We start from the raw sequence: 44,565 nt of genomic DNA on the forward strand, positions 1-44,565 counted from the left end.
GATGTGACAAAACCTGAGTCCTTGGTCGTTAAAGTGTTTGTTCGCACTTATATTTTAACTATTCGGACTCAGGTTTTTTTATTTAAAGTAAACTATGGGACAGCAGTGACCAAGTGGGCTTTTTTTTTAATTTACTCAGTTTAACTGGCCATGGCATCGACGGAGAGTTCTTTGACTGTTGGCTTGGCTTTTTCTGCGATTAAACCTAACTTGCTAAATAACTGTCTGTCCTTGCCTTCACCGGCATTCGGGGTTGTCAAAAGTTTTTCACCAGAGAAAAGCGAGTTGGCACCCGCCATAAAAGCCAGTGCCTGATCAGAATCAGATAAGGATTCACGACCCGCAGACAGGCGGATATAGCTCTTCGGCATAATAATGCGGGCAACTGCAATGGTACGAATCCATTCAGTGACATCCAGTTTTTCCACATCAGCCAGTGGCGTACCTTCAATAGGCACCAACATATTGATGGGTACCGATTCAGGGTGAATCGCTAATGTGGCTAACTCATGTAACAAACCAATACGGTCCTGACTGCTTTCACCCAAGCCGACAATACCGCCACTACAGACTTTCATGCCGGCCTGACGGACAAAGTCCAGTGTATTTAAACGGTCATCAAAGGTACGGGTACTGATCACATTGGAATAATATTCGCGTGAGGTATCCAGATTGTGGTTGTAGTAATCGAGACCGGCATCTTTTAAACGTTCTGCTTGCGACTGATTAAGCATGCCTAAAGTCATGCAGGTTTCCAGACCTAGTGACTTGACTTCTCTTACCATTTCCAGCACATAGGGCATATCGCGTTCATGCGGATTGCGCCACGCGGCTCCCATGCAGAAACGTGATGAGCCAGAAGCAAGCGCTTCCTTGGCTTCCTGAATTACTTTGTCCACGGCAATACGTTTTTCGGCTTCCAGTTTTGAATCGTAATGTGCAGATTGTGAACAATACTTACAGTCTTCCGGACATTTACCTGTTTTGATTGAAAGCAGGGTGCTGACCTGAATGGTATTTGCAGCAAAATGTTCACGATGAATGCGCTGTGCTTCAAAAACCAGATCTAAAAAAGGCCGGTTATATAAATCCTGAATTTCTTCTCGTGTCCAGTCATTACGTACATTCATTAGTGAAATTCCATAATCATCTTCATTATTGCGTTTATCATACATAATTTATGGCAAATCCAAAGGCATAAACGACCAAAAATAAGAGTATCTCACACTGGGTTTTTAAAATTTATGCTTATTGTAAGATTTTATATTTAGTCGCAAACTGAACCAGTTTAATATAAATATCACTGCAAAGTTTTTTTATTATTTTTATAAGTTTGTCCTGATCTGGAGTTTATGTTTTTTATTAGGGCAAAACTTTGTCAGTATCTTGAAATTAAAAAACTGGAATGACAGCTGTTAATTCTGGTTCATTATTGAACTAGATTTGGCCCGCTGTTCTTGAATTGCCCAGTCAATATGGACTTGCACAATCTCATCATGCTGGTCGCGAGTTTGCTTTAAAGTTTTCATAATTTCACGGGAAAAAGGCGCATTACCCAAACCAATGGCAATATTACGCATAAAGCTTTGGTAACCGGTACGCCGTAGTGGACTACCTTCGGTATGGGCTAAAAAAGTCTGTTCATCCCAATGCCATAAGTCCAGTAAACTCACCTGATCCAGACCATGCCGCGGATTAAAATCTTCAATTGTGGCTTTCTTGGCAAAACTGTTCCAGGGACAAATCAGCTGGCAATCATCACAGCCGAATACACGGTTGCCAATCCCGCGGCGCAATTCTTCAGGAATGATGCCTTGATATTCAATGGTCAGATAGGCAATACATTTACGTGCATCCAGCATGTAGGGCTCAACAATCGCCTGGGTTGGACAAATATCAATACACGCTGTACACGAGCCGCAGTGCTTGCTGCTTGGACCATCAAAGGGCAAATCCAGCGAGGTAAATAGCTCGCCCAGAACAAAGAATGAACCTGATTTTTTATGAATGAGCAGGGTATGTTTTCCGGTCCAGCCCATGCCGGCATTTTCAGCCAAGGACTTTTCAAAGATTGGCGCAGAATCCGCAAAGGGACGGGATTCAAAATCTCCCACCTTTTCCCGGATTTTCGTGGCGAGAGTCTTTAAGCGACCGCGCATGGTTTTGTGGTAATCACGGCCACGGGCATAACGCGCAATGATGGCGGCATTCGGTTCATCCGGTACATAACGCGGTTTAGGTGTTTCGACCAGATAATTCATGCGTACACAGATGATGCTTTTGGTCCCCGGAACCAGCAAAGTCGGGTCGGCACGTTTTTCTAGATTTTCTTGCAGAAATTTCATGTCACCGTGGTAGCCACGTTTCAAATATTCCTGAAAACGTGGCAATTCTTCTTGAGCATCCGGTTTGGCAATGACACAATCACTAAAGCCTAATTGCAATGCCTGGGCTTTAATCCACGCCTTCAGCGCTTCAGGATCGGTTTGATCTAAAGGAATTTTTTGTGATGCTGTGGAAGAAGCCATAATGATATAAAAAAGGAAGAACAATGCCTCAGCAAGTTTACCATAGCCCTGTTTATCATAGCCAAAGTATTCAAGCCTGGGAGCAACGCTGGTTTGCCCGGCAAAACAGTTCTTATGGCCTCATGCAGCAAGTGGCCTGGAGCATTGCACGGCGCTTAGTTCCTGTTTTTCAGCAACAGAATATACAAAATATCGCAGTTTGCTGTGGGCAGGGCAATAATGCCGGAGATGGATATCTCACGGCTAAATATCTAAAACAATACGGTTTTGATGTCGAGATTTACGCAGCTGAATTGGGTGCATCCAAAGATTTGCACACTGCCTGTCAGGAGGCAGTAGATGCTGAAATCAACATCTATGCAGGGTTTGCATTTCAAAAAAAATATAATGCCTATATTGATGCGCTGTTTGGCATTGGTTTAAACCGTGAGCTGGGTGCAGACTGGCAGCAGATCATTCAAGGAATTAATGCTCAGACAGGCCTGAAAATCGCCATTGATATTCCAAGCGGCTTACATGCCAATAGCGGTCAGCCTTTACCTTGTGCTATTAAGGCAGATTATACCTATACCGCGCTAGGCTTAAAGGCAGGACTTTTTACCGGTCAAGGCAAAGAGTTTGCCGGACAGGTGGAGGTGATTTCCCTCATTCCTGCCGATGCTGAATTACAGCCGATTGCCCAGCTTTCGCCAAGGTCTATTTCTCTGCCACAGCGTGAGGCTTTTGGTCATAAAGGCAGTTATGGCCATGTGCTGGTGGTGGGTGGTCATGAAAATATGGGCGGCGCAGTGATGATGGCGGCAGAATCGGCCTTTAGTGCGGGTGCAGGCAAAGTCACCATTGTCTGCCATGAAAAACATCACACCGCGATTTTGGCCCGTGCACCGAATATCATGCTGCGTGATATCAATGCCTTGACTAAAGTCGAAATTCAGCAACTTTTAGATCATGTTGATGCGGTGAGTTTCGGGATGGGACTTGGCCGTGACAGCTGGTCGGAACAGCAATATTTTAAATGGTTCCCTAAAATCAATGCCGCCGATCATTTACAGGTCGTGCTGGATGCAGATGCACTGTGGTTTCTAGCCGAGCATCCAGAAGCATTAAAATCGGATACTTATGCCACACCACATCCGGGTGAAGCAGCAAAATTGTTAGCTTGCTCGGTCAAAGAAGTTGAAAGCGACCGGATAGCCGCCATTCATCAACTTCAGGAAAAATATGCCGGACAATGGGTACTGAAAGGTTCAGGCAGTCTGATTCTACAAGATCAGCTGTGGATTTGTACCGCCGGTAATGCGGGCATGGGAACTGGCGGTATGGGGGATGTCCTGGCCGGTATGACTGCAAGTTTAAAAGCCCAATTTGCCGGGAAAATTCATTTGCATGAAATCGTGACTTTGCATGCTTTGGCGGGAGACTTACTTGCCAAGCAGGGCATGCGGGGTTTGCAGGCACATCATATGCATGACGCGGTATATCATGTGGTCAATACAGGAAGCTGTGATGAATAAAGCGCTAAAATTGTTAATTCAGGGTAAGGTGCAGGGCGTGGGTTATCGTCGCTGGTTTGAACAGCAGGCTCTGGAATTAGAACTGAAAGGTTATGTGAAAAATTTGCCCACGGGTGAAGTGGAGGCCATGCTTGTCGGTGATGAACTGACTATTCAGGAACTTGTGCAGCGAAGTTGGGCAGGGCCTTATCGGGCAGAAGTTTCCCATATTATTCAAACACCCGTTCAGCCAGATTCGAACCTGAAAGATTTTAAAATATTGTACTCAATGAAAACGCAATCAGAATAATGAGTTAAGAGGGAAAGATGGATAAATATCTGGTGGTGGATATCATAAATCCATAAATCATTTTAAAAACTATAAATTGTTCGTAAAGTTGAAATTGAAAATAGATTTTAGTCGATATTAGATTGATGAGTGTGGCATGGATGCCACACGTTTCCCATCACGACAAGGACGTCGTGTATGGGAAACAAAAGGTTTTTGTCTACTTTTGACCTTTCAAAAGTAGAGAGATTGCCTACGAGAAAGTAAAAAAAATTAACTCAATCAAATGAGGCCGTGCTGATTAAAATATCTAATATTGAACATTTTTTGATTTATGGAAGAGATCTATTCATAATTATTTATACGCAGCGCGCTGATACAGATTCAGCGAGCAGGTCATTTAAAGACATTGTGCAAAAAGAATTCAATAAATATAAGATCATTGAAAAGAATCAGACCATTATGATTTGTGAAATTAACCATCGTAACGAACTGGATGAGCTGGTATTTATCCGAATTGATCCGAGCCAGAAAAAGAACGTCAGGAACTTTGGACGGAGAATCACTTTTACTTATAGCAAGCAACCCTCAGTCCGGGAAATGCGTCAGGATTTTGCGCCATATCTTTCATGAATGAACTTAGCGTCTGCGAACACTATATCGGCTACGACCACGGGCCATGCCCCCTAAGGCATTCAGTACCGCCATTTTACTCATGCTGCCTGACGCATGTGCATGGCAAATGGCTGCGGCCAGTGCATCGGCAGCATCCTGCTGTGGTTTAATGCTTAAATTTAAAATCCGCATCACCATCATCTGTACCTGTTCTTTATCCGCTGCCCCATAACCCACGACCGATTGCTTGATTTGGCGGGCCGTATATTCAGCAACCTGCAAATCCAGATTGACCAAAGCCGCAATGGCTGCACCACGGGCCTGACCGAGTTTTAAAGCAGAGTCCGGGTTTTGTGCCATAAACACCTGTTCGACTGCGGCTTCAGTAGGGCCATGAAATTTAACAATCCGTTCCACACCTGCAAAAATCCGTTTTAAACGCTCAGGCATTTCCGGAGTTTCGGTACGAATGGTTCCTGCATCTACAAAAGTCAGTTTCTGCCCATCTTTTTCGATGATGCCATAACCTGTTAAACGTGAACCGGGGTCAATACCGATAATTAATGACATGCAAAGCCTTTAAAAATAAAATAATGCCCATATTGTTACATAAGCGTAGCAAAAAAGCTTGATGGTGATTAAGCCGTAAATGACTACACCTTATTCATTTTGTTGAGATTAGATTAATTTTCATGAAATTATTTCTTATTGTACTGGTTGGCTTAATCCTGGAAGTCTTTGTCTGGATTGGCGTGGGCGACCTCGTCGGCAGCATGTGGTACGTGTTTTTCTGGTTTGTTGCAGCCTTTTTTATCGGTATGAACCTGATTCGTAAATATTCAGCGGGTTTAATGCCGCAAATGCAGCAGATGCAAATGGGGCAAATGAGTGGCGACCCTGCATTGACCAATAATCTGCCTAAAATTCTGGCCGGTTTTTTCCTACTGATTCCAGGTTTAATAACCGATGTTTTGGCATTACTGATTTTGATTCCGGGCGTTCAGAATGCATTTAAAAATGTCATGATGAAAACCATGGCCAAACGTCAGCAAGCCATGATGGATAAAATGATGGGTGGCATGATGGGCAATATGAATGGCATGGGTGGTGATGCTCAGGGTCAGAATCCATTTGCCGATTTAATGCGTCAAATGCAAGACATGCAACAGGGCGGTTCACAGCGTCGCGATTCCAGCATTATTGATGGTGAAGCGCGTGAAGTGACACCCGAAGCGAAAAAAATTGAAATGAAAGATGTGAAAAAATAATTTTTTAAATGATATTTTTAAGCCGAATCATGAGGATTCGGCTTTTTTATGTTCTGGATTTTTATCTAAATTATTTAAAGCTACAATCATGCAAAAAATTGAACAAGCGATATAATACGTTTTTTAAAAAATCTCCTCTATTTCTATGTCACTGCTTTTGACCATTTGTGCACTGCATTTTGTTGCACAGCTTAGCCCAGGACCGGATGTTCTATTGATTGCCAGAAGTTCGGCATCGACCTCCAGAGCGAATACATTAAAGATTATTCTGGGTATTTCAGTTGGCATTCTAGTTTGGGTGGTGCTGACCTTGCTGGGTTTCACTGTACTGGTTGAACAGTTTCCATGGATACAACAGATTTTGATGCTGGTTGGTGGGCTGTTTTTGGCGCGGATGGGTTGGGCCATGCTGAAAGGAGGCTTAAAAACCTTGAAACAGCAAACCGGTATAGAGGCGGATGGTCAACAGGTTGCGACAGCAGATACGCAAAATTATTTTTTATCGGGATTATTGACCAATCTCTCCAATCCCAAAACGCTGATTTATTTTAGTAGTGTCTTTTCTCTGGCCTTAAGTTCTTCCGCTTCAAACCATTTAAAAACACAGCTTGCCATTATTATTCCCCTACAAACCTTTTTGGTCTTTGCTCTGCTCATGCTGATTTTATCCATGCCAAAAATTAAAATGGCCTATCAGCGTTCGGGCAGTTATATTGATGTGATCTCGGGCGGATTATTCCTGATTTTTGCCATCTGGTTATGGTATGACGCATTGACCATGCTTTAATGCTCTGTACTGATATCTTCAGTCGCAGGAATAGATGAGGGATCAGGGGATATGACTTGCTCATTTTTTTGTGGCTGTACATAACGGTTAGGTTTTAAGGTTGTTTCTGTATTTTCTGAACCTTTATAACTACGACTACGGTTGGCACGTTCGCGTAAGCCGCCTTTTTTAATCAGTTGAACCATACTATCCTCCTAGTCATTTACTGCTATTTTACTAAAAATATGAGCCAGCAGGTGGAGATAAAAATATCAAGATTAAAAGGTGATGTATGCGTATGATAAATCATCATTCTTTATTTTGAGGTTTTAAATTTTATATAAAAATTAATAATTTATTTTGATTTTGATGATGTTTTTGCTTAGGGAACTTTACATGTGACTCAATAGGCTTGTATTACCCAAAAGACTGGCTTAATATTTTATTGAGACTCCAGTCCCTCAGTGCCAAGAGTGGAAAAATAAAAACAAAAACAGTAGAAAGTGATAGGAGCATACCTATGTTATATCAATATCATTGTGCCTGTTGTAACAAGGTTGTGGAATCAACCGAAAAAGAATGCACAAATTGCGGTTCACACAATATTAAAAGTCCTTACGGTTTCTGGATTTTTTGTATTTTAACCTGCCTGGCAGCCGTAATTCTTTTTAAGATTGTCCATGTTTATTTACAGGATCATCAAGACGTTCCGGTGCAACCCTCGGTACTCGAAGTGATTAGTGCCAGACAATAATAGACTTCGGTTTGAAGGATTGAAAAAATCCTGATTGTTGATGATCAGGATTTTGTGGGGATCAGTTTTTAGATATTTAAAAAGTCTGCCTGATTGATGGCAGATAGAGCCTGGTTCACTTCAAAAATTTTTCCACGTATATGATCGATGCCAAAACTTTGCAAACGTGCAGTGTGCATGTGTAAGTATTTTTCTGCATTGGCTTGGCTGTCAAATAAATAGATGCCGCCTGCTTCCTGATTGGCACTATTTTCTGTCCATATTTTCCATAGCAGGCCATCTTCCTGATTAATGCTTTCGGCAAGTTGCTGATAGGCTTGACTCATTTCTGCCCCAAATGGACCTTGAGAAGGGAAGTCAACTTGAAGAATAACGGCCATGTTTTTATCCTATGCCATAAAAAGATGATTGATCATAACATTTTAAGCTTTTGTATATTATTTTAAAGCAGAAATAAAAAAGCCCACAAAAATGTGGGCTTTTTGATGCAAAAATTACAGTCCGGCAGAGGCTTTAAGCGCTTCCACTTTATCAGTTTTTTCCCAGGTAAATGCAGTGTCTGAACCTTGACGGCCAAAGTGACCATAAGCAGCAGTTTGCTTGTACATCGGTTGAATCAGGTTCAACATGCGGGTAATGCCATATGGGCGCAAGTCAAAGTGTTCACGCACCAATTGAATAATGAATTCTTCAGGCACTTTGGCTGTATTAAATGTATTGATTGAAATAGAAGTTGGCTCAGCAACACCAATTGCATAAGACACCTGAATTTCACATTTATCTGCCAGACCCGCTGCCACAATATTTTTCGCTACATAACGGCCGGCATAAGCTGCTGAACGGTCAACTTTTGATGGATCTTTACCAGAGAACGCACCGCCGCCGTGACGAGCCATACCGCCGTAAGTATCGACAATGATTTTACGGCCAGTTAAACCACAGTCACCCACAGGACCGCCAATCACAAACATCCCGGTCGGGTTGATATGGAATTTGGTGTCTGCATGGAACATTTCTGCAGGAATGATTTTTTTCACGATTTCTTCAATCACAGCTTCTTTAAGATTGGCTTGTGAAATTTCAGGATCATGTTGGGTAGAAAGTACCACGGCATCCAGACGAACCGGCAGGCCATTTTCATAGGCAAAAGTCACCTGACTTTTCGCATCCGGACGTAACCATGGTAGAGAACCATTGCGACGTAACTCAGCCTGTTTTTCCATCAAGCGGTGTGCATATGAAATTGGAGCTGGCATTAAAACGTCAGTTTCACGGCTGGCATAACCGAACATCAAGCCCTGGTCGCCGGCACCCTGATCTTCAGGTTTTTGACGGTCTACACCCTGAGCAATTTCAGGAGACTGCTTACCAATCATGTTGATTACCGCACAGGTTGAACCATCAAAACCAAGGTCAGAATGGTGGTAACCAATGCCATTTACGGTTTGACGTACAATCGCTTCGAAGTCAACATTCGCTGTTGTTGTGATTTCACCGGCAAGTACTACCGCACCCGTTTTTACAAGCGTTTCACAAGCAACCCGTGCATATGGGTCTTCTTTTAAGATTGCATCCAAAATAGCGTCACTGATTTGGTCAGCCATTTTATCCGGATGGCCTTCGCTTACAGATTCCGAGGTAAATACAGCGTACTCGCGCATAAGTCCTATCACAGTTAATAATTCAAAAGACGCAATATGTTACATCGAGTTGGACTTTTGGACCAGTTCTAGACGATAAAAATGGATGAATTTATTTCAATTCAATGACTTTTTAATTGATATGGGCATCTAAAAAACTGATAAGCCAGTGAAATTGAGTTTGAAAATTGGCATTTACCCTTCATGAATTTTGTTGAGCAAATATTTACTCAGGAATTCAAAAGTGAGACTGTTTTGAATTGAAAAACTTTCATGGAGAATAATAAAAGAGCTTTATGATTTAAAAAGATGATAAATATTAGCTGCTTATATTTATTTTCTTGGCGGGGATTTAGACTTGATCCAGCTTGCTGGGAAGGGTTTGAATAAAAGTCATCCAGTAAAAAGTAACCATGAACAGGGGGTAAATTTTTCAGTTAGTTTTATTTGAGCTGAATTTAATTCAGTTTTTTGGGTTTTTTGCACATTTATTCATCATTCTCGCGAAACTAAAATTGAGCTGTTTTCATTCTGTATTGGAAATTTATCAAATCGTCAGCAAATGAAAATGATTTTATGAATGATAGAGGTGTTGAATGATATATCCACTCGCTAAAAGGCAGCGGACTGTTCGTTCAAATGTCATATATAAGTTTTAAACTCAATAGGTCAAGGCATTTACGTGTGTGCCAAGTCTCTGCAAATGATGTGAAATTGAGCTTTGCCTGCATTAAAATATGCCCCGAGGTGAATAAATGCCGAAATGTTGGCTATTAGGCTTTACCCCTTGCTGTTTTTTTAAGACAATATAGCCAGCTTTGAATTTTCCTATTCATCATCTTCTTTAAACGATTTAGTTGGACTCTGACCTATGACAACCCCGCTTAACGAACGTCGTATTGCAAACGCAATTCGTGTATTGGCAATGGATGCTGTGCAAAAAGCAAATTCAGGACATCCAGGTGCTCCGATGGGGATGGCAGACATCGCTGATGTCGTTTGGCGCGAATTTTTAAATCACAACCCGCAAAACCCGCAATGGGCAAACCGTGACCGTTTTGTATTGTCTAATGGCCATGGTTCTATGTTGCAATATGCGCTATTGCATTTGACCGGTTATGATCTTTCTATCGAAGATTTAAAATCTTTCCGCCAGTTACATTCTAAAACTCCGGGTCACCCAGAATTAGGCTATGCACCAGGGATTGAAACTACGACTGGTCCATTGGGTCAGGGTATTGCCAATGCGGTTGGTTTTGCTTTAGCTGAAAAAACCTTGGCTGCTCAATTCAACAAAGACGACATCCAGGTTGTAGACCATTTCACTTACTGTTTCCTGGGTGATGGCTGCTTGATGGAAGGTGTTTCACATGAAGCATGTTCACTGGCGGGTACTTTGGGTCTAGGTAAATTAATTGCTTACTATGACGACAACGGCATTTCTATTGACGGTGAAGTTGAAGGCTGGTTCTCTGACGATACAGAACAACGTTTCTTATCTTATGGCTGGCAAGTGATTAAAGTGAATGGTCACGATAGCGATGCGATCCGTCAGGCAACTGTAGAAGCAAAAGCGGAAACGGCTAAGCCAACCATCATTATCTGTAAAACAATTATTGGCCTGGGTTCACCAAACAAACAAGGTAAAGAAGATTGCCACGGTGCGCCACTGGGTAACGACGAAATCGCATTGACTCGCGAAGCTTTGGGCTGGAAAGAAGAAGCATTTGTGATTCCTGCTGACGTTTATGCAGCTTGGGATGCCAAAGACAAAGGCGCTCAATCTGAATCTGCATGGAACGAAACTTTTGCAGCATATGCCGCAAAATACCCAACTGAAGCAGCTGAACTTAAACGCCGTTTAAGCGGTGAATTACCGGCTGACTTCGTTGCTAAAGCAGATGCTTATATTGCTGAAGTGAATGCAAAAGCAGAAACCATTGCAACCCGTAAAGCCAGCCAGAATGCACTTCAGGCACTTGTACCATTATTGCCAGAGGTTCTGGGCGGTTCTGCTGACCTGGCAGGTTCTAACCTGACGCTTTGGAAAGGTGCGCAAGGCGTACAAGACAATCCGGCGGGTAACTATGTTCACTACGGCGTACGTGAATTTGGTATGACTGCAATTGCCAACGGTGTAGCACTGCATGGCGGTTTCATCCCTTACGTTGCAACATTCCTGATGTTCATGGAATATGCGCGTAATGCAGTACGTATGTCTGCATTAATGAAACAGCGTGTCATCCACGTTTATACCCATGACTCAATCGGTCTGGGTGAAGATGGTCCTACGCATCAACCGGTAGAACAGATCGCCTCTTTACGTGGCACGCCAAACTTAAATACCTGGCGTCCATGTGACACTGTAGAAGCTTCTATTTCATGGAAATCTGCATTGTTACGTAGTGAAGGTCCTACCGCGTTAATTTTCTCTCGTCAAAACTTGCCATTCCAGACCCGTACTCAAGCGCAAATTGAGAACGTTGCTAAAGGTGGTTATGTTCTGGCTGAAGAAAAAGGTGAATTAAAAGCCATCATTATTGCCACAGGTTCTGAAGTTTCATTGGCAATGGAAGCTTATGCGCAGCTTGAAGGTGTGCGTGTAGTGTCTATGCCGTGTGCAGAAGAGTTTGTGAAACAGGATGCAGCTTACCGTGAAGCGGTTCTTCCATCTCATATTCGTGCGCGTGTAGCCGTTGAAGCTGCGCATGTGGATTACTGGTGGAAATTCGTGGGTCTGGATGGTCGCGTGATCGGGATGACCACTTACGGTGAATCTGCGCCTGCAAAAGATTTGTTCCAATACTTCGGTATTACCACTGAAGCAGTGGTTGCAGCAGTGAAAGAAATTACCGCTTAATCGATTCGATTAGCCGGTTAAAAGACGCCCCAGTAGAAGGGGCGTTTTTTATTGCAAAATAACGATTTGTAACGAATGATTTAAAGCTACAGGTTTAAAATTAATTCATTCATACAGTATTCAGCCCGGGGTGCATGATTGCCCCAAGTGAGGAAAATATGAGCCTTTATGATCAGATTAATGATGAAATTGTCCTGATGGATGCTGGTGAACAGAAATGGATTGGTGCAGACCTCGAACTTGATGCCATGGTTGCGGTTGAACTGATGCTGCAAGACTTGCAGGAAGACAAGGTGATTAAGATTCGCCGTAAGAATCATGAAAAGCATACCGGCTTGAAGCAAATCGACCGTATTCTGGTTGAAAAGTTATAAAGATGAAAAACCTTTAAAAAGCCCCAGTCGGGGCTTTGATTATTTTGGACATTTAAAAATCATCAGTTAGGCATAGCTCAATTTTGATGATTTGATCATGATTTTTATCAACTGTATATTTTTGTATGAAATTTTTAATAAAAACAGACAGAAGCGACAAAACCAATAAAGTTGCGGATCAGGGTTTAAAACAATTTATGATTGAGTATCAATATATTAAGATTAGGTGATTTCATCATTTCATTTATAGGGCTAGATAACCGTTAATTGTTCTATTCTTGCAACATATCGTTTTATGTATATCGGTGAATTAAGATAAGAAAGGTATAGACTAATAACCATTCCAAAGCGAGATAATGACACATGAATTTCAAAGCAATAACTTTAGGTTTGGCGGTAGCATCGGTAGCAACATTGTCTTTGGCAAAGCCTGTAGCTTACCAAATTGACCCAACCCATACAGCGACTGTATTTAGCTGGAACCATTTTGGTTTTTCTACCCCATCTGCAAACTTTAGCGACATTCAAGGTACCATTAACGTTGATAATGCAAAACCTGCAAATTCATCTGTGAATGTGACTATTCCTTTATCGAGTTTAAATACCAATGTCAAAGCATTGGATGAGCATTTAAAAACAGCAGATTTTTTTGATGCAGCCAAATATCCTAACATCACTTTTAAAAGTACCAAGGTTCAAGCTTTAGGTAAAAACAAATACAAAATCACGGGTAACCTGACCGTAAAAGATGTAACCAAACCGGTGGTTTTAGATGCAGTCTTAAACAAACAGGGCGTACACCCAATGACTAAAGCAGAGTCTATTGGTTTCAATGCAACGACTTCTTTTAACCGTTCAGCATTTGGCGTAGGCGCTTATGTTCCAAATGTGGGCGATAAAATCACGGTAAACATTACCACTGAAGCCTCTGTTCCTGCGAAAAAATAAGTTCGAAGTGGCTCATAAAAAAGCACCATTAAGATGGTGCTTTTTTTATTGAAATTTTTCTTTAAATTGCTGAAATCTGTTGGAGATATGCCTGCAATACAGAATGGGCCTGCATTTCTAAGGCATGCGTATAGCGTTGATTGTCTGCCCGCAAAGCAGGAATGGAGATATTGGCTTTGCGCAATTCGCAGGTATGGCCAATGAGCCATTTTTCCAGACTGTCTGCTGCAACTTCAATATGGAATTGCAAGGCCAGAATATTTTTACCTATCGCAAAGGCCTGATTGGGGTAAATTGCTGAACTGGCCAATAATTCAGCCTGTTCAGGTAAATCGAAAGTATCGCCATGCCAGTGTAATACCGGGGTATCCATTAAGGGTGTAAGCAGGTTATGTTCAGTATTGGACAGGCTTAAGTGACTCCAGCCAATTTCCTTTTGATGGCCTGCATAGACTTTGGCTCCCAAGGCATGCGCAATCAGTTGGGCACCCAGACAAATGCCTAAAGTTGGCAAATTTTCTTTTAAGCGAACTTTAAGTAAGTCTATTTCTTGTTGTAAGAATGGATAGTCCTCTGTTTCATAAACCCCAATCGGTCCACCTAAAATAATAGTTAAGCCTTTATGCTGAAATGCTTTACTTAAGTCATCTACGCCGGCTTCAAAATAACGTACCCGAAAGCCCAGTTGATAAAATATATCTTCCAATGCACCCAGATCTTCAAAAGCAAGATGCTGAATGGCATAAATGGTGTCGGGAAAGTCTGGAGATGCTGTAGTCATATACTATTTTTCTAAGAGGGCAGGAATAAGTGCAATTTAGCCTGAATAGCCAGAAAAATGAAGATTTCTCTTGGATTGTTTGCAATTTAAAGCAAAAAAAGCGAACCGAAGTTCGCTTTTGATATCCTTTATACAAGGTTATGTTAGAAGAAGCCCATTGGCTTGGTGGCATAGCTGACCAACAAGTTTTTGGTTTGCTGATAATGATCTAGCATCATCTTGTGGTTTTCACGTCCGATCCCTGATTTTTTATAACCACCGAAAGCGGCATGCGCAGGGTAGATGTGATAACAGTTGGTCCATACACGACCAGCTTCAATTGCACGGCCCGCACGGTAAGAGGTATGCGCAGAACGTGACCAGACACCCGCACCCAAACCATAAATGGTGTCATTGGCAATTCGGATGGCATCATCAAAATCTTTAAAGGTGGTCACTGCCAGTACCGGTCCAAAAATTTCTTCCTGGAATGTACGCATGTCATTGGTACCTTTGAAAATGGTCGGCTCAATGTAGAAGCCTTGGCCCACTTCACGGCGTTCACCGCCACCAGTCAGCAATTCAGCACCTTCTTCACGGCCTGTGGCAATACAGCCCAAGATTTTATCCTGCTGCTCTTGCGATGCCTGAGCACCAATCATGGTGTCGGTATCCAGCGGATGACCGGTTTTAATGCGTTTTACCCGCTCTACTGCCATCTCCAGGAACTGGTCAGCAATACTTTCCTGAATTAACGCACGTGATGGACAGGTACAGATTTCCCCCTGGTTCAGCGCAAACATGGTAAAGCCTTCCAGCGCTTTTTCCAGGTAGTCATCTTGCTGAGCCATGATATCTTCAAAGAAAATGTTTGGTGATTTACCGCCCAACTCTAGTGTGACTGGAATAATATTTTCGGTTGCATATTGCATGATCTGCTGACCCACAGCTGTTGAGCCGGTAAATGCAATTTTGGCAATACGCGGGTTGGTAGCCAGTGGGCGGCCCACTTCAATGCCATAACCGTTCACAACGTTTAGTACGCCTGCCGGTAGCAGGTCCTGAATCAGTTCAACCAGGACCAAAATACTTGCCGGAGTTTGCTCAGCAGGTTTTAAAACAATACAGTTACCCGCAGCCAGAGCCGGTGCCAGTTTCCAGGTCGCCATTAAAATCGGGAAGTTCCACGGAATGATCTGTCCGACCACACCTAAAGGCTCATGGAAATGGTAGGCAATGGTATCTTCGTCTATTTCTGAAATGCCGCCTTCCTGTGCACGGATACAGCCGGCAAAATAACGGAAATGGTCAATCGCCAAAGGAATGTCTGCCGCCAGGGTTTCACGAATCGGCTTACCATTATCCCAGGTTTCTGCAACCGCCAACAGTTCCAGATTGGCTTCTAAACGGTCGGCAATTTTTAACAGGATATTGGAACGGGTAGTCGGAGAGGACTTGTTCCATTGTGCTTTGGCTTTATGCGCTGCATCGAGTGCCAGTTCGATATCTTCAACGCTTGAGCGCGGAACTTTGGTGAAGGCTTTGCCATCTACAGGAGAAATATTGTCAAAGTATTCTCCTTTTACAGGAGCGACCCATTGTCCACCAATGAAGTTTTCATACTGGGCCTTAAACTGAACTTTTGAACCGGGTTGATTAGGATCGACGTAACGCATATGTATTTTCCTTTGCTTATTCTCGTGTGGAGAAGCTGTATCTACAGCTTTGGTATAAGGTACTTTTGTACATTATTTGATTAGCATACAGGGAATAAGGTTGGAGAAAGGTTGGAGACAAGAAGGTTTACAATCTTTCCAAACAGTCTTAAAAAATAAAGATTACAGTGGATGTAAGTCATGAATTGTTGTGAGAATAAGGAATGATGAATAAGCAAAGTTTGATGCAAAAAAGACAGAAAATTGAGCAATTTAGACAAAGTAGCAGTCTTTCTCCCTTGCACGCGGAACAATTGGGCCAAAGCATTGTCAGTTCCTGGCAACGCTCAACTTCTGCTGAAATCCCAAAAGATCGTGCAGCTGCGCCCTTGGTTCATTTACAAAAAGAAACCTATCCTTCGGGCCTGGCACAAGCCCTGCAACATTGTATGCAGGATTTAAAACATATTGCTGAACAATCTTCCATGGTGCTGGCGGTTGGAGATATCGGCAGTACCATCATCTGGACAGCGTCGAGCCCACAAATGCAGCGTGCAGCCGAAAGCGTGCATTTTATCGAAGGCGGGCAGTGGCGCGAGGAACTGGTCGGAACCAATGCCTTGGCTTTATCACTTAAAACCCAGCAGTCGAGCTGTGTGTTTTCCAATGAGCATTACATGTCTTCCATTCATGATTGGGTCTGTTATGCAGCACCGATTGTTGATCCCTATTCCAAACAGGTTTTAGGGGTGATTGACCTGTCGACCACCTGGCAAAAGCATAATAGTCTGGGCCTGCTTGCAGCTGAACGCTGTGCCTCGATTATTCAGTCGGCATTACTTGAATATCAAAAACAGCGCCTGTTTATCCGGGCTTTTTCCGTGCCGCAAGTGTTGTTTAATGGCAAGGTCCTGGTGCTCACGCCAAGACAAATCGAAATTTTGACCATTCTGGCTTTGTGTCCGCAAGGTTTAAGCCTGGACAGTTTACATCAGGCCTTATACGGTGAACGCAAAGTCAGCATCGGCACCTTAAAGGCAGAAATGTCACAGTTGCGCGATATTCTAGGCGGTATGCTGGGTTCCAGGCCTTATCGTTTATTGGCACATGTCGAAGCTGACTTTTTACTGACCGAACAGTCTCTTGATGCCGGATATATCGATTCTGCCTTAAAACTGTGTACCGGTGTTTTTCTGGCAAAAACGGAAAGCCCATTTTTATGTGCCTGGCGTGATTGTCTGGAATCGCGTTTAAGTCATGCCATTTTTAAAGCCAATGAAACCGATGTTTTGCTTAAACACGTGGCACATTTTCCAGAAGCGATTGATGCGGTGGAGCGCTTGATTGAACTGATGCCAAAAACTCACCCCGTGCATCAAACCTTGCTGAAATATAAAGACAATTAATGCTGATATCGGATAATTGTCTTTATAAGCCTTTCTGCTTTAACCATTCAAACAGTTGTTGATAGACAGTTTCGCGCACCGATTTTTCTGACAGTACCAAGTCATGTAAGCCATCTTTTATTTCGCTGATGGTGACATCTCCTTTTATTTTTTGGGCATATTTTTTTATGTGCTTGACATCTAGAATTACATCACTGGTTTGAGCATATTTATGCCATTTTTTCGGATTTTTGGTTTGATGGGAATGCATCACCAAAGTCGGGACATTTAAGCTCACGCCTTGATGAATTTCCTTTTGTGCTTCAAAAATGGCCCGGACAAAACTCAGGCGAACCATAGGATAAGTGACTTGTTTCCATTCCAGATTAAAGTCCCATTCTCCCTTCAAGCTGTGGTGCAGACTGGTCACATACCATTTATTCAGTTCGCTGGGGAACTTTAAATCCGGGCAGATTTTGCCGACGCGACTTAAATTAGGCAGCCCCAATTTTTTCTTGATCGGGTTCATATTAAAGTCGTAAAAGGGACTATTGACCCAAAGTGCTTTAATTAATGGATGATCGGGATGATGGGCGGCATAAAGTGTGGTGGTCAAGCCGCCAGTCGAATGTCCACAGAGCAGCACCGTATCATGTCCTTCTGCACCTATAATGTCTAAGGCTTGGCTAATCTCGGCATCATATTCCGACATTTCGCGGACGTTATAATATTTTTGATGGGGCAGATGTGAGCGGCCATATTTGCGTAAATCTAGCGCATAAAAGTCAAAACCATGCTGGTTAAACCGTTCTGCCATTTCGGTTTGAAAAAAATAATCAATAAAACCATGAATATATAAAACAGCTTTAGGGGTGGTTTGCGCTGCTTTTTTTCGAATTAAAGTTGCAGTGACTTGACCTTCATAATCATCGGGAAAGTCCAGCGTGGCCTGTTCATAGCCTGGACCTAATACATCCAGCTGGTAAAGCGGTTCAAGGGTGCCATTTGTGATTGTACCATTTGTCATTGTTATACTCATTTGGAAACATCGGTTTTTCTTATCCTTCATGATGGGCAGTAATTTGTCAAATTGAATTATTTTAATAAAAAAAAGCAACCCCATTCCTGACCCCGTGTTATACAGGGTCCAAGGGATCAGTTGAGGAAACAGCCGGTTCAAGACGATTTCCTCAGCCGCTCCAGACTGGAACGGGAATGTGGGTTGCCAAAAATGTAAGTCAAAAGATAGGAGAGAAGACTTACATGGAGGTCTATACGGCTGCTTTAAAATCGACTACCGATGCATTGGATTTCAAAGCTGCCTTAAAGATATCGACCACTTGTGCATGTGTGGCTTTACGCGGGTTAGTCAGCATGCAGGCATCTTTCTGTGCATTTTCAGACATGATGCCTAAATCAGCTTCTTTTACCCCCAGTTCGGCTAAACCTGATGGAATACCGATTGAGGCTGAAAGCTGGCGAATTGCCTGGATGGCTTCATATGCCGCTTCAGTTATGGTTAAGCCCTCTGTATTTACCCCCATGAGCTGGGCAATTTTGGCATAACGGTCAGGGCAGGCAATCAGGTTAAACTCGCAGACATGCGGCAGCAAAATGGCATTACATACACCGTGCGGCAAGTTATAGAAACCGCCGAGCTGATGCGCCATGGCATGCACATAACCGAGCGATGCATTGTTAAAAGCCATGCCTGCAAGATATTGTGCATAGCTCATGGCATCACGCGCTTCCAGGTTTTCACCATTGGCAACGGCAGGGCTGAGCCATTCGCTAATCATGCTAATCGCTTTTTCTGCGCAGGCATCGGTAATGGGAGTGGCAGCTGTAGAGACATAAGCTTCAACGGCATGCGTCAAGGCATCCATACCGGTTGCTGCAGTTAAGGCCGCAGGTTTTGCCACCATCAGTTTAGGATCATCAATCGCAATCAATGGGGTGCAGCGCCAGTCCACAATCGCCATTTTTACATGGGTTTCGGTATTGGTAATAATACAGAAACGCGTCATTTCAGATGCCGTACCGGCTGTAGTGTTAATCGCAATCAGCGGCGTCATTGGAACTGTACTTTTATCGATCCCTTCGTAGTCACGAATATGACCGCCACCCGCTGTCACCAGGCCAATGCCTTTGGCACAGTCATGCGATGAACCGCCACCCAAGGACACAATAAAATCACAGGCATGCTCGTTATAGGCCTGTACGCCGTTATGCACGTTGATATCGGTTGGGTTAGGCTCTGCGCCCGGGAAAATGTGACTGTCTACACCAGCATCTTTTAAGTAGGCGGCAATGGTATCTGCCACACCAAATTTGAACAGACCGGCATCAGTTACAATTAAGGCTTTTTTTGCGCCTAAACTTTGTGCCTTTGCGCCAATTTCTTTGGCACAGCCTGGACCGAAAAGTGAAACACAGGGAATATAAAAACCGTTGGTTTGATCTGCAATATTTTTAAAAGCCATGGTGCGATTCCTTCTACCATTCGTTGTATTATCGGTGACCCTCACCGTGATTTGAGTATTCAATGAAGCGTAAAAAAATCCCACCTACCAAAAACCTACCATTTAAATTTTAGATATTTTTGATGCAGGAATTGTAGAAAATTAAAATGTGGAAGGGGGTTGGAATTAGCTTGAATGAATGATAAAACTTTTAGAGTGAAAGATAATTTTAAAAATCATTTTTTAGGAACAAGAAAAAGTTAAGGACAAATCTGAAAGTGCGATACAGATATTTTTCTTTTATGAATAGATTATCTTTCATTGAAAAAAATATTTTATTTATATGAATATTATGATGAAGTGTAGGGGGATGTATGGAAGCCACACAAAATAAAGATGTCAAATTATTACATGCCATACATAAAATTTTACTGCAGGAATGGGATCCCTTGGGGATTTGCTGTAACCCTTCCATGCGGGATGAATATGAGGATTATTTACCCAAAATTTTTAATATGCTGAATGAAAATGCAAGCGAGTCTGAAATTTTTGACTATCTCTGGCGTATTGAACATAAGGTCATAGAGCAAAAAGGAAATAAGCAACATACTTTAAGAATAGCGAGTTTGCTTAAGGGACTGTCGGTTTAAAGCTCAAATGAATGAGACAATTGAGTAGCCCATAGCAAAAGGGCGATCAACTTCATCCACAACAGGCGTAAATACAACGAATAGCTTGTGATAAAAACCGGTGTCTGGAACTAATGCTGATCAGTTAAGGAGTTTAGAAATAAACTCTTTAATTTTTTAGTAAGTCATGGCGGAGTCTTACCATTTTCAATCAAACCCTTGCAGCTCATTTGTTACTTTGGTTTCGCCCAAAGTAACCAAAGGCATTTGTCCTCCGCAAAACTCGTCAACTACTATCAACTAGAAAATTTGTCGCAGAAACAATCATTTTTTATTATAGTCCGGCCTCAAACAGTTGCGGATGACTTTCCTACATATCAAATATAATCATGAATTTAAAAAAGAAAAATGCCAGTCAATTTCTTAACTGACTGGCATTAATGTCTGGCACCGGTTTTTATCTTTCAGTTTAGAATTTCTTTTCTACACTGAGTAGTACACTGGGAATGGCCTGATTCACCCGTGATTCATACAGGCTGCCATCAGATTGATTATTTAAACGCTCTTTATAATCTGTACTCAAGATATTGCGTGCACTCAGGGTCGTTGCCCAACCATCATCAAAGCGTTTTGTCACACTGATATCCATATTGACGCGCTCATTGCTGGTACGGTCATAGGGCTGGTTATCCAGGGCACGGGTAAATTCAGGAACATAGTTCAGATTGATACTGCTGGAAACACGCCAAGGCTGATAGTTATAAGACAAACCGGCACTTGCTGTATAAGGGGCCACATCACTGGCTAAACGTTCCTGATGATTGGCATCTTCAATTTTTGCGCGTACCGTCGACAGTTGACCATTCAACATCAATGAATGCCCATTTTCCGTTTGTTTCAATGCATAGCGAGCAGCAACTTCAACCCCGTAGGTGGTGGCATTGTCCTGGTTAATCGGTCTTTCAACAAAACGGCCGTTTTCCTGACGAATCACTTTCTCAATATAGTCGTCAATTTCACGTTGATAGGCTGTGATGTTGATACCGCCTGCCGGGGTGTTATAACCCAGGGTCGATTCAAAGGCAGTAATTTTTTCCGGACGTAAATTTGGATTGCCGCCCCGGTCCGGGTTATTCAGGCTGCCGGCATCGCTGTCGGTAGAAATTGAAACCGTAGGCAGCAGCTGGTCGGTTTTTGGACTGCGGAATGCCTGGCTGATATTGGTTTGCAGTGACCAGTGATCATCAAAATCGAAGCGATGAGCCAAAACAGGGCTGAAGTGCTGGTCACTATAATCCACCAGTCCGGAACGATTGATCCATTCCTGACGTGCCCCCAGGGTGAGGGTTTGCCGGTCGGTAAATTTCCAGCTGCCTTCGGTATAGAGTGCATAACGCTGTTCATCGAGTGTATCGGCAATATTGCTTTCAAGCTCACTGGAACGAAGATCCATACCAAACTTCAGTTGTCTGTTTTCATCAAACTTACGCACCCCATCATAAGCCGCCCCATATTCATTCACGGTTTCATCCGTATAGCTGCTGAATAGTGGCGATCGGGTCGATTCGGTTTCATTCTGCTGTTCTACAGAAAGACGAATCTTGTCCGAGTTGCCCTTGTCCTTGCGTTCATAACGGGTATTTAAACGGATGCTGTCATTCTTGTCGTTTTGCATCTGATCACCGCGGCTACCGTCACTTTCATTGTTGCGATAGAACAGTTCGGCAACCAGTTTTTGCTGGTCATCCAGTTCATATTCAACACGCGGTGTCAGCATTTGTGATTTGCGTTCAGTAACGCGTTTTTGTTCACGTGTTTCATTACTGGTTTGAGTCTGGGTGATCGAAGTGGTGTCATTCCACATCTGGTTGGCAGACATGCTGTATAGCCAGGCATTATCACGACCATCGGCCTGAACACTGATATTTTTACGTTGTTCTTCTTTTTGATCTGATTTCGCCAAACCATAGCCGGCACGGATCGTTCCGCTGATGCGGGCATCATCCAAGGGTTGTTTCAGAATAATATTGATGACGGCGGAAGATGCCACAGAGGCCTGAGCGACACTTGGCTGTTTAGTAATTTCAATCCGTTCAATCATGTCCGGGGTGATGCTGTCCACCACCGACATGCCTCCACGCGGGCCGCCTTGAACAGGTTCGCCGTTGATTAAAAATACCGGGGCACCGCCACCCCGAAAACGCATACCTGAAGCACCGCCACCTCCACGCGGACCTTGTCCTGGCACGGGCATCTGAAAACCGGCTGCACGACGTAGGGCATCATTTACCGACTGATCGCCAAATTGCAGCATTTCTTCCCGAGTGACAATGGTTTTCGCCACCGCACTGATATCCGGGTCTTTGGCCTGGGCGGGTGCAGCTTCAAATTTTAAAGTCGCCAGGGTTTGTACCGGAGCGGCCTGGGGGGCACTGCTGTCTGTTGTAGTTGTATCTGCGGTGCTATCGGCAGCCCAAGTGGGGGACATAAAAGCAAACAAGGCACAGCTTAATGCACTTAATTTCCAACGCGGCTGTATGCGTTTCATTATTCAATGTTCCAGATGTCGTTTGGCGCGTAAGATAACGTAAAAATGTGGAGAAAAATTGTGGAAAATCGCGCAAATAAAAATAAAAGATCAAACGTGGATTCAACTGAAATCTAACCAAAATGAATCATTTAGCCCCAGCTGCCTGTTCAGGTGAGTAAGCGGGGGCATTGGTCCAATAGAAATGGTTTTTTAAGGATCGAAAGATAAAATACAGTTCTGGCTGATCTGGTCAATACTCTGGTCACTCAGGCGAATCTGGTCCCATTTCAGCATTTGCTGAATCAGCCAGTGAAAATCTTCCAGTTTGGGTGCTGATGATTCATTCACAAAGTTACGGATAATTGTCTGAATGGAGTGGAATTTTTTTACATGGATGCTGTCAGAGCATTGAAATTGCACAATATTGAAATCCATCAGCATTTTCCAGACCTCGGTATAGTCGTCAAGCACCTGTAATTCCTGCTGTGCTTTTTCAATCGCCGCCACTAAAGCACGATGCGTATGCGGATGTTGTGCTGCCCAGTCGGCAGTGACTGCCAGCACCTTATCGGCCACCTTGGGAATAATCTCCTGACTGCTGGCCACAATCTGGCTGAGTCCCAACAGTTCTCCTTGTGTGTTCCACGGTTCTCCGACACAGAAACCGTCAATCACATGACTCCTCAAGGCTTCGACCATATAAGGAGGCGGAAGGGTCGTGAGCTTGATTTTTTCTGCAATTTCAAGATTGGCAAGGGCTAACCACTCTCTTAAGCAATAATGATGAATCGACTGCTTAAATACATGCGCCAGCTGAATCGGTTGCTGTGCTTGTATGGCTGAAACAACTTTCTCGGCCGATTGCCGGGCATGATCTTGTTCTGAAATCTGCAGATCAAAACACAATTTCTGACTCAGACTGATAAAGGCACGGTTATGGCTGAGGACCAATGCCGTTTGCAAGGGAATACCCAGCTGGTCTTCGCCTAGTGCTGCGGCAGGAAGCATGGCAGACAGGCAATGTGCAGCATCTAAAAAACCAAAGGCCAACCGGTCTCTTAAGCTGGCCCAAGACGCTTCCTTCACCAGCGTGACCTCTAAACCCGCTTCCTCAAAAAAACCACGCTGCTTGGCCCAAAGCACGGCGACACAGTCAAGCAAAGGAATGTAGCCAATCTGGATTTGGGTTTTTTCTAAATCTGTCATGGCTTATTCCTTGAATTGGTTTTGTAACAGTTGTTGGGCATCCAGTAAGCGCCGTGCCATTTCGCCAATGGTCATACGGTGGCTCATGGCATTTTTTCTGAGTAATTGAAATGCCTGTTCTTCCGTCAGGGAATGCAATTGCATCATCAGCACTTTGGCTTGATCGACCACTTTACGGTCGGCCAGTTTATTTTTGGTCTCTTCCAGATCATCCAGTAATTTTTTATGCTTTTTATACTGTGCAATCGAAATTTCCAGAATGTTTTGCAGTTTTGCCGGATCAATGCCATCCACGATATACGCCGTGACTCCGGCATCAATGGCGCTTTTAATGGTGTCTTTATGACTGTTTTTAGTAAACAGCACGGTGGGTAAATCGAACTGGCTGACACAACTTTCAATAATGTCACGATGGGGATGATCCATATCCAGCAAAATCACATCGGCATGTAACTGTTCTAAACGGAACAGGCTTAAATGGTCGATGGTCAGGCAAGCCACCACCTCGAAATGATGTTCGATCAGGGACGCTTTTATATAGTTGGCACGTTCTTGATCGTCATCAATCAGTGCAATTTTCAGTTTTGGCATATTGAGCTAAATACCATCAAGCAGAGCCAGAAAAATTTCTCCCTAAATGAAAGCAATTTAAATGCCAAAATTAATAAATTTCTTTTTTTATATAAAAATCAGACATAAAAGTTGAATGTTATCTGGTGCTGCCCCGTCTTGATGCAAAAATGCGCCATGAGGAAGCACAAGTGCAGTTGCTAAGACGAGCCAATTGGATATTCAAAAGGGAAGACGAAGAATTTCACCAGTTTGAATAATGATAAAAATTAAATAAAAAATGATTAAAAATAATAAGTTGGTCGTTTTATTTTATTGTTGGCACAGTCATTGCTTATTCTCTGGTGAGTCAAAGACGACTCTAAAAAAATTTGTAAGACGGCCAACGACGTCCGTTCTGATCGAATCTGTTATGCAGCTATCCGTATGGCAGATAACCCAATACGTTCAGTTCAGGAAGGAGAAGGCCATGTCTTCAAATTTATATGAAAAAAAAGCAACAAAAATAAGTCTTTTTAGTTTTAACAGCGCAGCAATGAGAGCCTTCCACATGAGTTGGCTCGCCTTTTTTGTCTGCTTCTTTGCCTGGTTTGCCTGTGCACCGCTCATGCCGGTAATTGCCGGTGAATTTCATCTCACCAAAGACCAGATTGCCAATATCAATATTGCTGCCGTTGCCATTACCATTTTAGTCCGGCTGATTGTGGGACCTTTGTGTGACAAGTATGGTCCACGCAAAACCTATACCGCATTGCTGGTCATTGGCAGTATACCGGTGTTTGGCGTGGCATCGGCCAACAGTTATGAATCATTCCTGTTTTTCCGCTTGCTGATTGGCGCGATTGGTGCCAGCTTCGTCATCACCCAATATCACACCAGTATTATGTTCGCACCGAATGTGGTGGGTACGGCCAATGCGGCATCAGCAGGTTGGGGGAATGCGGGTGGTGGTGCCACACAGGCGTTGATGCCATTAATGCTTGCTGCTTTGGTGATGTTCGGCGTTGAGCAAGCCATGGGCTGGAGAATTGCACTGATTGTTCCGGGCTTGATGATGGTGATTGTCGGCGCACTGTACTGGAAATTTACCCAAGACTGTCCGCAAGGTAACTTTAAGGAACTTCGTGCGCAAGGCATTCAAGTCGGAAGTGAGAAAAAAGGTGGCATGGCGATTCTGATGCACGCTGCACGTAACTACCGCGTCTGGATTCTGTTTGGAGCTTATGCGGCGTGCTTCGGTATTGAAATCTTCATTCATAACATTGTGGCGATGTACTACGTTGAACATTTCAGCTTTGGCTTAAAAGAAGCCGGCATGGCGGCGGGGATCTTTGGTTTACTGGCCCTGTTTGCCCGTGCTTTGGGTGGCATCGTTTCAGACAAGGTAGCCACCAAAAAAGGCCTGGATGGCCGTACCAAAGTGCTATTTGGCATGATCCTGATGGAAGGCCTGTTCCTGATCGTGTTCTCACAAATGAATACCGCAGTTCTTGCAATTCTTGTCATGACGGTATTTGCACTCTTCACTCATATGGCCTGTGGCGCCACCTATGCGCTGGTTCCTTTCATTGACCGTGATGCTCTAGGCGGTGTGGCCGGCATTATTGGTGCAGGCGGCAATGTTGGTGCCGTGGCAGCAGGTTTCTTGCTCAAAGGCATGCTGGATATTCAAACCACGTTAATGGTGCTGGGTGGCCTGGTTGTGATTGCAGCAAGTTTTGTTCTGATGATCCGTTTCTCGGTTGAACATAAAGAGAAGGAACAAAAATTGTTTGAACAGGCAGTACTTGAACGCAACAACATGGCTTAAATAGATTAAAAGAATAGGAGAAACAATATGAAACTGGTAATGATTGGCCATGGCATGGTTGGACACAAATTTATTGAATCCGTGCTTGAACATGCAGGGGATGAGGTTGAAATCACCATCTTGGCAGAAGAACCGCGTTTAGCCTATGACCGTGTACATTTAACCGAATATTTCACTGGTAAATCAGCCAAGGACTTAACGCTTTGCCGTGCAGATTTTGCTGATGCCTATGGAATAGATCTGCGCTTAAATACCAAGGCAACTGCCATTGATCGTTTAAATAAAACAGTCACGACCAGCCATGGTGATGTGATTACTTATGACAAATTGGTGCTTGCAACCGGTTCATATGCTTTTGTTCCTCCTATTCCAGGTAATGACCGCGAGAACTGTTTTGTTTACCGTACCATTGAAGACCTGGATGCGATTCGTGCCGCGAGTTTAAATGCCAGGACCGGTGTGGTGATCGGTGGGGGGTTGCTGGGTCTGGAAGCAGCCAAAGCCCTTCGTGACCTGGACCTGGAAACCCATGTGGTGGAATTTGCCCCACGCTTGATGGCGGTGCAAATTGATGACCTGGGCGGTAAGGTTTTACGTTCAAAAATCGAAAACCTGGGCGTGAAAGTTCATACCCAAAAAGCCACTTCTGCAATTGAAGACGGCGTGAATGCCAAGCATGTGATGAAGTTTGGTGACGGTTCAGAGCTGGAAACCGATATTATTCTGTTCTCTGCGGGTATTCGCCCGCGTGATGAGCTGGCGCGTCAAAGTGGCCTGGCAATTGGTGAGCGTGGCGGTATTGTGATTAATGATTACTGCCAGACTTCAGATGTGGACATTTACGCCATTGGTGAATGTGCCCTATGGCAAAACAAGATTTTTGGTCTGGTGGCACCGGGCTATGACATGGCGCGTATTGCAGCAAAACATGTCATGGATCAAGCCTGTAATTCATTTGCCGGTGCAGACATGAGCACCAAGCTGAAACTGATGGGTGTTGATGTAGCCTCTGTAGGCGATGCACATGCCATGACGCCAAATGCGCTCAGCTATTTCTATGCCGATGAAGATGCCATGATCTATAAAAAGATTGTGGTGAATGCGGAAAAAACCAAGCTGCTCGGAGCTGTGCTGGTGGGTTGTGCCAAGGAATATAACGACCTGCTGCAAATGATGCTGAATGGACTGGAAATTCCGGAAAATCCTGAAAGCCTGATCATGCCAGGCTATGCACAATCAAGCGCCAAAGCGGGTGGTAGCGGTGTGGATCTGCTTCCAGATAGCGCCACCATCTGTTCATGTAATAACGTCTCAAAAGCCGACATCTGTTCTGCAATTGCAGAAGGTTCAACTTCGCTGGGTGCCCTGAAAAAATGTACCAAAGCCGCAACGGCATGTGGTGGCTGCGCACCTTTAGTCACTCAAGTATTGAAGTCAGAGTTGCAACGCCAAGGCGTAACGGTGAATAACCATCTTTGTGAACACTTTGCCTATTCACGCCAGGAGCTGTATCACCTGGTGCGGGTCAATGAAATCAAGACTTTCGATGACCTGATTCAGCAACACGGTCATGGCCTTGGTTGTGATATCTGCAAGCCGACTGCGGCAAATATCCTGGCTTCCTGCTGGAATGACTTTGTATTGAAGCCAAGCCATGCAGGTTTGCAAGACAGTAATGACTACTATCTGGGCAATATTCAAAAGGACGGTTCTTATTCAGTCGTGCCACGTATGGCAGGCGGTGAGGTTACTCCAGAGGGCTTGATTGCGATCGGTCAGATTGCCAAAGAATATGGTTTGTATACCAAACTCACGGGTGGGCAGCGTGTCGACATGTTTGGTGCACAAGTGCATCAACTGCCTGAAATCTGGGAAAAACTGATCAATGCCGGATTCGAGTCCGGGCATGCTTATGGTAAATCCTTACGTACCGTGAAATCCTGTGTGGGGAGTACCTGGTGCCGTTACGGGGTGGATGATTCGGTCGGCTTGGCCATTTTTCTGGAAAACCGCTACAAAGGCCTGCGCTCTCCACACAAGCTGAAAATGGCAGTGTCTGGCTGTACCCGTGAATGTGCCGAAGCGCAAAGTAAAGATGTCGGGGTGATTGCCACTGAAAAAGGCTGGAACCTGTATGTGTGCGGTAATGGCGGCATGAAACCACGTCATGCAGAACTGCTGGCATCAGATCTGGATACCCAGACTTTAATCAAATATATCGACCGTTTCTTCATGTTCTATATCCAGACGGCAGACCGTTTGCAACGTACTTCGGTATGGCGTGACAACCTGGAAGGTGGCCTAGATTATTTAAAAGATGTGGTGGTGAATGACTCGCTGGGTCTGGCGGCAGAACTGGAGCGTCGTATGAACCATGTGGTGGGGACCTATCAGGATGAATGGCGTACCGCGGTGGAAGATCCTGAAGTCCGTAAACGCTTTAAAACCTTTATCAATGCAAAAGTTGAGCAGCAAAACGATCCGCACATTCAATTTGCAGAGGTTCGCGGGCAAATTCGTCCAAAAACTGAAGCTGAGCGTGATGTGACACGTATTCCTGTTGTTGAAGCTTAAAAGAATAAAGGAGAAAGAAGATGACAATATTTAAAGAGATGAATAAAACCCATGAGCTGGAATGGGTGGAAATCTGTGCATTGGATGACATTACCCCAAATACCGGTGTGGGTGCATTAATTGACAATCAGCAAATTGCCATTTTCCGTGTCGGCAATGAAAAACGGGTCTATGCCTTAAGTAATCAGGATCCGTTTAGTCAGGCTTTTGTGATGTCGCGCGGCATCATTGGCGATCTGCAAGGCGAGCGTGTCGTGGCTTCTCCAATCTATAAACAGCATTTCAGTCTGGCAACGGGCCGCTGTCTGGAAGATAAAGACCAGAAACTGTTGGTATTCCCAAGCAAGATTGAAAACGGCAAAGTCTGGATCAGTCCAACACCGCAAAAAACCTATATCACCAATAACGGCAGTTCTCAGGAAAAGATGAAACTGGTCTTGATTGGCAATGGATTGGCGGGGATGCGTTGCCTGGAAGATTTACTGGATATGGCACCGGATCGCTATGAAATTACCGTGATCGGTGAAGAGCCTTGGGGGAACTATAACCGCATCATGCTTTCACCTGTGTTGTCGGGTGATAAAACCATTGATGACATCATGCTGCATCCACATGCCTGGTATAGCGATAAAAACATTCGCTTTATTGCCGGCGATGCCGCGGTGAAAATCGACCGTCCACGCAAGCAAGTTTATACCGAAAAAGGCGAAATTGTAGATTATGACCGCCTGATTCTGGCGACCGGTTCCAAACCTTTCGTTCCACCGATTCCGGGAAGTGACTTAAAAGGTGTGCTCAGTTTCCGTGACATTTACGATGTCAATACCATGCTGGATTATTGCAAGTCTAAACAGAATGCCGTGGTGATTGGCGGCGGTCTGCTAGGTTTGGAGGCTGCATATGGCCTGAAACAACGTGGCATGAATGTAACGGTGTTGCATCTGATGGACCGGATTATGGAACGTCAATTGGACAGTCGTGCCAGCAGCTTGTTAAGGCAGAGTATTGAAGCAAAGGGTATCAATATCATGACTCAGGCCAATACCGAACAACTGATCGGCGAAGACGGTCATGTGAAGCAAATCCAGCTGAAAGATGGCACTGTTTTAGATGCTGACCTGGTGGTTTTTGCTGTGGGCATTCGTCCGAATATGGCACTGGCACAAAGTGCTGGCTTACGCTGTAACCGCGGCGTGCTGGTGAATGACACCATGCAGACCTTTGACCCGAGTATTTATGCGGTGGGTGAATGTATTGAACACCGTAGCCAAACCTTCGGTCTGGTTGAACCACTTTGGGGCCAGGCTTTCATTTGTGCCTCACATCTGGCAGAGCATGGTAGCCTGACCTTTAAAGCACCGACGGTTCCAACCCAGCTCAAGGTCAGTGGCTGTGATGTATTTTCAGCCGGCAACTTTGAACCGCAGGACGATTACGAAGACATTATTTTGAATGATGAAAAACGTCAGATCTATAAACGCATTATTATTCAAAAAGATAAAGTCATTGGTGCAGTGCTGTTTGGCGATACGGAAGATGGTGCGTGGTATGCAGAACTGATTTCAGACCAAACGCCAATCAGTAATATTCGTAATAAATTGCTGTTTGGTAAAGATTTTGCATTAAAGAAAGCAGGTTAATCACATAAGTGGTATTTGTTCAATTTTAAATATTTGCACAGCCACATTTTGTCTTAATGAGTAAAGAGTAATTGCGTAGGCATGATCTTACTTTTGAAAGATCAAAAGTAACAAAAATCTTTGTTTCCCATACATTACGTCCTGTAATGATGGGAAACGGTGGCATCCATGCCACCTCGACAGAATATATGCTTACGTGAACTCTAAAGATTTAGATAGCTTGGAAAATAGAAGAAATTATTCAAGTGAATTTATTCGATAGAAAGGAGCATCCATGAATAGTATCCCTGTGATGGAACTGCATAGCTCCACAGAAATAAATACGAAAATCACCAATACCACCTGTCCCTATTGTGGGGTGGGATGCGGTGTCACTGCGACTGTACAGGACACAGCTTTGGGTCGAAAAGTGTCGGTTGCAGGGGATGTTAACCATCCCTCCAACTACGGAAAACTCTGCATTAAAGGCAGCAATCTGGCCGATACCCTGGGACTTGAAACCCGTGTCCTTCATCCCATGCTGGGCCGTAAGCAACAGCGGGAAAAGACCGACTGGAATAGCGCGACTGATTTAATTGCCCATAAGTTTCAGCAATGTATTGACCAATACGGGCGTGACAGTATTGCCTTTTATGTGTCCGGGCAATTGCTGACGGAAGACTATTATGTGGTGAATAAATTCGTGAAGGGCTATTTGGGCACGGCCAATATTGATACCAATTCACGACTCTGTATGTCTTCAGCTGTAGCAGCCCATAAACGTGCTTTCGGTGAAGATATTGTTCCCGCGAGCTATGCAGATTTTGAACATAGCGACATGGTGGTCCTGGTCGGTTCCAATACGGCATGGTGTCATCCGGTTTTATATCAACGCATCATGAAAGCCAAAGCGCAGCGCGACCTGTTTGTGGTGGTGATTGACCCGCGTTTTACCAGTACCTGTGAAGCGGCAGACCTGCATTTGCCAATTTTACCGGGGCAAGATGTCGTATTATTCAATGGCCTTTTGCAATATCTGGCGCAAAATGGTCATGCAGATCAAGATTTTATTGCTGCATATACGCAAGGCCTGGAACAGGCTTTAACGCAAAGCAAAAGCGAGGCATCGATTGAAGATGTCGCAGTCCGTATCGGTATTTCACTGGAAAAACTGCAAACCTTTTATGAAAAATTTGCCCAAACCGAAAAAGTGATGACCCTGTTTTCCATGGGGGTAAATCAGTCTTCACAAGGGGTGAATAAAGCAAACAGCATAACCAACTGCCATTTATTCACTGGAAAAATTGGCAAACTGGGTGCTGCGCCATTTTCCATGACCGGTCAGCCGAATGCCATGGGCGGTCGTGAAGTCGGTGGATTGGCCAATATGCTGGCAGCCCATCTGGAACTGGAAAACGAAAGCCATCAGCAGCTGGTGCAAAACTTCTGGCAAAGTCCCTATATCGCCAAGCAGGCAGGTTTTAAGGCCGTCGATCTATTCCATGCAGTCGAAAGCGGCAAGATTAAAGCCATCTGGATTATGGCGACTAATCCTGTGGTGAGTTTGCCCGATGCCGATCAGGTCAAACGTGCCCTGGAAAAATGCGAGTTCGTGGTGGTGTCCGATATTTGTTTAGATACCGATACCACGCAATATGCCGATGTGCTGTTACCTGCACTGGGCTGGGGTGAAAAAGACGGCACCGTCACCAATTCTGAACGCCGTATTTCCAGACAGCGCGCTTTTCTGGATGAGCCAGAGCATGCCAAAGCCGATTGGTGGGCCATCAGCCAGGTCGCTAAAAAGTTAGGTTTTAGCGGTTTTGACTTTAACAGCAGTCATGACATTTTTGTGGAACATGCCCGGTTATCGGCTGAACAAAATTCAGATCTGGAGCATCGCGCTGAAACGCCTTATTTCCGCTATTTCAATCTAAAAGCATTGAGCGATTTAAATGCCACTGAATATGATCAACTAGAACCGCTACAGTGGCCGGTCTGGACTAAAGATCAGCAAGAAGGTGCTGTGGCACGAATCTATGCCCGAGGGCAGTTTAGCCATGAAGATCGCAAAGCTAAATTTATTGCCATCACGGCGGTGAATCCGGTCAATCAAATCTGTAGCGAATTTCCGTTGGTGCTGAATACCGGCCGGATTCGTGACCAGTGGCATACCATGACCCGTACCGGACTCTCTGCCAATTTAGGAAGCCACCGCGCAGAACCGTATTGTGAAATCCATCCGCATGATGCCCTGAAATACGGGATCAAAGATGGCGAGCTGGTAGAGGTCAAATCGCAATGGGGTAACTGCGTTTTACGTGCCACGGTCAGTGATGATATCCGTCGTGGGCAGGTTTTTGCACCGATTCACTGGAATGACCAGGTGGCATCGGATGCCCGTATTGGCAAAGTGGTCAATCCCGTGGTGGATGCCATTTCCGGTGAACCTGAGTTTAAACATACCCCAGTGATCATCCATCCATTTTATAGTCAGTGGCAGGGCGTGTTTTATGTGCGTCAGGGCTTTGAAAAGATCGCACAATCCTCCATTGAAAATACGGTGTGGTGGACGAAAATCACCACCGCCAAAGCGGTGCGCTATGAACTGGCCGACCGTAAAAAATTTACCCAGACCACTGAGCAGTTGAAAGAGCTGCTGCCGTTTCAGGATGAGAGTTTTGAATGGCTGAATCTTGAAGATCAGACTGCCCATATCAGTCACAGTGTGGTGCTGAAAGAGGGTCATTTAATTGCCAGTTTATATATTGCCCCCAAGGTCTTGCTGCCGGACCGCGACTGGGTCGCCAGCCTGTTTAAGCGTGAACGTCTGAGTGCCATGCACCGCAAGGCACTGCTTGCCGGACAACCGATGTCGATGGCCAATAATGAAGGTCCACTGGTGTGTAGCTGCTTTAAGGTGGGTAAAAACCGGATTATTGACACCATTAAAGAAAAAAATATCACCGATGAAAAACAGGTCACTGCATGCCTGAAAGCAGGAGGGAATTGCGGTTCATGTCTGCCTGAAATTCGTGGCCTGATCAAAACCTGTCAAATGGAGGCGGTGGAATGAGAAAGAAACTGGAACTTTCAGCTTATCCCGACACTGATCTAGTGATTCTGGCCGGTGGTCAGGCCAGACGCATGAATGGCATCAATAAACTGTTGCAGCAATTTGATGACCAGATTCAACTGATCAAAATACATCAGCAACTGAAATCCGATGTTGCACAGGTCTGGATCAACAGCCATCGTGATTATTCGATTTATCAGAAAATCATTCCCAGTATTCATTGCTATCAGGATGATGAAAACGGCTTTTTAGGTCCGCTGATGGGCATGAAAAGTGCCTGGTCACATGTAGAGGCAGACTATGTGCTGTTTGTTCCCTGTGATGTGACCTATATTCCTTCGAAAGTTCTACTCAAGTTGCATCAGGCTTTAGCCAAAAATAGTGTGTCAGAAGTCGCGTATGTGGAAATGAATGGGGTTGCCCTGTATCCATTCTGTCTGGTGAAACGGAGCAGTGTGCTGACCCTGACTGCCCAGCTTGAACAAAAACAGCGCAGTTTAAAGCACTGTTTTAGCCATTTGCACGCTCAAGTGGCGCGTTTTAAAAATCATGCCCTGTTTTTTCACAGTATTAACTCGCTCGATGAACTGCAACAGTATCAGCAACTCAAATTTCTGCACTAAACCTGAATATTTCGCCTTTGGCACAAAGTTGGAACACTTATTGCAAATCTAATTATCACAAGATTGGGCACCTTAAATCTTGCGCACAATAGGTGTGCAGTTACCACCAGATGTCTGAAGATGGATGTTCAACATGAATATGATGACAGAGCTTGAAACAGATGCGCGATTTGTCGATCAGTTTGGTCGCAGCAAGCGAAAATTGCGAATTTCAGTGACCGACCGCTGCAATTTCAAGTGTGTCTATTGCATGCCGGAACATCCTGAATGGATGAAAAAACATGATTTGCTGAGTTTTGAGCAGCTCTATCAATTTTGTGATTTTATGGTGCGTCGTGGCATTGAATCTATTCGCATTACCGGCGGCGAACCGTTAATGCGTCAAGGGGTGGTGCACTTTATCGCTCAACTGCAAAACTTAAAAAAGCTTGGGCTAAAACGCATTTCCATGACCAGCAATGGTCATTATCTCAAACAGTATGCAGCCGCGTTAAAACAGGCCGGACTGAATGATCTGAATATCAGTCTGGACAGTCTGGATGCACATCAATTTAAACAGCTGACACAAAAAGAGTTATCTCCCGTACTGGAAGGAATTCATGCAGCCCAAGCGGTAGGTCTGCCAATCAAGATCAATTGTGTATTGATGAACGGAATCAATGACAATCAAATTCTGCCTTTGGCACGCTGGTCGGTTCAGCAAAAAATTATGCTGCGTTTTATCGAATTTATGCCCCTGGATGGTGACCGTAAATGGTCATCAGAACATGTGGTCAGCGAACAGCAGATTTTAGATAGCCTGAGTACTGAATTTACTGTAATTCAACAGCCAGGTGACTCGGCACGCTCCAGTTCAGAGCCGGCACGACAGTATTTTATGGATGGCCATCCGCTTGGAATCATATCCACCATTACCAATTCATTTTGTGGAACTTGCGATCGCGTCCGCTTAACCGCACAAGGTGAGTTTTATAACTGCCTGTTTGCCCCTCAAGGCCTGAATCTAAAAACTGAAATTAAAGCCCTGAGTTGTTCTAAGCCTTTGAGTGAGCTGAGCTTGCATGCCGTGTTATCCAAATATATCTGGAACAAAGAATCAGGTTATCACACCATAGCACAACGTTTGGAAAATCAGCGCATGAATAAAAGCAGCCGGAAAATCAGCATGCACATGATAGGAGGTTAAGATGCCACAGATCAAAATTAAAATTGAGGCCTTTGGTGCGGTAGAACGCCAGTTACCGGAAAATCTGGAAATGATGTGCAGTCCATACAGCACGGTTGCTCAGGTATTGGCTCAAGTAGGGCAAGATTATCCGGCAGCGTTTGCCATGATTGAACGCTGTGCCTGTGCCATCGGTGAAGACATTATTTCACGCCAGACGCAATTAAGCATCGACAGCAGGCTAGTGCTGTTATCGCCAGTGGCAGGAGGCTGAAATGACATTATTGAAAACATTTTGCAGAATTCAGGATACTGCCTTAAGCTTGGACAGTTTTGACCCGATTGAACACTTTCCCGAGTGTGGGGGAATTGGCGTGTTCATCGGAACCGTGCGTAATCATCATGAAGGTAAAGCGGTTAAAGCGCTAAAATATACCTCCTATGCACCCGTGGCGGAAAAAATGATCCGTCAGATCGAACAGGAGATTCAGGCCAAATATGCGGTGTCCTATGTTCGGGTGATTCACCGGATTGGGGCTTTGGCTATTGGTGAAAAAGCCATTATTGCCATGGCCTATGCGGCACATCGCCGCGAAGCCTTTGCTGCTTGTGAAGAAGCGGTGGAACGGGTCAAACATGAAGTTCCGGTATGGAAAGAGGAATTTTATCAGGATGGCAGCAGTCAATATGTAGAAGGCTGCTGTATCCGTAAAGATACAGCGGATCAGGTGCATGTCCATCATCATGCAGATAAACAATATGCAGATAAACAACCTGCACACGGTGATCATGCCCATTGCCATCATTAAAAACAGTTTCATCTACTGAGTGAACCCAGGTAGATGTCAGTCAACAGCAATATTTAAAGTAAAAATGAATTCAGGAAATATGCAATGAAAAATGTCGGGATGAAAGCAGAAAGTTACCGGACTGCAGTAGCCACAGGGATTCTGTATGCGCCGCCACATTGCATTGAATTATTACGTCAAGGCAATACTGAAAAAGGCGATGCCTTGAAGACTGCACGGATAGCAGGCATTTTAGCTGCGAAACGCACCGATGAGCTGATTCCACTGTGTCATCCGCTGCCGATTTACCGTGCCGATGTGGAATATGAGCTGTTTAATGCTCATGTCGAGATTATTGCAACCGTAGAAACCATCGGTCCGACCGGGGTGGAAATGGAGGCCTTAACCGCAGTCAGTCTGGCCGGTTTAACCTTGTATGACATGTTGAAACCGCACTGTGAACCGGAAGATTTATGCCTGGATCAGGTCAAGTTACAAAAGAAAAAAGGCGGCAAATCCCATTTTACCCGTGTATTAAAAGAAGCACTGCCTGCGTCAATCATTGTGCTGTCCGATACCGTGGCTGCAGGAAAGAAACCGGATACGGCCGGACAGAATGTGCGGGAAATTTTGCAGGAAGCCAATTTTAGCGATATTGCTTACCATGTCATTCCTGACAGTCCTGAACAGTTACTGGCCTTGATTGAACAGCAAAAAAATGACTATCCGCTAATTTTAACCGTTGGGGGAACGGGTCTGGGACCAAAAGATTTAACCGTGGAAACCCTGCAGCCTTTATTAAAACGTGAAATTCCCGGACTGATGGAAGCCTCGCGCAGTTTTGGCCAAAAGCGTACGCCTTATGCGGCTTTAAGTCGCGGTGTAGCCGGTTATATTGATAACAGTCTGGTAATGACTTTGCCGGGTAGCCGTCAGGGGGCGAAAGAATCATTGATTGCAGTCTTGCCGGCATTGGTACATTTATTTGATGTGCAGAAAAATATTCCCCATCCAGGTGGTTACCAATGAATAGCATCATGTCTGGATGTGGAGCAGAGCATGGCCTGATTACGGTAGATCAGGCGCTGGATTTAATTTTGCAGCATACTCAGGGACTGGCCACGGAAAGTCTGGAGTTAAATGGGGCTTTAAACCGCTATTTGGCGCAAGAGGTTTATTCTGCCATTAATCTGCCCTTATTTTCGCAAAGCGCTGTAGATGGCTATGCAATTTGCGCCCAATCTGCCATTGAACCGCATAGCGAATTTAAACTGATCGGTGAAGTTCAAGCCGGACATTCGTCCGAATTACAACTTAAGGCAGGGCAAGCCGTACGGATTTTTACCGGAGCCAAGATTCCGTTTGGCACCACTACGGTAGCACGTCAGGAAATGGTCAAGGTCATTGATTCAACCCGAATTGCAATCACTGAACACTTACATGCCAATGCCGATATTCGCAATGTGGGTGAAGAAGTTTCGGTTGGACAATTATTGGCCCACAAAGGGCAGTTCCTTTCAGTAGGCGCAATTGCATCCTTAAGTATGGCAGGCATTCAAAAGGTTGAAGTTTTTTGCTATCCCCAAGTTGCAGTGGTCATTACGGGAGATGAAGTCGCGAGCAGCATCGAGGATTTTGCAGCAGGAAAAATTTTTGATGCCAATGCTCCCCTGATTCAGGCCTGGTTTCAGAATGCAGGACAGCAGGTTGAAGTGTTCCATGTGGCTGATACAGAAGATGCCGTGAAAGCCTTAATCCAGGAATTATCGGACAGCCATGATGTGATTTTAACCACCGGTGGCGTATCCGTTGGAGATTATGATTTTATTCGACCGGTAGCCCTCGATTTGGGGTTTGAACAGCTGTTCTGGAAAGTGAAACAAAAGCCGGGCAAGCCGATGTTCTTTGCGGAATTAACACGCCCTGATCGCACACGCTGTTATCTGCTTGGACTGCCGGGCAATCCGGCAGCAGTTTATGTAGGCATGCAAATTTATACTTCAACCCTGTTAAGGGCTTTGCAAGGACAGAAACAGCAACCGGACTGGTTTAGCGCCGTGTTGACTCATGAGCTAAAAATGGATAGCCGAGAACGTTTTTTAAGAATGTCGGCCAGTTTTGATCAGGGACTGCTAAAAGTCCGGAGCTTGTCCAAACAGCAGTCACATATGCTGAGCAATTTAATGCAGGCCAATTGTCTGGTCAGGATTCCTGCGGGAGCTGCTTTATCTAAAGGGCAAATCGTGCAAGGTCTGTTTATTCACTGAGAAGGAAAATGCCGATGAAAAAATCCCTGTTTTTAGCAGCGTGTTTGTCAGTTACATTTTCCTCTACCTATGCAGGCACGGTAAAAATCTACGCAGCAGCCAGTCTGAGTAATGCCCTTAATGACATTAAAAAAATGTATGCAAAGCAGCACCCAAAAACGGATATTGTAGCGGTATTTGGTGCATCCTCAGCGCTGGCCAAACAGATTGAAGCTGGTGCCAGCGGTGACCTCTTTTTCTCTGCAGATCTGGACTGGATGAATTATCTGATCAAAAAGCAATTCATTCATCACAACAGGGCCAAGCCCGTATTGTTCAATCAGCTGGTGGTCATTAGCCCGAAAAATTTAAATATTGCATTTAAGCCACAGGCCAATTTTAATTTTGCCCAAGCCTTTAAAGGGCATTTATGCACAGGACAAATGGAATCTGTACCTGCGGGTAAATATGCCAAACAGAGTTTGATCAAGCTGAATTGGCTGGCTCAGCTCAAAGGTCGCATTGTAGGAACGGATGATGTTCGTTCAGCCTTGGCTTTTGTAGAACGGGGTGAATGTGAGGTGGGTATTGTTTATAAAACGGATGCGTTTATTAGCCAGAAAGTGAAAATAATCGGAGCCTTCCCGGCAGATTCGCATCATCCCATTATTTATCCGATTGCCTTGACCAAACAGGGCGAGAAAAATGCAGAGGCAATCCAGTTCGAACAATTTGTGAAAAGCAGTCCACAGGCAAAAAGCATCTTTCAAAAATACGGATTTCGCATGAATTAATCCATAAATCAACCATAGGGAGATCGCCACGCAATGTTCAGTCCCGAAGAACTGAGTGCCTTATATCTTTCGGCAAAAGTCGCCTTATGGGCAACGGTCATTTGTTTACCGTTTGCAGTGGCTTTGGCCTGGACATTGGCACGCCATGAATTCAGGCTGAAATTTTTGCTTGAAGCATGTTTGCAATTACCGATGGTGCTGCCGCCTGTGGTTTTGGGCTATTTACTGTTGCTGCTGTTTGGCAATAAAGGCTGGATTGGACAATATCTGAATGCGCTCGGAATTGAACTGGCCTTTAACTGGAAAGGGGCGGTACTGGCCTCAATGATTGTGGCATTTCCCTTGATGGTGCAGCCGATTCGCCTGTCTTTTCAATTGATTAACCGGCAATTGGAACAGGTGGCCGGCTCGTTGGGGGCAAGCCCGTTCAGGGTGTTTTGCAGTATTAGCCTGCCTTTGGCACTGCCGGGCATGCTGATCGGGAGCATTCTGTGTTTTAGCCGAAGTCTGGGAGAGTTTGGTGCCACCATTACCTTTGTCGGCAATATTCCAGATGAGACCCGAACCATTCCAATCGCGATTTATTCCTTGCTGCAACAACCCAATGGCGAAGAATTTGCCATGCGGCTGGTGATCTTATCTTTATTTCTGGCATTTTCAGCCCTGATTGCGAACTATTTTATTTTGCAAAAATATCAACGGAAATTGGGAGCCTGAAATGTTGAAATGTGATTTTATCTATCAGCAGGATGATTTCAGCCTGAACGTTGAACTGGAGATGCAGCAGCAACTGTTAGGCATTGTCGGAACATCGGGGAGTGGCAAGAGTACCTTGCTAAAAAATATTGTGGGTTTGCTCAAGCCACAGCAAGGCTGTATCCAGTTGAATGAACAGCTGTTAATGGATACCCGGCAGAATATTCATATCCCGATGTATCAGCGCAAAATCGCTTTAATTTTCCAGCATGCCTTGCTGTTTCCACATATGAATGTGCAGCAGAATCTACGCTATGCAGAGAAATTAGTAGATAAGTCAGAACGAAAGTTCCAGTTTGATGACATTGTCGAATTGCTGGATTTGACCGCCTTGATACAACGTAAGGCCCATCAGCTTTCCGGTGGGGAAGCACAGCGGGTCTCGATTGGGCGGGCACTGTTATCTTCACCCCATTTATTGCTTCTGGATGAACCCTTAACCGGACTGGACCGGAGCTTAAAACAGCAAATTTTACCGTTTTTTAAACGGATAAAAGAGGAGCTGGATTTCCCAATGATTTATGTCACGCATCATCCCGAAGAACTGGAATACCTGGAAGCGGAAACTTTGCAGTTAAGTCAAGGCCAATTACAGCGCAATTCAATTGATTCTGGTTGAATCATAGCGTCAACAATAAAAAATAGCCTAAGCAATTTAAATGCTAAACTGCTTAAACCATTTCTATAAATATCAAAATAAATTATTCAGTTTTTTGATATTCATTGATGACTTCAAGTGCAGCACGAAAGGCTTCCTGGGTGGCAGGAGCGCCACAGTAGGGCAAACTGTGTAATAACACTTCCTGAATTTCTTCTACTGTTGCACCGTTATTGAGTGCACCACGAACATGTCCCTTAAGTTCGGTGGGGCTTTTTTGTGCGGTTAAAAAAGCAATGGTGATCAGTGAACGATATTTACGCGGAAGAACGCCTTCACGTTGCCAGGTTGAACCCCAGGCATGTTCATTAATCCAGTCCTGTAAAGGCTGGGTAAAGGGTACCGTATTGTCCTGCGCACGTTTTACGAAAGCTTCGCCCATGACTTCGGTGCGAACTTTTAATCCATTTTCAAAATCTTGTTGTGACATGCTTTGCTCTTTGAATGTCTATAAAAAATTGTGAACAAAGTTTATGTCTTAATTACGTTTATGCGTATAGGTTTATGGTCGTAGTTTGATGTTTTTTATAGAATCTGCGATATGATTTCTTGGCTCATGTCTATGTTTTTAAATGCTAATCTAAGTGTTTTAAAAAGAGTGCAACAATAAGGTCAGCTGGGCAGAACACAAATCCTTAAAAGACGGTTTTTAAGTCCAATTGCGTGAAAGCCATTAACTCAGAAGTTATAGGTTAATGGCATAAAAAAGCAGAGTAAAAGGGTTATTGGGTATGTTTAACCACAAGTACAGGAACATGACTGGCGGTCAGAATATCTTGGGCAATACTGCCAATGAAGGTTTTTTTCAAACCGGTTCGGCCATGCGATCCAACCACAATCAAATCGGCCTTTAGTTCATCGGCAAGTTCAGCAATGGCCTCACTAGGGGATTGTTTTGCCAAAAGCTTGGTTTCTGCTGGAATGCCTGCTTCGGAAAATCTGGCACCTAGCTCGGCCAATATATTTTTAGCATGAGCTTGAGCTTCCATAAAATAATCGGTGACGCCGGGAACATTTTTATAAAAACTGACACTGGTTAAAGGATCAATAATCACTACGCTCACAATGGTCACTTTACTGCCAAAAGCTTTGGCTAACACCATGGCCTGATCAGCTGCGGCTACGGCAATGGGCGAGTCATCGACAGAAACTAGAATGTGCTGGTAATACTCCATGATGCTGTCCTCTTGTTTCAATATTTATTATTTGTTCAAAGCTTAACATAGGCGGAATGTGGAAAGGAAAAAGGATAAAAATGTATCTTTTATGATTTATTATTGAGCCTGTAAATTATTTTAATTAATTTTCTAAACCATCTATGCGATGGCAAATGATCTTGTGTATTTTACTAAGAAGTTTAAGTGGAACTATCATTATGGGTTTGGCGTATATTCAGCTTAAAACTTAATGAGATTAATAAATAAAAAAGCCCAGATCAATTGATCTGGGCTTTTCATATTCTGGAGCGGGAAAGGAGACTCGAACTCCCGACCCCAACCTTGGCAAGGTTATGCTCTACCAACTGAGCTATTCCCGCAATATGGAAGTGAATTATAGAGAGTTTCTTTTAACTGTCAACTCTTTATGCTTCCAAATGATTAATTAATCAGCACGACGCCAAATAGTGCCTTGACGTGTATCTTCTAGAACCACACCTTGATCCAGTAAAGACTGGCGAATTTCATCAGCCTTGGCAAATTCTTTGGCCTTTTTCGCATCTTTACGCTGCTGAATCAAATCTTCAATCTGTTCTTCAGATAAACCTAATGCTTCCTGACCAATATCAGACTTCAAGAAGTCATCAACATTGTGCTGAACCAGACCCAGAATATTGGTAAGGTGACGTAAAGTTGAATAATAAACCGCTGCCTGCTCCTGGTTTTCGTCTTTCACTGCACGGTTGAGTTCTTTGTTGATTTCAAACAGTACAGCAATGGCTTCTGCTGTATTGAAGTCATCACGCATAGCAGTATTAAAACGTTCAACCAATGCTTCATCCAGAGTTTCTAAGGTTTTTTCACCGTAGACCTGCTGATAAGCCTTAAATGAATGGTAGAAACGAGAAAGGGCTGTTTTGGCTTCTTTTAATGCCACATCCGAGAAGTTCACCGGACTACGGTAATGTGAAGACACAATAAAGTAACGGATCACTTCAGGGTGGAATTTTTCCATCACATCACGGATGGTAAAGAAATTGCCTAAAGACTTCGACATTTTCTCGCCATCAACATTAATGAAACCGACATGCATCCAGTAATTTACATACTGTTCATCCGTAGATGCTTCAGACTGTGCAATTTCATTTTCATGGTGCGGGAACATCAGGTCTGAACCGCCACCGTGAATGTCAAAATGATTGCCTAGGCAGCAAGTTGACATTGCCGAACATTCGATATGCCAGCCTGGACGGCCATTGCCCCAAGGTGAAGCCCAAGACGGTTCATTTTCTTTGGCATGTTTCCACAGCACAAAGTCAAATGGATGTTTTTTCTCTACTTCAACATCAACGCGTTCAGAAGCACCGGCCTGCATATCTTCCAGTTTACGGCCTGAAAGACGGCCATATTTGGCAAATTTTTCAACTTCAAAATAGACATCGCCATTTGATGATGGATAAGCAGTACCTTTATTGACCAGGTTACCAATCATGCTTTGCATCTGGTCAATGTAATCTGTCGCACGTGGAGCTTCATCTGGATGTAGGCAACCCAAGTTTTCAGCATCTTCATTCATCGCTTGAATGAAACGATCCGTTAAAGCTGTAATGCTTTCCCCATTTTCATTGGCACGTTTAATAATTTTGTCGTCAATATCGGTAATGTTACGTACGTATTTTACATTCCAGCCCTGACTGCGCAGGAAACGGATAATGTAGTCAAATGCAACCATCACTCGAGCATGCCCAATATGACAGTAGTCATATACGGTCATACCGCAGACATACATGTCGATATGACCTTCTTTACGAGGTACGAATTCTACTTTTTTACGTTGCTCTGAGTTATATAGAACAAATGGCTGCATAGGTCTTCTAAGATGCTTTTACAAAAGATGGCTCATCTTAACCTAAGCATTTTTTTTCATAAAGTTAAAACGAAAAAATGCAGAAGTTTTTTAGGGAATATAAAACTCGATATGAAAATTTAATGTCATTACTTATGGCTTAAGAAAGCTCACTGCTCATGAGAATAATCAGCGACACCTGAAAATAACAATTGAGCAATCAAAACGGTTGTATAGCGGGAATGTGAGTTCATACGTACCGATCTGTCCCGTTTCTTAGAGCATTCAAGAGCAGAGCATTGAATAAACAGACAGATGTAACATCCAGATTTTATAGCTCAAGTGAGCCCTATATCTCATCAATATTTAACAGATCAAGAGAAGTCTGTATTCACCCGCTTCAGCAGGCGCTCTATGCACACAAGGCAAAACGGGCTGCGTTGGATGATCGACAGCCAAACGCCAAAGATGTCCCTGGCCTAAATTGATCGGTGTTGCATCCGCTTTGGGTGCATAATGCAAATCAAAGAAATATTCTTCCAGAAAATTTTCGAACTCGGCTTCTGGACCCTCATGTAAGTCTTTCAGCTTTGCTCTTATTTCGGGAATCAAAATCTGGTGGTGTTTCAAAAAGTATGCTGAAAAAAACAATATGGCTTTTGATAAAATAGAGGTATGAAAATAACGCTACAAATCAAATGTCCTACCTGTCTAAGTAACA

The 44,565-nt window shown here is 44.1% G+C and carries 39 protein-coding genes, 1 tRNA gene and 1 pseudogene; 23 read left to right on the forward strand and 18 right to left on the reverse strand.

All coding sequences use genetic code 11. From position 1 onward, the window contains the following. Positions 1 to 140: 140 nt before the first annotated feature. Both bioB and queG read right to left on the reverse strand, forming a co-directional pair. On the reverse strand, positions 141 to 1,130 hold the full coding sequence (bioB, locus tag ACPUEY_RS09680) for a biotin synthase BioB (protein WP_092819500.1): 990 nt from the start codon (positions 1,128 to 1,130) through the stop codon (positions 141 to 143). A 285-nt stretch (positions 1,131 to 1,415) separates the two neighbouring features. Continuing rightward, positions 1,416 to 2,528 (reverse strand): tRNA epoxyqueuosine(34) reductase QueG, encoded by a 1,113-nt coding sequence (gene queG, locus ACPUEY_RS09685; protein WP_180176761.1) that lies wholly within the window; start codon positions 2,526 to 2,528, stop codon positions 1,416 to 1,418. Positions 2,529 to 2,551: 23 nt separating this feature from the next. Here queG and ACPUEY_RS09690 point away from each other — a divergent pair, with 23 nt between their 5' ends. Continuing rightward, positions 2,552 to 4,042, forward strand: coding sequence for an NAD(P)H-hydrate dehydratase (locus ACPUEY_RS09690; RefSeq protein ID WP_425121934.1), 1,491 nt, complete (start codon positions 2,552 to 2,554; stop codon positions 4,040 to 4,042). Next, positions 4,035 to 4,331: an acylphosphatase gene (locus tag ACPUEY_RS09695; RefSeq protein ID WP_425121935.1), complete on the forward strand. Its 297-nt coding sequence runs from the start codon at positions 4,035 to 4,037 to the stop codon at positions 4,329 to 4,331. Before ACPUEY_RS09690 ends, ACPUEY_RS09695 begins: the two co-directional genes overlap by 8 nt. 618 nt (positions 4,332 to 4,949) lie before the next feature. Here the strand turns inward: ACPUEY_RS09695 and ruvC are convergent. Continuing rightward, entirely contained in the window at positions 4,950 to 5,495 is a 546-nt protein-coding gene (gene ruvC, locus ACPUEY_RS09700) for a crossover junction endodeoxyribonuclease RuvC (protein ID WP_092819320.1), read from the reverse strand. 122 nt (positions 5,496 to 5,617) lie between these two features. On the opposite strand from ruvC, the gene ACPUEY_RS09705 reads away from it, so the two are divergent. Continuing rightward, positions 5,618 to 6,193 carry an FxsA family protein gene (locus ACPUEY_RS09705; RefSeq protein WP_261180876.1) on the forward strand — a complete coding sequence of 192 codons (576 nt, stop codon included), beginning with the start codon at positions 5,618 to 5,620 and terminating at the stop codon, positions 6,191 to 6,193. A gap of 145 nt (positions 6,194 to 6,338) precedes the next feature. Next, on the forward strand, positions 6,339 to 6,980 hold the full coding sequence (locus ACPUEY_RS09710) for a LysE family transporter (RefSeq protein WP_425121936.1): 642 nt from the start codon (positions 6,339 to 6,341) through the stop codon (positions 6,978 to 6,980). Here ACPUEY_RS09710 and ACPUEY_RS09715 read toward each other — a convergent pair. Next, positions 6,977 to 7,165, reverse strand: coding sequence for a hypothetical protein (locus ACPUEY_RS09715; RefSeq protein WP_425121937.1), 189 nt, complete (start codon positions 7,163 to 7,165; stop codon positions 6,977 to 6,979). The genes ACPUEY_RS09710 and ACPUEY_RS09715 overlap by 4 nt on opposite strands. 314 nt (positions 7,166 to 7,479) lie before the next feature. Here ACPUEY_RS09715 and ACPUEY_RS09720 point away from each other — a divergent pair, with 314 nt between their 5' ends. Then, positions 7,480 to 7,713: a hypothetical protein gene (locus ACPUEY_RS09720; protein ID WP_092819324.1), complete on the forward strand. Its 234-nt coding sequence runs from the start codon at positions 7,480 to 7,482 to the stop codon at positions 7,711 to 7,713. 68 nt (positions 7,714 to 7,781) lie between these two features. Here the strand turns inward: ACPUEY_RS09720 and ACPUEY_RS09725 are convergent, their stop codons facing one another. Continuing rightward, positions 7,782 to 8,093 carry a monooxygenase gene (locus ACPUEY_RS09725; RefSeq protein WP_425121938.1) on the reverse strand — a complete coding sequence of 104 codons (312 nt, stop codon included), beginning with the start codon at positions 8,091 to 8,093 and terminating at the stop codon, positions 7,782 to 7,784. A 114-nt stretch (positions 8,094 to 8,207) separates the two neighbouring features. Then, positions 8,208 to 9,374, reverse strand: coding sequence for a methionine adenosyltransferase (gene metK / locus ACPUEY_RS09730; protein WP_092819326.1), 1,167 nt, complete (start codon positions 9,372 to 9,374; stop codon positions 8,208 to 8,210). Between the two features lie 850 nt (positions 9,375 to 10,224). Here metK and tkt point away from each other — a divergent pair. The 3 genes from tkt to ACPUEY_RS09745 all read left to right on the forward strand — a co-directional run bounded on the left by tkt (position 10,225) and on the right by ACPUEY_RS09745 (position 13,535). Continuing rightward, on the forward strand, positions 10,225 to 12,213 hold the full coding sequence (tkt, locus tag ACPUEY_RS09735; protein WP_425121939.1) for a transketolase: 1,989 nt from the start codon (positions 10,225 to 10,227) through the stop codon (positions 12,211 to 12,213). Positions 12,214 to 12,371: 158 nt separating this feature from the next. Continuing rightward, complete coding sequence (locus tag ACPUEY_RS09740; protein WP_086195075.1) at positions 12,372 to 12,587, forward strand: hypothetical protein; 216 nt, start codon at positions 12,372 to 12,374, stop codon at positions 12,585 to 12,587. 363 nt (positions 12,588 to 12,950) lie between these two features. Then, positions 12,951 to 13,535 (forward strand): YceI family protein, encoded by a 585-nt coding sequence (locus ACPUEY_RS09745; protein ID WP_086175873.1) that lies wholly within the window; start codon positions 12,951 to 12,953, stop codon positions 13,533 to 13,535. A 61-nt stretch (positions 13,536 to 13,596) separates the two neighbouring features. On the opposite strand, the gene ACPUEY_RS09750 is transcribed toward ACPUEY_RS09745, so the two are convergent. Together ACPUEY_RS09750 and exaC are read right to left on the reverse strand one after the other, a co-directional pair. Beyond that, positions 13,597 to 14,316 (reverse strand): glutamine amidotransferase, encoded by a 720-nt coding sequence (locus ACPUEY_RS09750; RefSeq protein ID WP_425121940.1) that lies wholly within the window; start codon positions 14,314 to 14,316, stop codon positions 13,597 to 13,599. A 143-nt stretch (positions 14,317 to 14,459) separates the two neighbouring features. Continuing rightward, positions 14,460 to 15,971 carry an acetaldehyde dehydrogenase ExaC gene (exaC, locus tag ACPUEY_RS09755; protein WP_261180886.1) on the reverse strand — a complete coding sequence of 504 codons (1,512 nt, stop codon included), beginning with the start codon at positions 15,969 to 15,971 and terminating at the stop codon, positions 14,460 to 14,462. Between the two features lie 203 nt (positions 15,972 to 16,174). On the opposite strand from exaC, the gene ACPUEY_RS09760 reads away from it, so the two are divergent. Next, positions 16,175 to 17,356 carry a helix-turn-helix domain-containing protein gene (locus tag ACPUEY_RS09760; protein WP_261180887.1) on the forward strand — a complete coding sequence of 394 codons (1,182 nt, stop codon included), beginning with the start codon at positions 16,175 to 16,177 and terminating at the stop codon, positions 17,354 to 17,356. Between the two features lie 22 nt (positions 17,357 to 17,378). Here ACPUEY_RS09760 and ACPUEY_RS09765 read toward each other — a convergent pair whose 3' ends face one another. Next, entirely contained in the window at positions 17,379 to 18,362 is a 984-nt protein-coding gene (locus tag ACPUEY_RS09765; protein ID WP_425121941.1) for an alpha/beta hydrolase, read from the reverse strand. Positions 18,363 to 18,606: 244 nt separating this feature from the next. Then, on the reverse strand, positions 18,607 to 19,818 hold the full coding sequence (gene mdh, locus ACPUEY_RS09770) for an iron-dependent methanol dehydrogenase (protein WP_261180890.1): 1,212 nt from the start codon (positions 19,816 to 19,818) through the stop codon (positions 18,607 to 18,609). 353 nt (positions 19,819 to 20,171) lie between these two features. Between mdh and ACPUEY_RS09775 the strand changes: the two genes are divergently transcribed. Continuing rightward, a complete protein-coding gene (locus ACPUEY_RS09775; RefSeq protein ID WP_092819334.1) occupies positions 20,172 to 20,447 on the forward strand; it encodes a hypothetical protein in 276 nt (91 codons plus the stop codon). Positions 20,448 to 20,895: 448 nt separating this feature from the next. Here ACPUEY_RS09775 and ACPUEY_RS09780 read toward each other — a convergent pair whose 3' ends face one another. The 3 genes from ACPUEY_RS09780 to ACPUEY_RS09790 all read right to left on the reverse strand — a co-directional run bounded on the left by ACPUEY_RS09780 (position 20,896) and on the right by ACPUEY_RS09790 (position 24,753). Beyond that, positions 20,896 to 22,974, reverse strand: coding sequence for a TonB-dependent receptor plug domain-containing protein (locus tag ACPUEY_RS09780; protein ID WP_261180891.1), 2,079 nt, complete (start codon positions 22,972 to 22,974; stop codon positions 20,896 to 20,898). Positions 22,975 to 23,166: 192 nt separating this feature from the next. Further along, positions 23,167 to 24,162, reverse strand: coding sequence for an ABC transporter substrate-binding protein (locus tag ACPUEY_RS09785; RefSeq protein WP_425121942.1), 996 nt, complete (start codon positions 24,160 to 24,162; stop codon positions 23,167 to 23,169). Positions 24,163 to 24,165: 3 nt separating this feature from the next. Further along, positions 24,166 to 24,753: an ANTAR domain-containing response regulator gene (locus ACPUEY_RS09790; RefSeq protein WP_092819337.1), complete on the reverse strand. Its 588-nt coding sequence runs from the start codon at positions 24,751 to 24,753 to the stop codon at positions 24,166 to 24,168. A gap of 448 nt (positions 24,754 to 25,201) precedes the next feature. Between ACPUEY_RS09790 and ACPUEY_RS09795 the strand changes: the two genes are divergently transcribed. The 13 genes from ACPUEY_RS09795 to ACPUEY_RS09855 all read left to right on the forward strand — a co-directional run bounded on the left by ACPUEY_RS09795 (position 25,202) and on the right by ACPUEY_RS09855 (position 40,802). Further along, a complete protein-coding gene (locus ACPUEY_RS09795) occupies positions 25,202 to 26,542 on the forward strand; it encodes an MFS transporter (protein WP_131274267.1) in 1,341 nt (446 codons plus the stop codon). Positions 26,543 to 26,569: 27 nt separating this feature from the next. Continuing rightward, complete coding sequence (gene nirB / locus ACPUEY_RS09800; protein ID WP_425121943.1) at positions 26,570 to 29,116, forward strand: nitrite reductase large subunit NirB; 2,547 nt, start codon at positions 26,570 to 26,572, stop codon at positions 29,114 to 29,116. A gap of 20 nt (positions 29,117 to 29,136) precedes the next feature. Further along, positions 29,137 to 30,756 (forward strand): nitrite reductase small subunit NirD, encoded by a 1,620-nt coding sequence (nirD, locus tag ACPUEY_RS09805; RefSeq protein ID WP_425121944.1) that lies wholly within the window; start codon positions 29,137 to 29,139, stop codon positions 30,754 to 30,756. A 274-nt stretch (positions 30,757 to 31,030) separates the two neighbouring features. Continuing rightward, a complete protein-coding gene (locus tag ACPUEY_RS09810; RefSeq protein ID WP_425121946.1) occupies positions 31,031 to 33,811 on the forward strand; it encodes a molybdopterin-dependent oxidoreductase in 2,781 nt (926 codons plus the stop codon). Continuing rightward, complete coding sequence (locus ACPUEY_RS09815) at positions 33,808 to 34,434, forward strand: NTP transferase domain-containing protein (RefSeq protein WP_425121947.1); 627 nt, start codon at positions 33,808 to 33,810, stop codon at positions 34,432 to 34,434. The genes ACPUEY_RS09810 and ACPUEY_RS09815 overlap by 4 nt, the downstream gene beginning before the upstream one ends. Positions 34,435 to 34,567: 133 nt before the next feature. Continuing rightward, positions 34,568 to 35,620 carry a GTP 3',8-cyclase MoaA gene (gene moaA, locus ACPUEY_RS09820; protein WP_425121948.1) on the forward strand — a complete coding sequence of 351 codons (1,053 nt, stop codon included), beginning with the start codon at positions 34,568 to 34,570 and terminating at the stop codon, positions 35,618 to 35,620. Between the two features lies 1 nt (position 35,621). Further along, positions 35,622 to 35,873 (forward strand): MoaD/ThiS family protein, encoded by a 252-nt coding sequence (locus ACPUEY_RS09825; protein ID WP_131274261.1) that lies wholly within the window; start codon positions 35,622 to 35,624, stop codon positions 35,871 to 35,873. Position 35,874: 1 nt separating this feature from the next. After that, positions 35,875 to 36,408 carry a molybdenum cofactor biosynthesis protein MoaE gene (locus ACPUEY_RS09830; RefSeq protein ID WP_425121949.1) on the forward strand — a complete coding sequence of 178 codons (534 nt, stop codon included), beginning with the start codon at positions 35,875 to 35,877 and terminating at the stop codon, positions 36,406 to 36,408. Positions 36,409 to 36,492: 84 nt separating this feature from the next. After that, entirely contained in the window at positions 36,493 to 37,416 is a 924-nt protein-coding gene (moaCB, locus tag ACPUEY_RS09835) for a bifunctional molybdenum cofactor biosynthesis protein MoaC/MoaB (protein WP_261180899.1), read from the forward strand. Between the two features lie 8 nt (positions 37,417 to 37,424). Then, on the forward strand, positions 37,425 to 38,654 hold the full coding sequence (locus ACPUEY_RS09840) for a molybdopterin molybdotransferase MoeA (protein ID WP_425121954.1): 1,230 nt from the start codon (positions 37,425 to 37,427) through the stop codon (positions 38,652 to 38,654). 14 nt (positions 38,655 to 38,668) lie between these two features. Then, on the forward strand, positions 38,669 to 39,427 hold the full coding sequence (modA, locus tag ACPUEY_RS09845; RefSeq protein WP_425121950.1) for a molybdate ABC transporter substrate-binding protein: 759 nt from the start codon (positions 38,669 to 38,671) through the stop codon (positions 39,425 to 39,427). 33 nt (positions 39,428 to 39,460) lie between these two features. After that, positions 39,461 to 40,144 carry a molybdate ABC transporter permease subunit gene (gene modB, locus ACPUEY_RS09850; RefSeq protein WP_425121951.1) on the forward strand — a complete coding sequence of 228 codons (684 nt, stop codon included), beginning with the start codon at positions 39,461 to 39,463 and terminating at the stop codon, positions 40,142 to 40,144. Between the two features lies 1 nt (position 40,145). After that, positions 40,146 to 40,802 (forward strand): ATP-binding cassette domain-containing protein, encoded by a 657-nt coding sequence (locus ACPUEY_RS09855; RefSeq protein WP_425121952.1) that lies wholly within the window; start codon positions 40,146 to 40,148, stop codon positions 40,800 to 40,802. An 82-nt stretch (positions 40,803 to 40,884) separates the two neighbouring features. On the opposite strand, the gene ACPUEY_RS09860 is transcribed toward ACPUEY_RS09855, so the two are convergent. The 5 genes and pseudogenes from ACPUEY_RS09860 to ACPUEY_RS09880 all read right to left on the reverse strand — a co-directional run. Then, entirely contained in the window at positions 40,885 to 41,271 is a 387-nt protein-coding gene (locus ACPUEY_RS09860) for a carboxymuconolactone decarboxylase family protein (RefSeq protein WP_092819349.1), read from the reverse strand. A gap of 292 nt (positions 41,272 to 41,563) precedes the next feature. Further along, complete coding sequence (locus tag ACPUEY_RS09865; protein ID WP_131274254.1) at positions 41,564 to 42,016, reverse strand: universal stress protein; 453 nt, start codon at positions 42,014 to 42,016, stop codon at positions 41,564 to 41,566. 286 nt (positions 42,017 to 42,302) lie between these two features. After that, positions 42,303 to 42,378 (reverse strand) — tRNA-Gly (locus tag ACPUEY_RS09870). A gap of 65 nt (positions 42,379 to 42,443) precedes the next feature. Then, complete coding sequence (cysS, locus tag ACPUEY_RS09875) at positions 42,444 to 43,865, reverse strand: cysteine--tRNA ligase (RefSeq protein WP_425121953.1); 1,422 nt, start codon at positions 43,863 to 43,865, stop codon at positions 42,444 to 42,446. 345 nt (positions 43,866 to 44,210) lie between these two features. Beyond that, positions 44,211 to 44,462: pseudogene (locus ACPUEY_RS09880) on the reverse strand (DUF1826 domain-containing protein); the annotation flags it as partial. Between the last annotated feature and the right edge of the window lie 103 nt (positions 44,463 to 44,565).

The sequence above is a fragment of the Acinetobacter sp. G11 genome (assembly GCF_049808495.1).
Classification (GTDB): domain Bacteria; phylum Pseudomonadota; class Gammaproteobacteria; order Pseudomonadales; family Moraxellaceae; genus Acinetobacter; species Acinetobacter kookii.

Coding starts and splice junctions, on each gene's coding strand:
- bioB (WP_092819500.1), bottom strand. CDS start 1,130: ATGAATGTACGTAATGACTGGACACGAGAAGAAATTCAGGATTTATAT.
- queG (WP_180176761.1), bottom strand. CDS start 2,528: ATGGCTTCTTCCACAGCATCACAAAAAATTCCTTTAGATCAAACCGAT.
- ACPUEY_RS09690 (WP_425121934.1), top strand. CDS start 2,552: ATGCCTCAGCAAGTTTACCATAGCCCTGTTTATCATAGCCAAAGTATT.
- ACPUEY_RS09695 (WP_425121935.1), top strand. CDS start 4,035: ATGAATAAAGCGCTAAAATTGTTAATTCAGGGTAAGGTGCAGGGCGTG.
- ruvC (WP_092819320.1), bottom strand. CDS start 5,495: ATGTCATTAATTATCGGTATTGACCCCGGTTCACGTTTAACAGGTTAT.
- ACPUEY_RS09705 (WP_261180876.1), top strand. CDS start 5,618: ATGAAATTATTTCTTATTGTACTGGTTGGCTTAATCCTGGAAGTCTTT.
- ACPUEY_RS09710 (WP_425121936.1), top strand. CDS start 6,339: ATGTCACTGCTTTTGACCATTTGTGCACTGCATTTTGTTGCACAGCTT.
- ACPUEY_RS09715 (WP_425121937.1), bottom strand. CDS start 7,165: ATGGTTCAACTGATTAAAAAAGGCGGCTTACGCGAACGTGCCAACCGT.
- ACPUEY_RS09720 (WP_092819324.1), top strand. CDS start 7,480: ATGTTATATCAATATCATTGTGCCTGTTGTAACAAGGTTGTGGAATCA.
- ACPUEY_RS09725 (WP_425121938.1), bottom strand. CDS start 8,093: ATGGCCGTTATTCTTCAAGTTGACTTCCCTTCTCAAGGTCCATTTGGG.
- metK (WP_092819326.1), bottom strand. CDS start 9,374: ATGCGCGAGTACGCTGTATTTACCTCGGAATCTGTAAGCGAAGGCCAT.
- tkt (WP_425121939.1), top strand. CDS start 10,225: ATGACAACCCCGCTTAACGAACGTCGTATTGCAAACGCAATTCGTGTA.
- ACPUEY_RS09740 (WP_086195075.1), top strand. CDS start 12,372: ATGAGCCTTTATGATCAGATTAATGATGAAATTGTCCTGATGGATGCT.
- ACPUEY_RS09745 (WP_086175873.1), top strand. CDS start 12,951: ATGAATTTCAAAGCAATAACTTTAGGTTTGGCGGTAGCATCGGTAGCA.
- ACPUEY_RS09750 (WP_425121940.1), bottom strand. CDS start 14,316: ATGACTACAGCATCTCCAGACTTTCCCGACACCATTTATGCCATTCAG.
- exaC (WP_261180886.1), bottom strand. CDS start 15,971: ATGCGTTACGTCGATCCTAATCAACCCGGTTCAAAAGTTCAGTTTAAG.
- ACPUEY_RS09760 (WP_261180887.1), top strand. CDS start 16,175: ATGATGAATAAGCAAAGTTTGATGCAAAAAAGACAGAAAATTGAGCAA.
- ACPUEY_RS09765 (WP_425121941.1), bottom strand. CDS start 18,362: ATGACAAATGGTACAATCACAAATGGCACCCTTGAACCGCTTTACCAG.
- mdh (WP_261180890.1), bottom strand. CDS start 19,818: ATGGCTTTTAAAAATATTGCAGATCAAACCAACGGTTTTTATATTCCC.
- ACPUEY_RS09775 (WP_092819334.1), top strand. CDS start 20,172: ATGGAAGCCACACAAAATAAAGATGTCAAATTATTACATGCCATACAT.
- ACPUEY_RS09780 (WP_261180891.1), bottom strand. CDS start 22,974: ATGAAACGCATACAGCCGCGTTGGAAATTAAGTGCATTAAGCTGTGCC.
- ACPUEY_RS09785 (WP_425121942.1), bottom strand. CDS start 24,162: ATGACAGATTTAGAAAAAACCCAAATCCAGATTGGCTACATTCCTTTG.
- ACPUEY_RS09790 (WP_092819337.1), bottom strand. CDS start 24,753: ATGCCAAAACTGAAAATTGCACTGATTGATGACGATCAAGAACGTGCC.
- ACPUEY_RS09795 (WP_131274267.1), top strand. CDS start 25,202: ATGTCTTCAAATTTATATGAAAAAAAAGCAACAAAAATAAGTCTTTTT.
- nirB (WP_425121943.1), top strand. CDS start 26,570: ATGAAACTGGTAATGATTGGCCATGGCATGGTTGGACACAAATTTATT.
- nirD (WP_425121944.1), top strand. CDS start 29,137: ATGACAATATTTAAAGAGATGAATAAAACCCATGAGCTGGAATGGGTG.
- ACPUEY_RS09810 (WP_425121946.1), top strand. CDS start 31,031: ATGAATAGTATCCCTGTGATGGAACTGCATAGCTCCACAGAAATAAAT.
- ACPUEY_RS09815 (WP_425121947.1), top strand. CDS start 33,808: ATGAGAAAGAAACTGGAACTTTCAGCTTATCCCGACACTGATCTAGTG.
- moaA (WP_425121948.1), top strand. CDS start 34,568: ATGAATATGATGACAGAGCTTGAAACAGATGCGCGATTTGTCGATCAG.
- ACPUEY_RS09825 (WP_131274261.1), top strand. CDS start 35,622: ATGCCACAGATCAAAATTAAAATTGAGGCCTTTGGTGCGGTAGAACGC.
- ACPUEY_RS09830 (WP_425121949.1), top strand. CDS start 35,875: ATGACATTATTGAAAACATTTTGCAGAATTCAGGATACTGCCTTAAGC.
- moaCB (WP_261180899.1), top strand. CDS start 36,493: ATGAAAAATGTCGGGATGAAAGCAGAAAGTTACCGGACTGCAGTAGCC.
- ACPUEY_RS09840 (WP_425121954.1), top strand. CDS start 37,425: ATGTCTGGATGTGGAGCAGAGCATGGCCTGATTACGGTAGATCAGGCG.
- modA (WP_425121950.1), top strand. CDS start 38,669: ATGAAAAAATCCCTGTTTTTAGCAGCGTGTTTGTCAGTTACATTTTCC.
- modB (WP_425121951.1), top strand. CDS start 39,461: ATGTTCAGTCCCGAAGAACTGAGTGCCTTATATCTTTCGGCAAAAGTC.
- ACPUEY_RS09855 (WP_425121952.1), top strand. CDS start 40,146: ATGTTGAAATGTGATTTTATCTATCAGCAGGATGATTTCAGCCTGAAC.
- ACPUEY_RS09860 (WP_092819349.1), bottom strand. CDS start 41,271: ATGTCACAACAAGATTTTGAAAATGGATTAAAAGTTCGCACCGAAGTC.
- ACPUEY_RS09865 (WP_131274254.1), bottom strand. CDS start 42,016: ATGGAGTATTACCAGCACATTCTAGTTTCTGTCGATGACTCGCCCATT.
- cysS (WP_425121953.1), bottom strand. CDS start 43,865: ATGCAGCCATTTGTTCTATATAACTCAGAGCAACGTAAAAAAGTAGAA.